Source organism: Rhodoferax sp. SPJ21, from assembly GCF_058216335.1.
In genome coordinates, this window is the sequence record NZ_JBYZMO010000005.1 from 1 (window position 1) to 56671 (window position 56671).

The window sequence follows — 56671 nt, forward strand, 5'->3', positions numbered from 1 at the left end:
GGTGAAGGTGTCGGGACCGCGCATGGTGCAAAGTGGTTCGGCTCGGTGGCGATGCGTTCAGCTCAGCAGCATGCGTGCCAGGCGGGGGGGGCAAGGTGGGCAGTATTTCAGCAGCCTGTTAAGCGGCGGCTTCGACCTGTTCGGACAGGCTCATCCAGCGTTCTTCCAGCGGGTCCAGCTCGGCCACGACCTGCTTCAGGCGCTTGCTGGCCTGGGCGATTTCGGCGGGCGGCAGCTGGGTCATCAGGCGCTGTTCCAGGCCGTCTTTTTCGGTTTGCAGGGCGGCGATGGATTTGTCTAACTTTTCCAGCTCGCGCTGCAAGGCCTTGGTGTTGATTACCGGTGCTGGCGGTGGTGCGGCCACCACCACGGGGGCCGGGGCGGCGCTGGCGTTCTTGGCCTCTTCGCGCAGGCGCTTGGACTCGTCCAACAGGTAGCGCTGGTAGTCGTCCAGGTCACCGTCAAACGGCTCAACGCCGCCGCGCGAGACCATCCAGAACTCGTCGCAGACCGAGCGCAGCAGGGCGCGGTCATGGCTGACCAGCATCACCGTGCCTTCAAATTCGTTTAGCGCCATGGCAAGCGCTTCGCGGGTGGCCAGGTCCAAGTGGTTGGTGGGCTCATCCAGCAGCAGCAGGTTGGGGCGCTGCCAGACGATCATGCACAGCACCAGACGGGCTTTTTCACCGCCGCTCATGCTGCCCACGGCCTGCTTGACCATGTCGCCACTGAAATTGAAGGTGCCCAGAAAGCTGCGCAGGTCTTGCTCGCGCGTGCCTTGACCGGCCAGCTTGCCTGCGGCGGTGGTTTCCTTCACCAGGTGGATCATGTGTTCCAGTGGCGTGTCGGCCGGCCGCAGCACGTCCAGCTCTTGTTGGGCGAAGTAGCCGATGTTCAGGCCCTTGCCTTCGATGATCTCGCCGTGGATGGGCGCGAGTGCACGGGCTACCGTCTTCACCAGGGTCGATTTACCCTGGCCGTTGGCACCCAGGATGCCGATGCGCTGGCCGGCCAGCACCGATTTACTGACCTTTTGCACGATGACCGTCGGGCCGGTGCCTGCGGGCGCGTCTTCGGCAGGCGGGTAGCCAAAGGTGGCGTCCGACATCGACAGCATCGGGTTGGGCAGGTTGGCGGGCTCTTTGAATTCGAATGTGAACTCGGCCTCGGCCAGCAGCGGCGCGATCTTTTCCATGCGGTCCAGGGCCTTGACCCGGCTTTGCGCCTGCTTGGCCTTGCTGGCCTGGGCCTTGAAGCGCGAGATGAACTTCTGCAAGTGGGCGATCTTGTCCTGCTGCTTGGAGAACGAAGCCTGTTGCTGCTCCATCTTCTCGGCGCGCATGTCCTCGAACTTGGTGTAGTTGCCGCCGTAGCGGTTCAGCTTGGCGGTCTCGATGTGCACGGTGACGTCGGTGATGGCGTCCAGGAATTCACGGTCATGGCTGATCACCAGCAAGGTGCCGGTGTAGCGCGCCAGCCAGGCTTCCAACCAGACCAGGGCGTCCAAGTCCAAGTGGTTGGTGGGTTCGTCCAGCAGCATCAGGTCGGACGGACACATCAGCGCGCGCGCCAGCTGCAGGCGCATGCGCCAGCCGCCAGAGAAGCTGTTTACGGGGTTGTTCAGCTCGGTGGTCTTGAAGCCCAGGCCGAGGATCAGCGCCTGGGCACGGGCCTGCGCGTCGCCGGAGCCGGCGTCGTACAGCGCCATATACGCGTTGGCCATGCGCTCGCCGTCGTCAGTCGCCTCGGCGGCCGTGACTTCTTGCTGGGCGGCCAGCAGGGTTACGTCGCCTTCGATCACGAAGTCGGTGGCGCTTTGGTCGGTTTCGGGCATGTCCTGGGCCACCTGGGCCAGGCGCCATTGGGCCGGCACATTGAAGTCGCCGCCATCTTCGTGCAGGGTGCCGTTGAGCAGGGCAAACAGCGTGGATTTGCCTGCACCGTTGCGGCCGACGAGGCCGACTTTCTCACCCGGGTTGATGGTGACGTTGGCGCTGTCGAGCAGAACTTTGGCGCTGCGGCGCAGAACTACATTTTTAAGGGTGATCATGGCAATGTGGCTGCCGTTGGCGGCCGGAAGATAAGAGAGGTGGCCTGGACTGCCGCAAGGGTTTGCGGCGGACGGCATACGGGGATTTTAGGCGGCTCCGCCCTGGTACTGGTGCAGTCCGCCCCGCTGCATTTCTGCGCGAAGAGGAGGGTTTTGTCTCTGCTATTCAATCAATAGCGCTATGCGCAATTGGAACAAGCGTCACCGGTCATTTTCCTGAATTTTACAGGAGCGGGCTGCAGCCGGGCTGCGGGTCTGTAAAAATGCCGGGTGATATTCCGCGCTGTCTAGTGACAGCGCTATCCCAAGAAAGTGTTTATGAGCAGCAAGAAAAGTGATTTTGGATTGATTGGGTTGGCCGTGATGGGCCAGAACCTGGTGTTGAACGTGGAGAGCCGTGGCTTCCAGGTCAGCGTCTACAACCGCACCACCGACAAGACCGACGAATTCGTTGCGGCCAACCCCGGCAAACAGCTGGTCGGCTGCGACACGCTGGAGGCTTTTGTGCAAAGCCTGGCGCTGCCGCGCAAGATCCAGATCATGGTCAAGGCCGGCGCGCCGGTGGACCAGGTTATCGAGCAACTGATTCCCCTGCTGGACAAGGACGACATCATCATCGACGGCGGCAACAGCCTATACACCGACACCGAGCGCCGCGACGCCTACCTGGCCGGCAAAGGCCTGCGCTTCATCGGCGCCGGCGTGTCCGGCGGCGAAGAGGGTGCGCGCAAAGGTCCGGCCATCATGCCCGGCGGCCCGGCCTCCACCTGGGAGGTGATGAAGCCGATTTTCGAGAGCATCGCCGCCAAGGTGGACGGCCAGCCCTGCGTGATCCACATCGGCCCCGGCGGCGCCGGCCACTATGTGAAGATGATCCACAACGGCATCGAATACGGCGATATGCAGTTGATCTGCGAGGCCTATAGCCTGTTCAAGGCCGCCGGCTTCACTAACGACGAGATGGCCGCCATCTTTAACGAGTGGAACGAAGGCGATCTGCAGAGCTACCTGATCCAGATCACCGGCAAGGCGCTGGAGCAAAAAGACCCGGAAACTGGCCAGCCGCTGGTGGAGTTGATACTCGACAAGGCCGGCCAGAAGGGCACGGGCCAGTGGACGCTGCTGAACGCCGCCGAGAACGCCGTGGTCATCAGCACCATCAACGCCGCCGTCGAAGCCCGTGTGTTGTCGTCGCAGAAGAAGCAGCGCGTGGTCGCCAGCAAGCAGCTACAGGGCCCGGTAGCCGACCTTAGCGCCGCCAAGAAGGACCTGGTGGCGAAGGTGCACGACGCGCTGTACGCCTCCAAGGTGATCAGCTATACCCAGGGCTTCGATTTGATCAAGACCATGGGCGAGAAGAAGCAGTGGGGCCTGGACTTTGGCGGCATCGCGTCGATCTGGCGCGGCGGCTGCATCATCCGTGCACGTTTCCTGAACCACATCACCGATGCCTACCGCACCGACCCGGCGCTGGTGAATCTGATGCTGGCGCCGTTTTTCAAGGACTTGCTCAATCACACGCAACAGAACTGGCGTGAAGTGGTGGCGCTGGCCGTCAGCAACGGCATTCCGGTGCCGGCTTTCAGTGCTTCGCTGTCCTACTACGACAGCTACCGTTCAGAGCGCCTGTCTGCGAATCTGCTGCAGGCCCAGCGCGACTTCTTTGGCGCCCATACCTACGAGCGCACCGACAAGCCCGAGGGCCAGTTCTTCCACACTGAGTGGCCGGAAGTGATCGGATGATTCGGGCTTAAAGGGCGTCCAGCGCCTCGCGTGTCACCAGTAATACCTGGTCTTCACCGGCGCTGGTTTCCAGCCACACCACTTCGAGCACCGGAAATGCGGCCTCGAAGTACTCGCGCTCGTTGCCAATCTCCAGCACCAGCACGGCGTCGGCTGCCATCTTGGCGGCGGCATCCTTTAGCAGCGTACGGATGAAGTCCATGCCGTCGCTGCCACCGGCCAGGGCCAGCACCGGCTCGGCCTGGTATTCGGCCGGTAGTGCGGCCATGCTTTGGCTGTTGACGTAGGGGGGGTTGCAGACAATCAGGTCGAACGGGCCGGCCAGCTGGGCCAGGCCGTCGGACTCGACCAGCTGGATGCGGCTTTGCAACTGGTGCTTGTCCACATTGACGCGGGCCACGGCCAGGGCGTCGGGGCTGATGTCGGCGCCGGTGACCTGCACATCGGGGTAGACCATGGCGGCCAGAACAGCCAGGCTGCCATTGCCGGTGCACAGGTCCAGCACCGCGTGGGTGTGCTCGTGCAGCCAGTAGTCGATGCCGCCGTCGATCAGCAGCTCGGCAATGAAGCTGCGCGGCACGATGGCGCGCTCGTCTACATAAAACGGCACGCCCTGTAGCCAGGCCTCTTGTGTGAGGTAGGCGGCAGGCTTGCGGGTTTGAATGCGTGCTTCCAAAAGTGTAGCTACCTGCGCAAGCTGTTCCTGCGCTACAGGCTGATCTGCCACAGAATCCAGATCGTCCAGTGGCAGGCCCAGGCGCCACATGACCAGCCAGGCGGCTTCGTCAAAGGCGTTGGCAGTGCCGTGGCCGAAGGACACGCCGGCAGCGGTGAGCTGGGCGGCGGATTGCTCTATCAGTTGGATGACGGTCATGGATTTGCGGCCAGGTTTTCCAGCGTGCGCCGGTAGATGTTCTTCAGCGGCTCGATGTCGGCCACCACGATGTGCTCGTCGATCTTGTGGATGGTGGCGTTGGGCGGGCCGCACTCCACCACCTGGGCGCAGATCTGGGCGATGAAACGCGCATCGCTGGTACCGCCGGTGGTGGATAGCTCGGTCTCCAGCCCGGTCTCGGCCTTGATCGCTTTGCGTACGGCTTCGACCAGGGTGCCGGGTGTCGTCAGGAAGGGCAGGCCGCCAACGGTCCAGGCGATGTCGTAGCTCAGGCCGTGGCGGTCTAGCACCTCGTGCACGCGGGCTTGCAGGCCGTCGGGTGTGGATTCGGTGCAGAAGCGGAAGTTGAAGTCCACCACCACGGTGCCGGGAATGACGTTGTTGGCACCCGTGCCCGCGTGGATATTGCTCATCTGCCAGCTGGTGGGCTGGAAGTAGGCGTTGCCCGCGTCCCATTCGATGGCAACCAACTCGGCCAGCGCCGGCATGGCCATGTGGATGGGATTCTTGGCCAGCTGCGGGTAGGCGATGTGGCCTTGCACGCCACGGATGGTGAGCTTGCCGCTCATGGAGCCGCGCCGGCCGTTCTTCACCATATCGCCGGTGCGTTCCACCGAAGTGGGCTCGCCGACGATGCAGTAGTCGATGGTTTCGCCGCGTTCTTTCAGCAGCTTGCAGACCACCACCGTGCCGTCCACCGACGGGCCTTCCTCGTCGCTGGTCAGCAGCAGGGCGATGGACAGCGGGGTGTCGGGCTGGGCAGCGAGGTACTCTTCCACAGCGACCACGAAGGCGGCGATGGAGGTCTTCATATCGCTGGCACCCCGGCCAAACAGCTTGCCGTCGCGGTGCGTGGGGCTGAAGGGCGGGCTGCTCCACTGCGTTAGTGGGCCGGTGGGCACAACGTCGGTATGGCCGGCGAATGCTATTAATTTGGGAGCTGCTGGCGCAGGTACTACCTGCACTGAAGGGCTAAAACCCTTGAAAGTGCTTTTGCGTACCGCCCACAGGTTGGTGACGCGGAAATCGTCGGGGCCGCTCACGATCGTCTCAAAAGTGAAACCGAGGGGCGCAAGGCGTTGGGAGATCAGGTCTTGGCACTGCGCGTCCAGCGGCGTGACGGAGGGCAGGGCGATCAGTTGCTCTGCCAGGTACAAGGTATGGGACATCAGGTCTTCACGTCGAGGGTGAATTCGGTAAAGGAGGGTTCGTCGTCGGGCACCTCGGGGGTCGCCGCAGGTGCGGTGGAGCCCCGGGTAAAGTCGTTTTGCAGGCGCCACATCAGGTTGGTGGCCGAGTCGGCATGGGCCAGGCCCTCGGCTCGGTCGATGACGCCGGTGGTGATCAGGCGGGCAATGTCGGCTTCAAAGGTTTGCGAGCCTTCGGCAATGGATTTCTCCATGGCTTCTTTCACGCCGCCGATGTCCCCCTTGGAGATCATGTCGGCCACCAGCAGGCTGTTCAGCATCACTTCCACCGCCGGCACGCGCGTGCCCTTGGGGGTGCGCAGCAGGCGCTGCGAGACGATGGCCTTCAGCGCCGAAGACAGGTCCGCCAGCATGGTGGCGCGCACTTCCACGGGGTAGAAGTTCAGAATACGGTTCAGCGCCTGGTAGCTGTTGTTGGCGTGCAGGGTCGCCATGCAGAGGTGGCCGGTCTGGGCGTAGGCCAGGGCCGCCGTCATGGTTTCACGGTCGCGGATTTCGCCGATCAGAATTACGTCAGGCGCCTGGCGCAGAGCATTCTTCAGGGCGATGGCCAGGGACGCGGTGTCGGAGCCGATCTCGCGCTGGTTGATGACCGAGCGGTTGTTCTTGAACAGAAATTCGATCGGGTCTTCGATGGTCAGTATGTGGCCGCTGGCGCGCTGGTTGCGGTGCTCGATCATCGCCGCCTGGGTGGTGGTTTTACCTGCGCCGGTAGAACCCACCATCAGGATCAGGCCGCGCTTTTCCATCACCAGGTCGCCTAGCACAGCGGGCACATTCAGCGAGGCCAGCTGCGGAACTTCGATGTTGATGTAGCGCACCACCACCGAGTAGCTTCCCCGCTGGCGCATGGCGCTGACGCGGAAGCGCCCCACACCGGCCATGGAGACCGAGACATTCAGCTCACCGGTGGCAGACAGCTCGCGCATCTGCTCTACGGTGGTGACTTCGGCCAGCAGATTGCGCGGTGTGTCGAACTGCAGCACCTGGCCGTTGATGGGCACGCATTGCCCGTTGATACGTATCATGGCCGGCGCATTGGCCGACAGATACACATCCGAGGCATTTTTTTCCTGCATCAAACGCAGAATGCGTTCCATATTGCTCATGGCGTACCTCGGTGTCGAAACAATGGCAGTGCGTGGCCCGCGGCGCGTTGGCGCAGCTTAGTCGCGCAGCAGGTCGTTCAGGCTGGTCTTGGAGCGGGTTTGTGCATCCACGCGCTTGACGATGATGGCCGCGTACAGGCTGTACTTGCCGCCATCCTTGGGCAGGGTGCCGCTGATGACCACCGAGCCGGACGGGATGCGGCCGTAGCTGACGGTGTCGGTGGAGCGGTCGTAGATGGGCGTGCTTTGGCCGATGTACACACCCATGGAGATAACGGAGTTTTCTTCCACGATAACGCCTTCAACCACTTCCGAGCGAGCGCCCACAAAGCAGTTGTCTTCGATGATGGTCGGGCCGGCTTGCAGGGGTTCCAGTACGCCACCGATGCCCACGCCGCCGCTCAAATGCACGTTCTTGCCGATCTGTGCGCAGGAGCCCACAGTAGCCCAGGTGTCGACCATGGTGTTCTCGCCCACATATGCGCCGATGTTCACGTAGGAAGGCATCAGCACCGCGCCCTTGGCGATGTAGCTGCCATGGCGGGCCACGGCCGGAGGCACAACGCGCACGCCGGTGGCCTTCATTTCGTCGGCGCTGAGGTGGGCGAACTTGGTGGGCACCTTGTCGTAGAAGCCCAGGTCGCCGGCCTTGACGATTTCGTTGTCCTTCAGCCGGAAGGACAGCAGCACGGCCTTCTTGATCCACTGGTGCACGGTCCATTGGCCCACACCTTCGCGGGTGGCGACGCGCAATTGGCCGTTGTTCAGTTCGTTGATGACGTGGGCGACGGCGTCACGCACTTCAGCGGATGCGGCGGTGGGCGACAGGTTGGCGCGGTCTTCCCACGCGGCGTCGATGGTGGCTTGGAGTTGTTGGGTCATAGCGTTCTCTGCTTCAGTTTTTGGATTGGATGAATTGGCGGATACGGGTGGCAGCCTCGACGCACTCAGTCGTCTCGGCCACCAGGGCCATGCGGATGCGCTGACGGCCGGGGTTCTGGCCGTTGGTTTCTCGGGCCAGATAGCTGCCAGGTAACACCGTGACATTGTAGGCAGCCAGGAGGTCGCGGGCGAAGGCCACATCGCTGTCCAGGCCGTCCACGATTGCCGGGCCAGGCACCTGAGCCCACAGGTAAAAACCAGCGTCAGGCAGGGCCACGTCCATGACTTCGGACAGGATGGGCGTGACCTGGGCGAACTTGCTGCGGTACAGCGCGCGGTTTTCCACCACATGCTGCTCGTCGTTCCAGGCGGCCACACTGGCGGCCTGTACCACGGGGCCCATGGCGCTGCCGTGGTAAGTGCGGTAGAGCAAAAAGGGTTTGATCAAGTCGGCGTCGCCCATCACAAAGCCGCTGCGCAAACCGGGCACATTGCTGCGTTTGGACAGGCTGGTGAAGGCGATAAGGTTTTTGAAGTCGCTGCGGCCTAGTTTGGCGGCCGCTTCCAGGCCGCCCAGCGGCGCTTCGTCGCGGAAGTAAATCTCGCTATAGCACTCGTCGGAGGCGATCACAAAGCCGTAGCGGTCGCTCAGCGCAAACAGTTTTTGCCATTCGTCCAGCGGCATCACCGCGCCAGTGGGGTTGCCGGGCGAGCAGACAAACAGCAGCTGGGTTTTGGCCCAGACCTCGGCCGGCACGCTGTCCCAATCCACCGCGTAGTTGCGCTTCGGGTCGCTGGGCGCGTAGTAGGGCGTTGCGCCACCCAGCAGGGCCGCACCCTCGTAGATTTGGTAGAACGGATTCGGGCAAACCACGGTGGCACCTGCCTGGGTCGGGTCGATCACGGTCTGTGCAAAGGCAAATAGTGCTTCGCGTGAGCCGTTCACCGGCAGCACTTGAGTGGCCGGGTTCAGCTTCAGGTCGTAGCGGCGCTGTACCCATCCGCAAAAGGCTTCACGTAGACGGGGCTCACCACCGGTTGCGGGGTAGCCGGCCAAGCCGGGTAGGCCGGACACCAGGGCCTCTTCAATGAAGTGGGGCGTGGCATGCTTGGGCTCGCCAATGCCCAGGCTGATAGGGCGGAAATCGGGGTTGGGTGTGACAGATGCAAAAAGCTGCTTCAGCCGCTCGAAGGGGTAGGGCTGGAGTTTGGAAAGCAAGGGATTCATGGGGTGAGATTATGGAACAGCCCCAGGCCGCATATCGCGTAGCGCCAGGTAAACGCAATTTATGATTCCAGCACTAAGAATCCGAAGGAATTTGCCATGACCGTATTTACCAAAGTAGTGCTGTTCACCGACACCGATGGCCGTGCGCGCTTCCGTGACGAGGCGATCGAGCTGACCGAAGGCACGCCCAGCTCGCAGCTGTCGCCCTTCATGCCTGGCAGCGGCTACCAACTACGGCAAAGCCCAGTCGGGTTTCGCAGCAGCTTCCACTGTACGGGCGCGCCGCAGTGGGTGCTGATTTTGGGCGGGCAGATGGAAATTGGCCTGCAGGGTGGCGTGTCGCGCATCTTCAAGGCGGGGGAGCATTTTTATTCGGCTGATGTGTTGCCCGAGGGCGCCACGTTCGACCCCGCCATCCACGGCCATTGGAGCCAGCAAGTCGGCGACGAGCCACTGGTGACCATGTTTGTGCGTGGCTGAATTTGCATAGACCCAAGGCGCGGTTTTCGGGGCTTGGCTGGCTTACACTGCGGTCCCTCTGTTTCATACCGCTTGCGCCTTGGGCGTGTGCCGCGTTTCTTTTGTTTTCTATTCAATTGTCAGGCTCTCGCCATGCATAACGGCAACGACTCCGACCGGGTTCAGGGCGCGCCCGTCCTGGTGCGCAAGCGCCGCAAGGGCATCTACATCCTACCCAACCTGTTCACGCTAGCCGCCTTGTTCGGCGGCTTCTATGCCATCGTGATGGCGGTGGATGGTCGCTTCGATCAGGCCGCCGTGGGAGTGTTCTGCGCCATGGTGCTGGACAGCCTGGACGGCCGCGTGGCGCGCATGACGAACACCCAGAGCGCCTTTGGCGAGCAAATGGACTCGTTGTCGGACATGGTGTCGTTTGGCGCGGCTCCGGCGCTGATTGCGTATATGTGGACCCTGAAAGGCCTGGGCCGTTGGGGCTGGATCGCCGCGTTTGTGCATTGCGCCTGCGCGGCTCTGCGACTGGCCCGCTTCAATGTGAATACCACCGTGGTCGATAAGCGCTATTTCCAGGGCCTGCCATCGCCTGCCGCCGCCGCGCTGATTGCCGGATTTATCTGGCTGATGAACGACCTGGATGTGCCGCCTGCGAACGTCTCGTGGGTAATGTTCGCGCTGGCCCTGTATGCCGGTTTGAGCATGGTGACCAATGCGCCGTTCTACAGCTTCAAAGACATCCAGATGAAGAAAAGCGTGCCGTTTGTGGTGATCGTGTTGATCGCGCTTGGCATTGCCGTCATCACCATCCATCCGCCCATCGTGCTGTTTGGAGCGTTTGTGATCTATGGCTTTAGCGGCTACGGAGTGTACGCATGGCGCCGTTTCAAGGGCGTGCAGACCAGTGTGATCAGCACCTCCAAGGACGAACCCGACGAGCGCGGCCTGCACAAATAAAAAACCGCTAGAATCCGCAACTATGAAAAAATTTTCGCTAGCGCTACTACTGATCCCCTACGGGCGGAGACGGTAGCGCGCGCGCAAATCCAGTCACAACGGCCCGTATGCACCAGCAACGGGCCGTTTTTCATTGGGTTGCTGGGAGGACTGGTTCACCCCCAGGCTACGCACTTCGTGTCTTCGCCAACCCCCTTGCAGGGGGCGATACCGATGGCCCGGCAAAGCCGGCTCCATGGTATCCCTGGCGCAGGCCGGAGTGCATGTCGCAAGGGTGGGCAATTACTAGTTACTTTAGGATCACTCATGTTGAAGCAACCTGCCAGCAAATATCCAGCGTTCCAACCCATTCGTTTGGCTGACCGTACCTGGCCCAATGTCCAACTGACGCAAGCCCCGGTCTGGCTCAGCACCGATTTGCGCGACGGCAACCAGGCGCTGATCGAGCCCATGGACATGGAACGCAAGCTGCGCATGTACAAGCATTTGCTGGCTATCGGCTTCAAGGAAATCGAAGTCGGCTTCCCGGCCGCATCGCAGATCGAGTTCGACTTCGTGCGCCGCCTGATCGACGACAACATGGTGCCCGACGACGTGACCATCCAGGTCATGACTCCCGCCAAGGAGCCCTTGATCCGCCGCACCATGGAAGCGCTGGTGGGCGCCAAGCGCGCCATCGTCCACATGTACAACGCCACCTCGCCTTTGATGCGTCGCGTGGTCTTGGGCATGGACGAGGACCAGATCGTCGAATTGGCCACCAGCCACGCCCGCCTGATCCAGGATCTGGCGCGCCAGCAGCTGGCAACGGCCTGGACCTTTCAGTATTCGCCCGAACATTTCTCAGGTACCGAGCTGGCCTTTTCCAAGCGCGTCATTGATGCGGTCACCGATGTCTGGCAGCCAACGCCGGCCCAGCCCTGCATCATCAACCTGCCGACCACAGTAGAGCATTCCACGCCCAACGTATTCGCCGACATGATCGAGTGGATGGACCGCAATTTGGCGCGGCGCGACAGCATTGTCTTGTCGGTGCACCCGCACAACGACCGTGGCACCGGCGTGGCGGCGGCCGAACTGGCCATGATGGCCGGCGCCCAGCGGGTGGAAGGCTGCTTGTTCGGCAATGGCGAGCGCACCGGCAATGTGGACATCGTGAATATTGCACTGAACCTTTACACCCAGGGCGTGCCGCCGAACCTGGATTTTTCGCAGATCGACGATGTCCGCCGCATGGTGGAGCATTGCAACCAGTTGCCGGTGCATCCGCGCCATCCTTATGTGGGCGAGCTGGTGTACACATCTTTCTCTGGTACCCACCAGGACGCCATCAAGAAGGCCTTTGCCCTGCACACCGAAGATGCGGTATGGGCCATTCCCTACTTGCCGATCGACCCTAAAGACCTGGGCCGCAGCTACGAGGCGGTGATCCGCGTCAACAGCCAGTCCGGCAAGGGCGGCATGGCGTATTTGCTGGAAACCGAATACGGGCTGGAATTGCCACGCCGCTTGCAGATCGAGTTCAGCCAGATCGTGCAGGCCGTGATGGACGGCGCGAACAAGGAGCTCACGGCGCAGGACCTGTGGAATCTGTTTGACCGTGAATACGGCCTGGCCCGCATCGCCACGCCACCATTGCCAGCAAGCGGGCAGGGCGTGGGCCCCATCGATGCCTTTGTGACCCACTGGAACGCTACGTCTGCCACCCAGGTGCGGGTGCTGGACTACCACGAGCACGCCCTGGGCTCGGGTGCCCAGGCCCAGGCTGTGGCGTATCTCGAGTTGCGCATCAATGAGCAGCACACGGTGTTCGGGGTGGGTATGGACGCGAATATCGTGTCGGCTTCGCTCAAGGCCATCGTGAGTGGCTTGCAGCGCATCCAAAAGCGCGAAAATACCCAGTTGACCGAATCCGCATCCGTTTAAGAAAACGACACCCCACAGGAGCCAGCCATGACCGACAAACTCATCATTTTTGACACCACCTTGCGTGACGGCGAGCAGTCTCCCGGCGCGTCCATGACGCGCGACGAAAAGCTGCGCATCGCCCGCCAGCTGGAGCGCCTCAAGGTGGACGTGATCGAGGCCGGTTTTCCCGCCAGCTCTGCGGGCGACTTCGAATGCGTGCAGGCGATCGCCCGTGCCATCAAGGACGCCACCATCTGCGGCCTGTCGCGCGCCAACGACCGCGATATTTCGCGTGCCGCCGAAGCCCTGAAGGACGCGGCCAACGCCCGCATCCACACCTTCATCGCCACCTCGCCGCTGCACATGGAGAAAAAGCTGCGTATGACGCCCGACCAAGTGTTCGAGCAGGCCAAGCAGTCCGTGCGCTTTGCGCGCAACCTGGTGGCTGACGTGGAATTCAGCCCCGAAGACGGCTACCGCAGCGATGTGGACTTCTTGTGCCGCGTGCTGGAGGCGGTGATCCACGAGGGCGCGACCACCATCAACGTGCCTGACACCGTGGGCTATGCCATTCCCGAACTGTACGGCAACTTCATCAAAACCCTGCGCGAACGCATTCCGAACAGCGACAAGGCGATCTGGTCTGTGCACTGCCACAACGACCTGGGTATGGCAGTAGCCAACTCCCTGGCCGGTGTGAAGATTGGCGGCGCGCGCCAGGTGGAATGCACCATCAACGGCCTGGGCGAGCGTGCCGGCAACTGCTCGCTGGAAGAAATCGTGATGGCGGTCAAAACCCGTCGTGACTACTTTGGTCTGGACATTGGTCTGGACACCAAGCACATCCTGGCCACCAGCCGCATGGTCAGCCAGACCACCGGCTTCGTGGTGCAGCCGAACAAGGCGGTGGTCGGCGCGAATGCCTTTGCCCATGCGTCCGGCATCCACCAGGATGGCGTGCTCAAGGCACGCGATACCTACGAAATCATGCGCGCCGAAGACGTGGGCTGGAGCCACAACAAGATCGTGCTGGGCAAGCTCAGTGGCCGCAACGCCTTCAAGCAGCGCCTGCAAGACCTGGGTGTGACCATGGACAGCGAGGCAGACATCAACGCCGCCTTCGCCCGCTTCAAGGAACTGGCGGACCGCAAGAGCGAGATATTCGATGAAGACATCCTGGCCCTGGTCAGCGACGAGGCTGTAGCCAATGACAACGAGCAATACGCCTTCGTGTCCCTGTCGCAGCACAGCGAAACCGGCGAGCGCCCCAGCGCCAAGATCGTTTTCTCGGTGGACGGTAAGGAAGTCAGCAGCGAATCGGACGGCAACGGCCCGGTTGATGCATCCCTGAAGGCTATCGAAGCCCATGTGCAAAGCGGCGCCGAGATGGTGTTGTACTCGGTCAACGCCATCAGCGGCTCGACTGAAAGCCAGGGCGAAGTGACGGTGCGCCTGCAAAACAGCGGCCGCGTGGTGAACGGCGTGGGTGCCGACCCAGACATCATCGTCGCCTCGGCCAAGGCCTACCTGAGCGCGCTGAACAAGCTGCAGAGCAAGGCAGACCGCGTCGCCGCACAGGGTTGACGCCAGGTTGATGCAGCGCTTCAGCCGCATTGACGTCCTGCGTGGGCTGGCCGTCGTCTGGATGACGGCCTTCCATTTCAGTTTTGATTTGGACCACGCGGGCTTGTGGCGGCAGAACTTCTACGCCGACCCGTTCTGGACCTGGCAGCGCACGGCCATCGTTAGCCTGTTTCTGTTTTGCGCCGGGCTGGGCCAGGCGGTGGCGGCGCAGCAGTCCATTCCCTGGCCACGCTTCTGGCGGCGCTGGGCGCAGATTGCAGGCTGCGCGCTGCTGGTGACGGCCGGCTCGGCCTTTATGTTCCCGCACAGTTTTATTTACTTCGGTGTGCTGCACGGTATCGCTCTGATGCTGATCGTGGCGCGGCTGACGTCCGGCTGCGGCGCTTGGCTGTGGCCTATGGGCGCGCTGGCAGTTGCTTCCAAATTCATAGCTGCTTACGCAATCGACATAAGCGCTACAGCCGAATTTTTCAATCAAAGAACCGTGAACTGGCTGGGCTGGATCACGCAAAAACCCATCACCGAAGACTACGTGCCCTTGTTCCCCTGGCTGGGTGTGCTGTGGTGGGGCATGGCTGCGGGATTCTGGTTGCTGAAGAACCGGCCTACATGGCTGAATGGCAGCGCACCCAAGCCTCTGGCCTGGCTAGGCCGCTGGAGCCTGCCGTACTACATGCTGCACCAGCCGGTGCTGATTGGCGCAGTGACAGCTTTCACCTGGCTGAAAACGTAAAAAAGCGGCCGAGGCCGCTTTTTTGCTATGGTTTCAGGAGCTGGTTACGCATATGAAATAAGCGCCAGCGGCCTAAACACATTAAACCCTTCGCACTAGCACTCCTTCCAGAGATACCGCGGGACTGGCTCTGCCAGGCCACTGGTATCGCCCCCTTCCAAAGGGGGTTGGCGGAAAGCGCGTAGCGCTGGAGCCTGGGGGTTACTCTACTTTTGCTGCTGCGCGCAGTTCTTGTTGGAACGCCACCAGCTTTTGCTGTTGCAGTTGCTGGGCGATTTGTGGCTTCACTTCTTCAAACTTGGGCAACTGGGCTTGGCGCTCGTCGTCCAGGCGGATGATGTGGTAGCCGAACTGGCTCTTCACTGGCACATCGGTAGTCTGGCCCTTCTTCAGCTGGATCAGCGCTTCGGTGAATTCCTTCACGTAGCTGCTGGGGTTGGCCCAGTCCAGATCGCCACCCTTGGCGCCAGAACCCTTGTCAGTGCTGGACTTTTTGGCGATGGCGGCAAAGCTGGCACCTTTCTTCAGCTGGGCAATGATGGCCTTGGCGTCAGATTCTTTTTCCACCAGGATATGGCTGGCCTTGTATTCCTTGCCACCGTTGGCGGCCACGAACTTGTCGTACTCGGCCTTCATGTCGGCGTCGGTGACGGGGTTGGCCTTTTGGTATTCGGTAAACAGCTCGCGGATCAGCAGGGTCTGGCGGGCCAGTTCCATTTGGCTTTTGAAGCTGTCGCTGGCGTCCAGGCCGCGCTTTTGCGCTTCCTGCATGAAGACTTCACGGGCGATCACTTCTTCCTTGATCTGGCCTTCCATTTCTGGCGTCACAGGGCGGCCCGACTGGGCGACCTGCTGGGCCAGGGTGTCGACGCGCGACTTGGGAACTGCCTTGCCATTCACGATGGCAACGTTTTGTGCGGATGCCGACAGCGCCAGGCTGCCCAGCAAAGCAGCAGCGACCATGGTGGATAACAGTGTTTTCTTCATGCGTTTTCCTAGAAGGGGGGTTGCGAGCCAGCCTGGAATGGACAGCTCAAGATAAGAAGAGGCTCGGACCGGTTTACAGCACTTCAATAGCAATCGCGTGTACGCCCTGGTCGATAAATTCTTGCAACGCATCATACACAAGCCTATGGCGCGCCACCCGGGACTGCTGGGTAAACAAGGGTGAAGCGATGCGCACCCGGAAGTGCGTGCCCCAGCTGCTGCCGTTGGAGCCGCTGTGGCCAGCGTGGGCCGCGCTTTCGTCCAGCACCTCTAGCTGTGTCGGGGCCAGCGTGCTGCGCAGGCGCTGGGCGAGTTGGTCGGCTGTAGGGGTCATGCTTGCTTGTCGGCGGCGTCCGCCTCGGCGGTTTGCTCTGTGCCTAGGTAGCGCGAGATGTAAATGCCCTGGCCGACCATGAAGGCCAGGGGGAACACATAGCCCCAGATCTTGAAGTTGACCCATTCGTCAGTGCTGTAGTAGGCCGCCACATAGCCGTTGATGCCAGCCATGAACAGGCAGTACAGCATCCAGGCCACGTTCAGGCGCATCCACACCGCGTCGGGCAGCTCCAGCTGGCTGCCCAGCATGAGCTTGAGGTAGTTCTTCTTCATGATCCACATGGCGACGCACATGGCCAGGGCCATGGCGATGTAGAGCACGGTGGGCTTCCACTTGATGAAGGTTTCGTTCTGCAGCACCAGGGTCAGGGCGCCAAATACCAACACCATGCCCAGCGTCATCTTGTGCATGGTGGTGAGCTGGCGCTCGATGGCATAGGTGATGCCCATCTGGACTATGGTGGCCACCATCAGTACACCTGTGGCCACATAAATCGTGGACAGCTTGTAGGTGACGACGAACAGCAGGATGGGGAGGAAGTCGAGCAGGAGTTTCATAGTGGGAGATAGGGGAGGCCACAGGACCGCCAGTGGCACACCCCTGAAGCTTAACTGGCCTTGAAGTCCAGCGAAGCGGAATTCATGCAATAGCGCAAGCCGGTGGGGCTGGGGCCGTCTTCGAACACATGGCCCAGGTGGGCGCCGCACTGCGAGCACACGGTTTCTACCCGGCGCATGCCGTGGCTGGTGTCGGTGATTTCTTCGATGGCGCCGGGCGCAGCCTCTTGCGAGAAGCTGGGCCAGCCGCAGCCAGCGTCGAATTTGGTGGCCGAGTCGAACAGCTTGGCGTCGCAGCAGATGCAGCGGTATTCGCCTTGAGCCCAGTTCTGGTCGTACTTGCCGGTGTGCGGGCGCTCGGTAGCGGCATGGCGTGTGACCTGGAAGGCCACGGGCTCGGCACCTTTTTCGGCCAGCAGGGCCTTCCATTCGGCGTCGGTTTTTTCAATTTTGTGTGTCATGGTGTTGAGCTTACAGCGTGGGTAAAAGCCCTTCTGGGCGTGTGAACCAGGTGGGGGTGCAGGCCTCGGCTTGCAAGCCTTGGACTACGGGCCAGTTGGTTTGGTTCTGCCCCGGCCGATATTTTATGTGTCAAATGGGCTTGTGGCGCAGGATTTATCTGCACCAGCTGCTATCTATTTGGAAGCAATCTACCGGCATCCCCACGTTGCGGGACAACACTGAGACGTGGTCTGCCGGGCCCCGTCGATACTGATGAGGTACCAAAAGGAGATAAGAGATGCTGGGTCTGATGCAAAACCAGGCGATGCTGATTTCGAACTTGATCGAATTCGCCGAGCGCCACCACGGCGATGCCGAGATCGTGTCGCGCCGCGTCGAGGGCGATATTCACCGTAGCGATTACCGCAGGGTGGCCGCCCGGGCACGACGCGTGGCCAACGGGCTGGACGCCTGGGGCCTTGCTTCCGGCGAGCGCGTCGCCACCCTGGCCTGGAACGGCTACCGCCACCTGGAGCTGTATTACGGCGTCAGCGGCTCCGGCCGGGTGCTGCACACCGTGAATCCCCGCCTGCACATCGACCAGCTGGCCTGGATCGTCAACCATGCTGAAGACCAGGTGCTGTGCTTTGACCTGGGTTTTCTGCCCATTGTTCAGGCCGTTTACAGCCGCTGCCCCACGGTGCGCCACTGGGTCGCCTTATGCGATGCCGATGCCTTGCCCCCCAATGCCGGCATTCCTGGCCTGTGCAGCTACGAAGCCTGGATTGCCGGCCAGTCGGACGTGTACGCCTGGCCCAGCCTGGACGAAAACACCGCCTCCAGCCTGTGCTACACCAGCGGCACCACCGGCAACCCCAAGGCTGCGCTGTACAGCCACCGCTCTACCGTGCTGCACGCCTACGCCATCTCCTTGCCCGACGTGATGTGCCTGCGCGCACGCGACGCCGTGCTGCCGGTGGTGCCCATGTTCCACGTCAATGCCTGGGGCCTGCCGTATGCGGCGGCCATGGTGGGCTGCAAGCTGGTGTTCCCTGGGCCAGCGCTGGATGGCAAGTCGGTGTATGAGCTGATGGAGGCCGAACAGGTCACCATGGCCGCCGGCGTGCCCACTGTGTGGCAGATGCTGCTGGGCCATCTGCAGGCTGGCGGCCTGCGCTTTTCATCCTTGCAGCGCACGGTGATCGGCGGCGCAGCCTGCCCGCCGGCCATGCTGCGCTCATTTCAAGAAGACTACGGCGTGGAGGTGCTGCACGCCTGGGGCATGACCGAGTTGTCGCCAGTCGGCACGCTGTGTTCGCTCAAGCAAAAACACCTGGCACTGCCGCCGGATGCGCAAATGAAAATTCGCCAGAAGCAGGGCCGCGCGGTGTTTGGCGTGGACATGGAAATCGTGGACGCCAACGGCAATGCCCTGCCGCACGACGGCCGCACATCGGGCGACTTGCTGGTCAAAGGCCCTTGGGTCGTGGCGGAGTATTTCAAAGGCGAGGGTGGCGACCCGCTGGTGCGCGACGCCAATGGCATGGCCTGGTTCCCCACCGGCGACGTGGCCACCATCTGCCCCGACGGCTTTTTGCAGATCACCGACCGCAGCAAGGACGTGATCAAGTCCGGCGGCGAATGGATCAGCTCCATCGAGCTGGAAAACATCGCCGTGGCCCACCCGGCGATTGCCATGGCGGCCTGCATTGGCGTGAAGCACCCCAAGTGGGACGAGCGGCCGTTGATCGTGGCGGTCAAAAAACCGGGTGCATCCGTGGAGGTGGCCGATTTGCTGCAGTTCTACCAGGGCAAAACCGCGAAATGGCAGATCCCGGACGACGTGGTGTTTGTGGATGCCATCCCCATGGGCGCTACCGGCAAGATGCAGAAGATGCGGCTGCGCGAGCTGCTCAAGGACTACACGCTGCCCGGGACCTGAGCAGTTCGCCAAGAATTTGAAAGAAACAGGGCTGAAGCGCAGGTATTACCAGCGCTGGTAGCTATCAAATAAGTAGCAAATATGCTACCCAAAGTGCGCAGAGCGCGTATTGATCTGGAAATGGATTCACAAGGCTTACTCCCGCTGTGGACGCAGCGGTAACCACAGCGTAAAGCAGGTTCCTTCGCGCCCGGATGTCCAGTGGACGTGGCCTGCCAACGCCTGCGCCCGGCGTTGCTGGTGGTTCAGCCCCCGCCCCGTTGGCTGGAGCAGCGTTAGATCGAGATCAAACCCTTGGCCATTGTCTTCAATGGTGACTTCTACGCCGTCGCCTTGCACGGCGGTGCGTACACGGATTTCGGTGGCGTGGGTGTGCTTCAGAATGTTGGTAAAGGCTTCTTGAAATATCCGCAAAATATGCAGCGCGCTGCGGGGGTTCAGCCAGTCCAGTTTGGGTAAGTCCTGCACTTCCCAGAGTAGGCGCACACCCGCTGCTTTGAGCCGAGGCCCGAGCCGAAAGCGCAGCGTGGCCAGCAGCAACAGCAAGTCGGCTTCTATCGACTCCATCGAGTCAATCGTCAGCTTCAGGTCGTCGATGCAGCCCTTCAAAATTTCGCCCAGCGCGCCATCCGTCATGCGCCCACTCTCCACCACGCGCAGTGCCGTCACCAGCGACGAGCCTAGCCCATCATGCATGTCTTGCGTCAGGCGGAGGCGCTCGTCGCTTAATGTTTGATGGTGTTCCACCTCGCGCAAACGGGCGTAGCTGCTGGCCAGTTCGGATTCTCGGATCTGCAGGCGCTGCGCTAGGTGGACATTCGCCTGTTCGACCTCGACCACGGCCCCTACATAGCGGCGAAACATGATGTACACAAACATCACGAACAGCCCAATGATGGCGTAGGGGTTGGTGTAGATGCCTTCAGGGCTGACCCAGTTGTTTTGCAATGCCAGGTCGTACACACAGCACAGCGTGGTTGCAAAAAGCCAGCCTGCCATCCACCACAGTTCCCGCGACCGGGTGCGAAATCCATTGCGCAAGGCATCGAAAAAGATCAACGCGGCCAGCGGCAGCAGCAGCATGTACAGCATGGGTGTCCACAGCGTCAGACTGGGCAAAAGGGCCACTGCACCTGGCATGGTCACCAGATTGCACAGCACGGTAATACCAATCAACGACGGGGTTAGCCCCCGCATCGGGTGCTCGTGCAGGCGCTCCAGAAAGCAGTGGCACAGCGCCAAAATCCACATCAACGATGCCACAGTGACCCATTCAAACCACTGGTCATTCATCGGCAGATAGCTGCCGCCCACGTGGTAATGCAGCATGCGCACAAACGACATTGCGGACGCTGCAAAAAACAGCAAATACAGCGAATCGCGCCGCAACCGTATCCACACCGCCAGCGAGAAAATTCCCACCGATAAAAATGCCGCCCCGCCAATAAAAGGCAGCTGCGTCTGCAACAGCTGGCGCACCTGGTAACGCCCCACCAGCGGCTGCGCGGCCCCCACCCAGAGGGTTGACAGCGCACTGCCGCTGCTTTGCAAGCGGTCAATGCGCAGCAGCACCGCGGCCGCAGACAGAGTGCCTGCCCCCGGATTGAGCCGCAGCAGCAGCGGGTGGTTGTAGCCGTTGTGCGTCTTGCTGCCTTCGGAGGCATACAGCAACTGCCCATCCGCATAGACCGCTATCTGGCCGATGGTTTTCCAGCGGGGGATGTATAGGTAACGGGGTGCTGGCGTGCTGGGCAGGTCATGTAGATCCAACCTATACCAGTCGGTGACGGTGCGCGTGTCCCCCTGCGCATGGGGTACTAATTCGCGCTCGGCAATATGGGGCAGCGTCACGCCGTGCCAGCCACTGTGCGGCAGCGATGCGGCATCCGCATGGCCCGGTGGGGGCGTATAGCCACTGCCCACCAAAGACAGTAACTGCGCGTCTTGCAAATGCACTGCCACATCGCCATCGGGCGCCTGCGCGCAGCCCGCAAAGAGCAGCACGCAAAGTCCCCAAAGTTGCCAGCAACGGTGTGAGCCGTTTCGCCGCGTCACAGCAACCCCAGGCTTCTTGCCTCAAATATCGCTTCGGCCTTGGATTTGACTTTGAGCTTGCTGTAAATGCGGCGCACATAGGTTCGCACCGTGTGCTGCGACACCAGAATCAATTGGGCAATCTCTTCCGCCGTGAAGCCTTTGGTGATGAGCTCCAGAACTTCTTTCTCTCGGGCCGACAAAGCCGCTGCAGCGTTGTCGTGGGGCGCAACTACCGCGTCGGGGGCCGCCGTGGGCGGGGTCCGAAAGCGCGTCAAAATCTGCCGGGCAATCAGCGGGCTGATGGGGCTGCCGCCGCCATGCAGGCTGCGGATTTCATTCAGCATGTCGCCGGCTGCGCCGTCTTTGAGCAAATAGCCCGACGCACCGGCCTCAATGGACTGCAACACATGCGCCTCATCCGCAAACGTGGTGCACACCATCACCGCGCAGCTGGGCCACAAGACGCTGGCAGCCCGAATCACATCAATCCCTGTCCCGTCGGGCAGCCCCAAGTCCACCAGCAGCACATCGGCGGGCGGCTGTTGCAGCGCCAGCAGACCGGCCGCACAGGTACTGGCAACACAGGCGATGTGCATATCGGGGGACGCATGCACGGCGGCCATAATGGCACTTTGCACTTCCACGTCATCCTCGACAAGCGCCACTTGGATCATGGCTGGGTGGTCTTTGGCGGACATGGCATTCAGTGTTGGCGTGGGAAAGGACTACAGGGACACCACCTCCAGCCCATGGCAGTCGAGAGAATGGGCTGCAAAAAAATTTGAATTATGTGCCCTATTCATGGCGGTGCTTGCCCCCAAAACTGGGGACAGACACGGACGCCAGGCGTCTTTATGCTCTTGAAGTATTAACCCGCATCACGTGTCTATCCGGGTGATCTCAAGCACTGAAAGCCTTTTGCCATGTCCCTATCCCTCTCCACGCCTGTGCCCCGCCCACCACGGCGGCCCGCGTTTACCCTGTGCGCCCTGGCCCTCACTTTGGCCCTCACGGCCTGCGGTGGCGGCTCTGACACGGCCGCCATTACCTCCACAACCGATACCACCACCAAGGTCGCCACCCTGGTGCTGGCCGGTACGGAAGCCGTGGGCCTGCACTGCGCCAGCGGCGGTGCCTACATCAACGCCGGGCTGGACAGCAACGCCAACGGCGTGCTCGATGCGGCCGAGATCACCAGTACCCAGTACGCTTGCAACGGCAGCCTGGGTGCCACCGGGGCGACCGGTGCCACCGGCAGCAGTGGGTTGACTAGCCTGGTGCGTACCAGCGCCGAGGCCGCTGGCAGCCACTGCACCTACGGCGGCTCGCAGATCAGCGTGGGGCTGGACAGCAACAGCGACGGCGTGCTCGACACCAGCGAAATCACCTCCACCGACTATGTCTGCCAAGGCGCTACGGGCGCGACCGGTTCCACGGGCGCAACGGGGACAACTGGGGCTACAGGCAGCACCGGCCTTTCCAGCCTGATCGCCGTGGCCACTGAGGCGGCGGGTGCGAACTGCACCTACGGCGGCCACAAGGTCACCACCGGGCAGGACAGCAACAGCAGTGGCGTGCTCGATACGGCTGAAATCACCAGCACCACCTACACCTGCGACGGCGCTCCCGGCCCCGGCGTAACCTGGGTGAATGTGGCCGGCACCAGCCAGCAGGCACAGTCCAACACCGGCTACATCGCCAACAACGCGGCGCAGGTGGCGATCACGCTGCCCATGGCGCCGGCGGTCGGTGATCTGGTGGAGGTCAGCGGTGCGGGAACGGGCGGCTGGAGCCTGCTACAGAACGCCGGGCAAACGGTAATGACCAAGGCGCTGCCGAGCAGCTATACCAATGCGTATGTCAACTGGACGGCTCGGGCGAACAGCCGCCGCTGGCAATCGGTGGCCTCGTCGGCCGACGGCAGCAAGCTGGTGGCGGCGGTGAACGGCGGTCAGATCTACACCTCGGCCGATGCTGGGGTGAACTGGACGGCGCGGGGCAGCATTGCCACCTCGTTGTCGGTTGCCTCGTCGGCCGACGGCAGCAAGCTGGTGGCGGCGGTGAGCGGTGGTCGGATTCACACCTCGACCGACTCTGGGGTGAACTGGACGATGCAGGGCGGCAGCCTCAGCCTCAACTGGTTTTCGGTGGCCTCGTCGATCGATGGCAGCAAGCTGGTGGCGGTGGTGAACGGCGGTCATATTTACACCTCGACCGATGCTGGGGTGAGCTGGATACCACAGGGCATCAACTTTAACTGGGTCTCTGTGGCCTCGTCGGCCGACGGCAGTAAGCTGGTGGCGGTGGTGAACGGCGGCCAGATCCACACCTCGACCGACTCGGGTGTGAACTGGACGGCGCGCGAGAACAGCCGCAGCTGGCAATCGGTGGCCTCGTCGGCCGACGGCAGCAAGCTGGTGGCGGTGGAGAACAACGGACAGATTTACACCTCGATCGATGCAGGGGTGAACTGGACGGCGCGCGAGAGCAGCCGCAGTTGGCAATCGGTGGCCTCGTCGGCCGACGGCAGCAAGCTGGTGGCGGTGGAGAACAACGGACAGATTTACACCTCGATCGATGCAGGGGTGAACTGGACGGCGCGCGAGAACAGCCGCCTATGGCAATCGGTGGCCGCATCCGCCGACGGCAGCAAGCTGGTGGCGGTAGCGGACGGCAGCCAGATCTACACCACATTCACCAACAGCACAACCCTCGGCGTCACCGGCTCCCTCAGCGGCTCGCAATACGACACCCTGAAGCTGCAATACCTGGGCAGTGGGGTGTTCATGCCGCTGGACTACACCAGCTATTCCGGCAGCTTTGTGGTGCAGTAAACGCCGGCCCGCAGCGTATGGTTTAGGGTGTTTTAACCCTATAGCCCAGGTATCACCAGTGCTGACAGCTATCAAAATGGCAGCAAATACGCTGCCAAAATTGCGCAGAGCGCGTATGCTCACCAGCATGCTGCGCTTGACCCAGGCCCCCAATCTCGCCATCGCCACGCTGTGGGCCGACGCTATGGCGGTGGAGGGCATTGCCGCCAGTGTGCAGCGCCAGTACCTGGTGGGCGTGGCTGGCGAGCTGCCTCCTGACCAGTGCCTGCCCGAGGTGTGGATACAGCACCCAGCCCAGGAGGCCCAGGCCCGCACGCTGTTGCACCACCTGCAAAATGTGCCCCAACGCCGCTGGCAGTGCGCCTGCGGCGAGCTGGTAGAGGGCGGGTTTGAACAATGCTGGAGCTGCGGCGTCTGGATGCCGCGCTAAGCTCGGAGGATGACTTCGCAATTCGAACCCCTGCACAGCCCCGCCGCCGAACGCAATCTGCAACCCATCCTGGCCGAGCTGCAACGCATCTTGCCCGCACAGGGTAAGGCGCTGGAAATCGCCAGCGGTACCGGCCAGCACGTAGCCGGATTTGCCCAAGGTTTACCTGGCTGGCATTGGCAGCCCAGCGACGCCCAGCCGGACGCATTCGACTCCATTGCCCACTGGTGCACCCAAGCCGGTGTGACCAATGTCCAGGCACCCGTGGTGCTGGACGTGCTCGCGCCCGCCTGGCAGTTGGAAACGGTGGACTTGGTGTACTGCGCCAACATGCTGCATATCGCGCCTTGGGCCTGCTGCGCCGGGCTGATGGCGGGCACGGCCCGGCACCTGGCGCCGGACGGCTTGCTTGTTACTTACGGGCCGTATCTGGAGTCGGGCGTCACGACTTCGCCCGGCAACCAGGCCTTTGATGCCGACCTGCGCCAGCGCAACCCCGCCTGGGGCCTGCGCCTGCTGGACGATGTGGTGCACCAAGCGCTGTCGGTTGGCTTGCAATTGCGCGAGCGCGTAGCCCTGCCGGCCAACAATCTGCTGCTGGTGTTTGCCCGCTAAAGCCTACAACTGCATACACACAAGCATGGGTACATCAAAGCGATTTAGGCCATGGATGGCAGTGGCCCGGCGAAGGCTCACATGCTGGGCGGTGGCGTCGGCTGCCGCGGTTGAGCTGTTCGGGTGCGCCTCCCCAGGCCATGGGGATACAGGCGCCCATAGCCTGCATGACAGCCTGCAATCCCTGGCACAGGAGCACCATGTATGCGCGGTGGCGTTGGCTGTCATCAAGAACCGCCGGCTGGATACCGTTGAGTCTGCCTCTGGTTGCACGCCAGCGGTGGCGGTACATGCCGACAGCGTGTTCCAGGCCGCATCCCTCAGCAAGCCGGTATTTGCCTACGCCGTGCTGAAACTGGTGGAGCAGGGCAAGCTGGCGCTGGACGCGCCATTGCTGCAGTACCTTCCCGACGGTTATCGGCACCGGCACCAGCCCTTGAAAGCCGAGCCATCCGACCTGGTCAGCGATCCGCGCCTGCAAGCCGTCACCGCCCGCATGGTGCTGACCCACACATCCGGCTTGCCCAACTGGGCATCTGGGCCGCTGGGTTTCGAAGCTAATCCAGGCAGCGCCTGGGGCTACTCGGGTGAGGGCTTTGTACTGCTGCAGCGGGCCATAGAGGCGGTGACCGGTGAGCCGCTTGATCGCTTCATGGCTGCCCAGGTATTCCGGCCCCTGGGGATGGACCACAGTTCTTATGTCTGGAGCGAGGACATCGCCCGCGAGCTGGTATCTGGCACCAAAGCCAACGGCGGCCCGCGCAAGAACATGGCGTTGACGCAGCCGATCGCGGCTTTTTCGCTGTACACCACCGCGCAGGATTACGGCAAATTCCTTGTCGCCGTGCTGAGCGATGCTCCTTTGCTCTCGCAGGTCACGGCGTCTCCCGTGTCGGTGGAGCCTCGTCTGGGCATCTCTTGGGGGTTGGGCTGGGGACTGGAGACCACCCGCAACGATCTCTATATCTGGCACTGGGGCAATAACCCCGGCTACCGCGCTTTCGTGATGGCGCCCCCCCAAAACAGGCGATGGCTTTGTCATGCTGACCAACAGCGAAAACGGTTTGGCTCTGGCAGAGCCCGTGGCACAGAGGTTGTCGCCGGACAAACACGATCTGTTCCAGTTTTCCATGCTGGGCGATGATGTGTTGGCGGTGATCTGCAAAGCGGTACGTTTGTGTCTTTAAGGTCATTTCCAGGCTGCAATGGCTCGGATTGGTGCAGTTCTAGAAAAACTTAAATGATCACGGACCGTAGGCAGGTCCTAAGTCAGCGCCGGCCCCGTTAAGGCGTGGCTATCGACGTGTCATCGACATCAGGGGACAGGCATGGGCAATCTATGTCTTGGGAGAGCGTGCGCTATTTACGCGGGCGGGCGTCCTTCAATTTTTTGCGGGTCTATTCGTAATAACCCCAAAACAAAACCCAAATCATGAATTAGTTCCATCTTTGTATCAAGTTAATTCAATACAATAAATTTGTATACAAAGTAAAACAGAAAATTCGTTACCAAAGGGCTAGCGCAATGATTTTTCATTTGTCCCCACCAGCTGAAATCGCGATTGCCAGTGGCATCCAGCAACCCATGCCCACCAGGAAGGCGGGGGCGCGTATTTGTGGTGCCGCATTGGTGCTGTGGACGCTGTTGTTGCGCCAGGCATGGGCAGCGGACGGTTCGGCCTTTTCCATCCGCGCGACCAGCCCGCTAGGTAGCGTCTGGGCCTGGTCTTTGGGAGGCCTGATGGGGCTTGTCATGCTTCTTTTAGCGGTATACACGGCCCGCCATTACCTGTTTTCGTTGAATCGACTGTTTGGAAAGCAGCGCCATCCGTACGCCAGCATCGTCAGTGCCGATTGGCCAAGGGTCACGATTTTTGTAGCCGCGCACAACGAAGAGGATGTCATCCAGGACTGCCTGGAAAACCTGATGCAGGTCGATTACCCAGAGGACCGTATGGTGGTGGTGCCGGTAAACGACCGCTCCAGCGACGGTACCCGCGCCATCATTGACTCCGTGGTTGCCCGGTTTCCGGGCCGCATCGTTCCTTTCCACCGCGTCGGCGGTAAGCCGGGTAAGGCCGCAGCACTGAAAGATGCCACCGAAAGAATCGATACCGACTTCATCATTGTTTTTGATGCCGATTACATGCCGTCACGCGGCCTGATCCGCCGGCTGATGGCGCCATTTTTCGACCCTGAAATTGGCGCAGTGATGGGGCGAGTGGTACCGCACAACGTCGGCGCCAATATGCTGACGCGGTTGCTGGATTTGGAGCGCGCAGGTGGCTACCAGGTGGACCAACAGGCCCGCATGAACTTAGGGCTGGTGCCGCAGTACGGTGGCACGGTGGGCGGCATACGCATCAGCGCACTGCAGGCCGTGGGCGGTTGGCACGACGACGTGTTAGCGGAGGACACCGACTTGACCTACCGATTGTTGCTAGGCGGTTGGCGTACGGTTTACCACAACCGGGCGGAGTGCTACGAAGAAGTGCCGCAAAGCTGGGCGGTGCGCATGCGCCAAATCAAGCGTTGGTCCAAAGGACATAACCAGGCCATGGCGCGACATACCGGTGCCTTGCTTCGTAACCGCACGCTCACCTTGTCCGAAAAACTGGATGGTTTTTTGCTTCTGGGCGTCTACATGATGTCGCCGATTCTGCTGATGGGCTGGGTGTTGAGTGTCCTGATGTACTTCACGGTGTCATTTCAGCTGCTGGCACCGGCACTGTTGATGATGGCCTTCATGGCCCACAGCGCCTTGGGCAATTTCGCCGCCTTTTTTGAAATAGCGACAGCGGTGCATCTGGACCGTTCCCAGAAGCGTGTGCGCTTGCTGGCTTTTTCGTTTCTAGGCTTTATCGTCAGTGCAGTGGCGATTGCCCGCTCGGTGGTGGACCAGTTGCTGCTGGACCGGCTTTCCGGCAGCAAATTTCATTGGGACAAGACGGTACGTTACCGCCGTGCAGAGGCGCCATTGCGTACGGCCACGCCGGGAACGCTCCCATGATTCTGGCCCTGTTGTTTGCGCTGACCCTGTTGGTCATGCTGCTCCCGTTGTTGCCAGCGCTCCACGAATGGATACGGCCCAGCGACGTCGTGCCTTTGCAGATTGACGAACGGGATGCGCTGGATCCGCCATTCTTGGCGAATAGTTTTGCCGCCCGTATTGACGATGCGTTGCGTCAGAACGCCAGCCACCTGGGTGATTCGGTGCTGGTGCGTTTTGTTGCACCCCATTCCACAGCAGCCCTGCCGCTGATGGAGCAAGAGATCGCCGCAAGACGCAGCGAGCGGCTGTGGCACATCACGGGCGATGCCACTCTACCTGTGCACATGGGTTTTTACGCGGAAGTGGCGTCCTCTGCCATGTTGACAACAGCGGAGCAGGGTGTGTACCGAGCTTTGTGGGCAGCAGGTACGCTGCAGCTCACTGCGCGCACCACAGTTTTGCGCTGGGCCCATGGGCTGAAGGTCCGGGTTGCTGAGGGCTGCCAGCTTGCGGGGCGTCTAACGGCACAAGAATGGCTTGGCGTTGCGCCGGGTGTGAAGTTCAAATTGCTGCATGCACCGTTGATACAGTTTGCGGATCGCCTCCCTCGGCCCGCGCGGCAGGCCGAGCAGTGCAGCGCCATCACCAGCTGGCCAAGCCATGTGCAATGGGATGCCATCGTTGGCCGAGGCATTGCCCGGGACGCCTTGCAGATCGATGCACTGACGTCCTGGATTGGGGATTTGGTGTGTCTGGACGACTTACGCGTGGGTATTCACTGCCGTGTGGACGGCAGTCTGAAGACCCGTGGCAGCTTGACTCTGGCGGATGGTTGTCATGTTTCGGGCAATCTTATTTCTGAAGGGCCTATCCACCTGGGTTCGGATTGCGTTGTGGGTGGGGCTGTGGTGTCGGAAACTGCGGTCTATCTTGGCGCTGGCTGCACCATCGGTGCAGCTGGCCGACTGGCCACGGTAGCCGCACCGCACATTCAGGTTGCGCCGGGTGTATGCGTGCATGGAACGTTGTGGGCTGAAGAAGCCGGCCAGACCTTGCCCCCGGCATCCATTGAGGCAGCTGCCCTTGTCATGCCGCCGGTACCGCTCACCATATGACTATTCTGAAAATTGGGCTTAAATCCTGGGCGGTGCGCTTGTGCGCCGCAGCACTATTGGCCGTAGTTTTGGGCGTGTGGGTCTACGGGGCTGCAGCCCGCAACCCGGTGCTGACCCGCCTGGCTCTCATAGTGCCTGATGATGTTTCGGAACAAGATGCCCAAGTGACCGTCTGGCAGGACGCGGCGGCCGAAATGGGCTTTCCTATGTCAGTGGTACGGGTGTCTGCGCTGCTGCGTCCTGGCGGCTATCCGCTGGATGCAGCCCTGATCCTGCCCGATACAGTGCACCGCCGTATGAATAGTGCGGTGGTGTCGCACCTGGAGCAGCGGGTCAGCCAAGGGGCTTTGCTCATGTTGGTGTATGACGCCGGCGTGAGTGACATGGACGGCAAATACCATCCCGAGCAGTCACGCTTGTCCAAACTCGCCGGCGTGAACTACGCGCTGTACGGGGCACTGGGCTCCAAGATGGGCAGCGAACAGGTCGCCTGGGTTGATGGCGGAGCCGTGCCCTTGCTACGCCTGTCCCCCGGCAAGCTGATGCGAGAAGATAGCCAAAGCCCTTTGACCAGCATCCAAGCACCACCGCATGTCGACGAAGAGCTGTCTGTCGTCAGCTACAACTACGGGCGACTGCAATACCCCGTGTTTGCCACCCGTGGTGCGTTTGACGGCCAGCGGCTGATGCATTTTGAGGGCGGGGGGGTCATGGCCGGGCTGCATTCCATGGGGCAGGGCAAGGTGCTCTTTGTCAACATGCCACTGGGTTACCTGAAGTTGCGTACCGACGGCTTTTTCTTGCACAGTTTCTTGCGCTACTTTGCCGAGGACGTGGTGGCGCTGCCCCAGCTCTCGCCTATGCCGGAGGCGCGTGGCGCGCTGATCATGAATTGGCATATCGATTCCGCCGCCGCCGTGCCCGCCATGGAGTCGTTGACGGCGCTGGGTGCGTTTGAGCAGGGCCCTTACTCCATGCACCTAACCGCCGGCCCTGATGTAGACCATGCGGGTGATGGCTTGGGCATGGACTTGCAAAACAATCCCAAGATCCGAGATTGGGTGCGCCGCTTCGTCGCCCGTGGTGACGAAGTAGGTAGCCACGGCGGGTGGATACACAACGAGTTCGGCCGGTTGGTGGACAAGCAGGATCCAGCCCTGTCCATCCCCTTGATCGAGAAAAACCTGGCCAGTGTGTCCGAAGCCAGTGGCAAGCCGGTGCGCGAATATTCTGCCCCCATCGGTAACCACCCAGCATGGGTGACGCCTTGGCTGCGTGCGCACGGCATCCATGCCTATTACTTCACCGGCGACATCGGAATGGCGCCCACCCGCAGTTACCAAGACGGGCAGCGTGGCCCGGCAGATATGTGGTCCTTTCCCGTGCTGAGCTATGGCATTTACGCCAGCTTTGAAGAATCACAGATGGCCCATGTGCCCGAACGTGATATTGCGGTGTGGCTCAAGGATGTGGCGGATTTCTGTGCGCAATACCGCACCGTGCGGTTGGTCTACTTTCACCCGCCAGGCATTGCGATGTTTCCTAACGCATTCAAGCAATGGATGCAGCATACGGCCAGCCTTGTTCATCAGCAGTCACTGCGCTGGATGACCATGGCGCAATACGCGGCCTTTGCCAATGACCGACTCGACGTGGTTTGGGAACTGTCCCCGGACAGCGCCACCCCCGGTGGCTCCGTGCTCAAAGCCCACCACCCGCGTTCGCTCGATCGCTTGACGTGGCTGCTGCCGGCACAGCGCTACGCCCAGCCCAGCCTGATGGAGGGTTCTGCCCGTATCGACCGTGATGGCCCCTACTGGCGCGTGATCGCCGGGCCTTCCACTGTGCTACAGCTGCGCCTGCCTGCCAACCCTATTCCAACAACCAGCATCCCCGCACCATGACTTCTCACGAATCCGCATCGCCGCGTCCCATACTGATTTCAGTCGGGACCCGGCCTGAGATCATCAAAATGGCCCCCGTCTATACCGAACTGCGCCGCCGAGGCCTGCCTGTCGCCTGGGTACATAGCGGCCAGCACCGGGAAATGGCCGATGCGCTGTATAGCTTTTTCGACATACAGCCAGAGCATGAAGTGGTGCTGGAGCGTAAAAACGGCAGCCTGGCGCATTTGAATGCCTTGCTGCTGGAGGGGCTGTCCAACATTTACGAAGCGGTGCAACCCAGCGCCGTGCTGGTGCATGGGGACACCACCAGTACCCTGGGCTCTGCGCAAGCGGCGTTCTACCTAGGGATTCCGATCGGCCACGTCGAGGCTGGTCTTCGGACCTTCAACCCGCGGGAGCCCTTCCCGGAAGAGAAAAACCGCGAGCTGACCGCCCGCCTAGCCCAATGGCACTTTGCGCCGACCGCCGGTGCCGCAGCCAATTTGCACCGCGAAGGTGTCAACGCGGAAGCCGTGCACATGGTGGGCAACACTGCCGTGGACGCAGCCCTTGCAGGTACGGGCAGGCTGCAGCAACTGATGCAAGCGGGGCAACTCACATTGCCAGCTGAACTGCAAGCCTTGCAGTCGCATCTGGGCCAGTGCAAGCTAATTACCGTGACGGCCCACCGGCGCGAGAACTGGGGCCCTGGTATCCAGAACGTGGCGCGCGCCGTTGCGCAGCTGCTGCAGCAAAACCCGGATCTGGCCGTGGTCTGGCCGGTACATGGCAACCCGGCGGTCAGCGACAGTGTCTACGCCGAGTTGGGCAGCCTGGCCGAGTCTCTGGGCGGGCGTCTTTGCCTGTGTGCTCCGCTGGACTATCCAGCACTGCTGTGGTGCTTGCAGAACAGCATCTTGGCCCTGACCGACTCCGGCGGAATCCAGGAGGAGGGCGCCGCGTTGTCGTGCCCGGTGCTGGTGCTGCGTGACACCACCGAACGTCCCGAGCTGATAGAAGCCGGCGCAGGCCTTATTGTCGGCACCGACACCGCCCACATCGTGGCCACCGTCACGGAATTGCTGGCGGGATCTTCTGCTTTGGCCCGTATGCGTGCTGCGGTAAACCCCTTTGGCGATGGGCAGACATCGCAGCGCATTGCCGATGTGCTGGCTAGCGCGTTGGTGGGAGCATGAGCATGCGTAACACTGTAGTTTTCACCGGTGCCGTGCTGACAGCAGCCTTGCTGGTCTCCTCGACTGCCATGGCGCAGGTGGATGCATCCAGCCCGCGCATTACGTGGGACCTGGCCACCACCCACAGCCAGCTCAGCGCAGGCTTGCCCGATGGGGAATCGGTCAACCTGCGTGCAAACATTGCCCTGCCTGGAGGTGACAGCCTGCTGGCAGAAATTTTGGATGAACGCAAGTTTGGCGAACGCGGCGGCGTAGTGGCACTTGCTTATACCGGTAATATTTCCCCGAGCTGGTATGCCACCGGGACAGTGGTGGCCGGCCATGGTGGACCCAACTGGGCCAACGCCAAGATCGATGCGCAGATTTCACGCAAATGGTTGAGCGAGCAGCAACTGGTCACCTCCATCGCGGGGTTCCGCGCGGAATACGACGGCAACCGCAGTGACGAGGGCTTGCGTCTGTCTGCGGCCCTGTACCTACCGGTGGCGGCGGTGCTGGAGGCCGGTATTACGCTGAACGTGAGCCAGCCCGGCCGCGTGGACTCGCACATGCCCTACGCCAGCCTCACGCTGGGTAAAGAGGGCCAGCAGTATTTTGTTTTTCGCGCCAGCAGTGGCACTGAGGCCTACCAGGCTATTGGCAGCACCGCCCAGTTAGTCAACTTTCATAGCCAGAGCCTGGGAACGACCTGGCGCTACTGGTTGGGGCCACGCTGGGGCGTGACGGCGCAAGCCGAGCATTACCGCAACCCGACTTACCAGCGCAACACGCTGGGGGTTGGCCTGTTCGCTCAGTGGTAAGCACCCGCATGGCCAAACCGACGCCCTTATGGGAGAGCATCCGGCACCTGCGCGCACGCGGCCACAAAGGCGGCACGATCCTGCAACACCGTGCCATATGGAGCCTGCGCCTACCGATGCAACGGCTGCTGGCGGGCGTTGCACTTGCGGCGGGGTTCACTACTGGGCTGCTGCTGTTGCGTAGCTGGATTGGCATGGCCTGGGCGACCGAGTTGCTGTGGTGGATACGGGCGCTGGAGCTGCCTGGTCGGTTTGAACCGCTGGCGTCGGGCTCGGACGGCTGGTTGCCATTGCCGGTCCCGTTCATAGGCGTGGAATTAAGCGCTCCTAACGGCTGGGCCACGCTGTGGCAGGGCGGGGCCGTTGTGCTGTTGTGGGTGTGTACCGGTCGGGTGCCGGACGAAGCCAAGCCGGTGGCGTTTTTCATCCGTCTGGCCGCGCTGGTGCATGGCGCGTCCGTGCTGTTCTTCATGTTTTGGCCCGCCAGCTTTACGCATTCGGTGGACGACCACGTCAGCAGCGGTTTGGGGCAGGCTTGGTATTTGATGCTGTTGACCCCCTGGATCCACCTGGCCACCTACTACCTGTTTCCGTTTGCATTCTGGAAGCGCGGTTTGCTTACGCTGCTGACACTGGCCTTTTTGTTCGTGCTCGTGCCTCTGTTGTACGCCCTGCATGTGGCCTTGATCCAGCAGTTCGGGCTTATTTTGATGCCGCTATTGCATTTGTTGTTCGGCGTGATGCTGATGACGATTGGCTTTGTGGCGCTCTACGGCTGGGCCATGGGCTGGCAGACGGCGGCCCAGCGCCCTGGGGTGGGCGGTTGATATGCGGATACGCAAACAGGTTCCCATCGCCGCGCTGGCAGCGCTCAGCCTCTACGTACCAAGCCAAGCCAACCCCGCCGAGGGGCCGTCCCAGTCCTGCAATGCTGCCCCTTTGGTGGATGCCACATTCCGCGACGCGGCGCTACGTACTTTTGAGCGATTAATGGTGGTAGCGCCCGGCCTGCCTGCGGATGGTGCTATCAAAGTTCATCATTCTGCGGGCCACATCGACCCGCAGGGCGCGGACTGGCACCATGTTTCCGCGTACCAGGTGAACCTGGCCTTTTTGGGTGCCTTGCGCGTGAACCCTCAGTTGGCTCCGGCAGCCGCCCGTTGGTTGCAGTGGCAGGCGCGGCACACCACCATGACCGGTTCCGGCCAGGGCGTGGTTTTTGACTACTGGGTCAGGGCCGACGGTTTGCAGGAATCCCAATGTCCACCTGGAATGGACCCTCGGACCTGTCCCCAGGTCGATGCCTTCGACAGCACAGCGGCATCTTTGCTGCTGATGGCAGATGCCTACGCCGAATATGCTCCTCAGCCCTCCATGCTGGAAGAGCCCACCATGCGCGCAGCCCTGGAGGCGGCGGCTGGCACGCTCACGTTGCTAACGCAGCCCGGTGGCCTGAGCTGGGCCAAGCCTGGGCACAAGGTGGCCTACCTGATGGATGCCGTGGAAGTCGCTGCCGGTTGGCGTGCCTGGGCCCGCTTGCAAACCCGCGTGTTCCACGTACCTGCTGCCGCGCAGAACAGCCTGGCCACCGCCCGCCGGGTGGATGCAGCCATCCAAAAGTACCTTTGGCACGCGCCCAGTCAGACCTGGCGGGTCAGCCAGGACGTAGGCAAGCCCTCTTTCTCCCGCTGGTACCCCGATACCGTGGCGCAGGCCTGGCCATTGCTTTGGGACGACGGCAGCGACCCCGCTGCATGGGCCCACGCCCAAGCCGCTTGGCGGCAGGCCGCGGCGCAATGGACAGGCACCAAAAGCTGGTCGCAACGCAATGTGGACCCCGCTGGTTTCTGGTGGCCCGCGGTTGCGGTGGCCGCCCACTGCGTGGCCGAAGATGATGCCGCCAAAGCCTGGGTGGCACGTGCCCGAGCAGCCTGGATGCGTGAGAGCGCTCCGTTTGTCTGGCCTTTTCAGATTGCCGACCTGCTCTGGCTATTCAGGCTGTCGGCTCCGGTAGCTTCCGACCCTTTTCCCTCCTCTGTTTCTTCCCTTAACCCACTCTCCAGGTAACTTATGCACTCAACTTACCCTTCCTGGCAGCTTTTGGCATCGCGCTTGCGCTATGCGATGGGCGGCATTATTGCGGCGCTGGTTTTGCTGGCGTCCAGTACCCAGGCGATGGCTGCGGCCTCGCGCGACTATCTGACCCTGCTCATTCCTGACAATGCCAGCCTCACCAGCTGGCAGGTCCAGGCCTGGACCGATGCTGCGGCAGAAGAGGGCCTGCAGATCAAGACCATCACCGATAGCGCCTTTTTGGCCCTCGGCACTGGTGCGGCAGACAAAATCTCCGGTCTCATCTTGCCGGACAGCGCGCACATCCAGGCCAGCGACGCCCTGGTAGCCGCCGTGAAGCAATACGTGTCCAGTGGCGGTAAATTAATGCTGACCTACGACGCGGGGGCTTTGACCGACACCGGTTACTACTCCTCCACGGGTCGCTCGCGCTTCTCGGACCTAGTGGGTGTGGACTACGTGCAGTATGAAAGCCTGCGTGACCGCGTGGTGGGCTTTGGCCCCATCGTCGGCACCAAGGGCCGCATGGAAAGCCTGTCACTGCCGCCTGGCAAGTACGTGCCTTATACCGCCAGCAACACGGCGGTAGCCGCCACGGCGACCACGACTTTCGTCCCTACCAGCCGCTTTGACCCGGGTGGTTCACTGTTCATGCGCCCGCTGATCGAAGGCCGAGTTGCCACCGCTGCAGCCAGCGCCGCACGCTCGCTCAGCAGCCCCGTGCAGCTGCGCTATGACCAGCGCGTCAGCACCGCCACGCAGTCGCTTAGTCAGCTGCTGGCATCGCTATTCTCTGCGGCCAGTCTGCGTGACCTGGACGAAGTCAGCGCCACGGTCAGTGGCGACGGTTGGGTTGAAAATTCGCCCCTGCTGGCGGCCAGCAAGTTGTCCGCAGCCGACTCCGCCATGCAGGCCGTCAGCGGCTATGGGTTTGGGCAACTGGGCTACTACCACTATGTAACCACCGGTACGTTTCCGGGCAATGTGTTCCTGAGCTCGCCAGAGCATGGTCTGGTCGCGGGCGACCGCAGCTACGGTTCGGGCAAGGTGTTGTTTGTCAATATCCCGCTGGGCTACTTCAAGGCCATCGGTACCGACAGTGCTTTGATCCAGGGCTTTCTGAACCATTTTGCGCGTGACCAAGTGGTTATGCCCCGCCTGTCTGTTCAGCCCAAGGGCGTAGGTGGTCTGGTTTACAACTGGCATGTGGATGACGGCGACGACCTCTTGCCGCAGTTCAAATCCATCATGGCCCAGAGCTTCATGCAAGGCCAGGGCCCGTTCTCTGTCCACTTCACCGCAGGCCCTGACGTGGTCACGCTGGGTGACGGCATGGGTATGAACCTGCCCAACAACCCTGCGGGGCAAGATGTGGTGTTGCAGACTGGCAAGTTTGGCAAGTACGCTTACACCAATACCGTCAAACACGCGCTGGGTTCACACGGTGGCTGGAACCATGACATCTATGGCCTGAACGCCAATGAAGCCAACTCCGCAACCTATCTGCCTTGGGTACAGCTCAACGTGAAGGCCATTGAAGATGTCATCCAGCAGCCGCTGCGTGAATATTCAGCCCCCGTGGGTAACAACCCAGCCTGGGCTACCAAGTGGCTGGAAAGCCATGGCGTGGTGGGCATGTACACCGTCAGCAATACCGGCACTGCTGCTACCCGCGAATGGCGCGGCGGTGAGCGTTTGACCAACAAGCTATGGGCCATGCCGATTGCGCCCTTTGGCAAGTCCGCTACCTTCGAGGAATTTGACCTCAACGGTGTGAGCGACGCCACCTCGGCCCAGTGGCTGTTGGACCTGCAAAGCTTTGTAGCTAACGGCCGTACCAACCGTCTGTTCTATAACCACCCCCCCGGTGCACTCGCCCATTTAGGCGTGGTCAAGACCTTTGTGCGCCGCGCAGCCCAGCTGCAGGCCGCAGGCAAATTCAAGTGGTACACCATGGCCGAGATTGCCGATTTCTCGCAGCGCCGCATCCAGACCAGCTGGAGCAGCAGCGTCGGCTTCCTGGGCTTGACCACCTTCACGGCTGCCAACCCCAGCTCGTTGAGCGATGTGACCTGGCTGCTGCCCCGCAACCAATACACCTTGCCGGTCGTTGTAGGAGGCCAGGGCTACGTTAGCTTGCAGAGTTCCAAATATTGGCTGGTGACCGCAACCGGCGGTACCTCCTTGCGTTTCATTACCTACGCACGGTAAATACCAGGGCGTGCCGTAAACCAGGCGCAGACTTCCGCTCGTCAGAGCCGGAGTCTGCGCCTTTTTTATGCCCAGATGCCGCGAAGAAGGACCTCAAAGGCAGGACATCTGAAGACGAATTCACGCCGCACAAGCGCCTGGCAGTGCCAGTAAATCGGTATCGGTCAACTCGCCCGTATGTGCCTGGCAGATGCGCCCGTCGCGCAGCGCCACGCTAAAGGGCAGGGCGCCGCTGCGGTTGCCGGCGCCGCGCATCAACGCTGCGGGGTTGGCACTGGCGCGCAACACGGTCAGCCCGGTGATGCCGCGCTGCAGCAGGAACTGCTGGGCCAGTTGCGGCGCATCGGTGGCGACCAGCAGCAGGGTCCAGCCAGCTTGGCTTTTGGCAAAGGCTTGCAGGCGCGGCAGCTCGGCCACGCAGGGCGGGCAGTCGCGGCCCCAGAAGTTGACCAGCACCGGGCCGCGCAGCTGGGATAGTTGCACGAAGCGGTCCCCCTCCAGTGTGGGCAGGGTGAAGTCCCATGCGGCGGGCACTGCCAGAGCCGGGCTAGCCAGCACGCAGGCGGCCTGGCCCAGCCACTGCCGCCTGGACAAAGTGAAGCGCGGCTGCATTCAGAACGTGAGCTTCACGCCTGCCGTGATGCTGCGGCCGATGTTCGGGCCCCAGATATGGGTCACGTCGATATTGCCGTTCTGGTCCAGCCAAAGGTAGCTGTCTTTCTTGGCCTGCTGGTAGTTGAAGACGTTGTTCACAGCCAAGTAGGTGGAGACGTTTTTGTTCCACTGGTAGGAGGTGCGCGCATCCACCAGCCAGAAGCTGGGGCTTTTGTCGGATTTGGGTGTGCCGTCCAGGTTGAAGCGCGGGTTGTCTGCGTAGTCGTAGAACTTGGCCAGGTTCTGCGGGCCGGTGTAGGTGGCGCGCAGATTGAAGTTCCAGCCGCCCGCATCGTGGTCCAGGCCGAAGGTGGCGCGGTAGTCGGGGCGGGCGAACAGGCTGCCCTGGAAGTCCGTGGTGTTGAACTTGTACTGGTAGCGCTCGAAGCCGGCGCTGAGCTTGTCGGCCGGCGTGGCCTGCCAGGTGCCCACCACGTCCACGTTGTTTACCGTGTAGCCGCTCTTGGCGGGCTGCAGCAGGTAGGCACCGGAATTGGCCGTGTCGTCCACGAACAGCGCCAGGTTGTTGATGCGCGTGTGGTTGACCGAGGCGGTGAAGGAGTTGCGGTCGGTCTCGATGTTCCAGGCGTAAGAGATGTTGTTCGACTTCTCGGCCTTGGCCTGCGAGCGGTCCACTGCGGGGGCCGACAGGATGGCGTGCTCCAGCTCGAAGAACGACGTGGGCAGGCGGAAGCCCTGGCCCAGCGCCAGTCGGCTGGAGATGGCGTCCGTGTGGTGCCACAGCATGTCCAGGCGTGGCGTGGTGATGCCACCGTAGACGTTGTTGCGGTCATAGCGCAGGCTGCCGGTTACTTCCAGGTCGTCATCAAAGAAGGTGCGGTAGCCCTGAAGGAACACACCCGGCGTACGGTAGGTATAGGTGTCCGCATCGGTGCGGGGAATGCCGAAGGTGGGTGTGGACGGGTCTTCGCTGACGGACAGGCTGTGCAGGTCTTCATAGCGGTAGTTGATGCCGGCGGTCAGCAGCGTGGCGCCTACCCAGGACTGCAAGCTGCTCTCCAGGTAGTACTGCTTTTGCTTGCCGAAGTAGTCGGCATCGCCGCCGTACCAGGAGTCCTGCTTGTGCTCGGCATAGCCGAAGGCAAAGCGCAGCTTGGTGTCGCCAAAGTCGCGCTCGGCCGTGCTGACAAATTGGTCGCGGCGGGTGAAGATGATCTGCGCCAGGCCAAAGCGGCCATCGTCATAGGCCGGCATGGTGCTGCCATCCGATGGGTTGATCCAGCTGTTCGCCACCGGCGAGGCATGCGGCCCCTTGCTGAAGTCGAACGGGTTGCCCGATGTATCGGCTCGCACGCCGTCGTAGTCGTCGCCCAGCGGGCCGCCCATGCGCTTTTCCTCGATGGAGTCGAAGCGAGCCTTGAGCTTGAAGCCGCCCACATTGTCCAGAAACAGGCCCAGGCCGCCCAGCGTGCGGTGGTAGCCGGTGTATTGCGACACGCCGTTGCCCACGCCGTCCACACTGTCGTGTTGCTGTTGGGTGGCGTTGAAGGTGATGGCGCCGCCGTCCAAGGCTTTGGCCGCATAGGCTGTGGCGCGGCGCATGCCAAAGCTGCCCGCGCTCAAGTCCAGCTCGCCCTCGTCTTTGTGGGGCCGCCGGGTGACCAGGTTGACCGTGCCGGCCAGCGATTCGGGGGCGACCAGGCTGGTGCCCGCGCCGCGCGAGATGTCCACCCGCTCCAGCCCGTTCACGCCCACCATGTCCAGGCCGTAGGCGTTGGAGACGGACGAGAAGATGGGCACGCCGTCCAGGGTCAGCGTGGTGTAGCGGCCGGGCAGGTTGTTCAGCGTGATGTTGCGCACATTGCAGACCGAGCATTCCACCTGCACGTCCACGCCAGGCCGGTGTGCCATCAACTCGGTGAGGTTGGTGGCGCCGGTCTTGGCGATCTCTTTGGCGTTGATGCTTTCGGTCTTGACGATGTCACTGCGCAGCGAGCCGGGCTGGGTGACCGTAGGGTTGGCGTTTACCACCACGGGCGCGAGTGACTTGGGTGCTGCATCCTGGGCGTAGGCGCCATGGGCGACCAGGGCGAGGATGCTGGCCGCCAGGGGTGTCAAAGTGAGTTGGTGCTGTGGCATGGTACGGGCGTGGGTTGTCCTGCCCCGGCGCCAGGGGACATGGCGCGCGGGGAGGTTTACAAGAGTTTTAAGGGTCTAGCGCAGGTAGTAACTGCGCCGGCAGCTATCTAATCAATAGCAATGTGGCTCAGCTCTTCTGCATGCCCGCCAGCAGGGCGCTGACGTTGTAGCGGGCCATTTCCAGGTAGGTGGCACCGGGCTGGCCGGGCACGGACAGGGCGTCGGCATACAGGCTGGCACCCACGGTGGCGCCGGCATCTTTGCTGATCTGCTCCAGCAGCTTGGGGTTGCTCATGTTTTCCAGGAACACGGCGTTGATCTTTTCGCGCTGGATCTGCTTGATCAGCTGGGCCACCTGCTTGGCGCTGGGTTCCGCGTCGGTGGAGATGCCCTGCGGCGCCAGGAAGCGGATGCCGTAGTGCGCGGCAAAGTAGCTAAACGCATCGTGCGAGGTGATCACCTTGCGCTTCTCTTTGGGCAGGCTGGCGAACTGCTCTTTGGCCCAGCTGTCCAGGGTTTGCAGCTCTTTCACATAGGCTTCGCTGTTGGCCTTGTAGCTGGCGGCGCCTTCGGGGTCGAGCTTGGCCAAGCCGGTGGCGATGTTGCGCACATACAGCACCACGTTTTCCGGGTTTTGCCAGGCGTGGGGGTCGGTTTCCACGCCCTTGCCGTCATCAGAAGCCATGGTGCGGGCCTTCACGCCGGTGGATGCAACCACGGTCGCGCCCTTGTAGTTGGCCGACTTGGCCAGCTTTTGCGCCCAGTGCTCAAAGCCCAGGCCATTGACCACGAAGAGTTTGGACTGGACGATGCTTTTTGCATCCGCTGGCTTGGGCTCAAATTCGTGCGCGTCTTCGTTCGGGCCGACCAGGGTGCTGACGTTCACACGGTCGCCGCCCACCACGCGCACCAGGTCACCCAGGATGCTGAAGCTGGCAACGACGGGGATTTTGTCGGCGGCGTAGCTGGCGGTGCTGAGCACGGCGGCAGCCAGGGGGACGAGCAGTTTGCGGACGATGTTGTGCATGGGAACTTGGGGTTGGAGTAAAGAAATCAGTCAGGCCACGCGGTGTTCACGCACCCCGTGGCGTTGCAGCCAGCCGCCGGGCGACAGCAGCAGCGAAGCCGCGTACAAAGCCCCGGCGCAGCCGATGATGGTCGGGCCGGAGGGCGCGTCGAAGTGGTAGGACAGCAGCAGCCCGGCAACGCCCGCCAACATGGCCTGCAGGCTGGCGTTGACCAACTGGGCGGGCAGGGTGTCGTGCCAGAGCCGGGCCGATACGGCCGGGATCATCATCAGGCCCACGGCCATCAGAGTGCCCAGGGTCTGGAAGCCAGCCACCAGGTTGATCACCACCAGCATCAAAAATCCCTGTTGCCACAGCCAACCCCGCTTGCCGGCCGCGCTGAGGAAGACCGGATCAAAACTCTCCAGCACCAGGCCCCGGTAGGCGGCGGCTAGGGCCAGCACGCTGATGCTGGCCACCGTCGCCACCAGCTGGAGGCCCGGCCCATCCACGCCCAGGGCGCTACCGAACAGGATGTGCAGCAGGTCCAGCTGCGTGCCGTGGCGCGATATCAGGGTGACGCCCAGCGCCAGCGACACTAGGTAGATCGCGGCCAGGCTGGCGTCTTCCTTCAGCGCGGTGGCACGGCTGATCCAGCCGGCCAGCGCCGCCACCAGCATGCCCGCCACCACACCACCCAGTGCCATGGCCGTCAGCGACAGGCCGCAGAGCATGAAACCAATGGCCACGCCAGGCAGGATGGCGTGGCTGAGCGCATCGCCCAGCAGGCTCATGCGGCGCAGCGTCAAAAACACGCCCAGTGGCGCAGCGCTGAGCGACAAGGCCAGTGTGGCCACCAGTGCGCGGCGCATGAAGGCGAAGTCGGCAAACGGGGCAAACACCAGGTCCCACAGGCTGTGCAGCAGGTCCATCAGGCGGGTACTTTCTGGGCGCTTATCTCGCGCACGGGCATCGGGTCCAACTTGTCTATGGCACAGACTTCGGCGGTTTCGTCCCATGCCTCGGCCATGGCGCGGGCACGGCGCAGATTGCTGTCGGTCATCACCTGGCTGGTCTGTCCCCAGCCCACCAGCTCGCGCGCCAGCAGCAGGGTTTGCGGAAAATGGTCGCGCACCTGGGCGTCGTCGTGCAGCACGGCAATCACCGTGCGCTGCTGGCCGTGCCATTGGCGGATCATGCCCAGCAGGGCGGCGGTGGTTTTGCTGTCCATGGCGTTAAAGGGCTCGTCTAGCAGGATCAGGTCCGCGTCTTGCACCACCATGCGGGCAAACAGCACGCGCTGCAGTTGCCCGCTAGACAAGGAGCTGATGGGCCGCCGCCCAAAGCCATCCAGCCCCACCGCCTGCAGTGCCGTATCGGCGCGGGCCAGCTGCGCCGCATCCACGCCGCCCCAGGCGCCTTGGCGCGGCCAGCAGCCCAGCAGCACGCAGTCGCGCACATCCATGGGAAAGCCACGGTCTATCTCGGCCAACTGCGGCAGGTAGGCAATGCGCTGGCGCGGCACGGCCAGGTCCACCCGGCCCCCCCCCAGAGGCAGCAAACCCATGATGCTTTTCAGCAGCGTGCTTTTGCCCGAGCCATTCGGCCCCACCACGGCCGTCAACGAGCCAGATGCAAACTGACCGCTAATGTGGTGCAGGGCAGGGTGTTGGCGGTAGCTGACGGTGAGGTTGTACAGCGTGACGTCATTCACCATGGCGCAATGTCCATATTGGCCCACGCCACGCCCAGCCAGAGCAGCGCCGCCACGGGCAACAGGGTGAGCACGCGCAACCAGGCGGGCCAGGCCAGCACACTGCGCTGGAAGGTTTTTTGTAGGAAAGATGTGAACATGGCTTTACAAAATGCGGTGGCATAAGGCCACCCGGTTGCGGTAATAATGCAACCAGATTGCGGTTAATGTAATGCAACTTTGTTGCGTTATTGAATTTTTCGCCAAGATTTACAAAGACCTCGCCATGGCTTCCTCACTACCCCCCACCGTTGCCGACCCGATAGATGCGCTGTTGTCGGCCCACGGCCTGCGCCGCACCAGTGCCGCGCGCCTGGTGCTGGGCTGGTTGCTGGCCCACCCGGACACCAGCTACACCCATGCGCAGCTGCAGGCGGCGCTGGCCAGCGACAGCAGCGAAGCGCTGGACCGCGTCACCCTGTACCGCCTGATCGACCGCCTGACCCAGGTCGGCCTGCTGCTGTGCCGCGTGGACGCCAACCGCGTGCGCCGCTACCAGGCCATGCCAGCCAGCGTGCACGCCATCCCCCATTTCGAATGCCAAAGCTGCCACCGTGACAGCCCGCTTGCCGGCGCCCTGAAAGCCAACGCCAGCGACCTGGAGCGCGCCGCCCAGTCCGCCATCGCCGCCCTGCAGGCCCTGGGCTACCAGGACATGAGCATGGATTTCGCCGTACGTGGCGTGTGTATCGACTGCGCCGCCGGGACCAGCGCGTGATCCGTACGGCGGGCCTGGCCTACCGCTACATGAAAGACTCCGAGTCAGGTACGGAGCTGGTGTTTCCCGATATCGATATGCCCCAGGGCGGCACGCTGCTGCTCAAAGGCCCGTCTGGCGCAGGTAAATCCACCTGGCTGGCATTGGCTGCCGGCCTGCTGCGCGCCAGTGGCGGCCATATCGAAGTCGCTGGGCAGGATCTGAATGCTCTAAAAAAAGTAGCTACTGACGCATGGCGGGCGAGCGCTATCGGCTTTTTACCCCAGCGTTTGCATTTGAGCGAAGCACTGACCGTGCGCGGCAACCTGGCCATGGCGCAGTGGGCTGCCGGCGTGGCCGACGACCCGCAGGCGGTGCAATCCACACTGGACGTGCTGGGCCTGACCGAGCTGGCCCAGCGCAAACCCAGCCAGCTGTCTGGCGGCCAAGCCCAGCGCGTGGCCCTGGCCCGGGCCGTGCTGCTGCAGCCCAAGGTGATATTGGCCGACGAGCCCACCGCCAGCCTGGACGACGATGCGGCGCAGGCGGCCCTGGCCCTGCTGCAAAGCAGTGCCGCCCGCTGCCAGGCCACTCTGGTTATCGCCACGCACGACGCGCGGGTGGCGGCCGCTTTGCCCCATGCAGTTACATGTCAAATCGGCCTGCAGCGTACGCATAAACTGCGCGAGAAGCTATGAAAATAGTAGCAATAGCCTTTAAATATCTCTGGTCGCGCCCCCTGGCCGCGTCGCTGAACCTGTTGCTGCTGGCGCTGGGCCTGGCGTCCATCACCTTTGTGTGGGTCACCAGCGAGCAGATGGACCGCTCTTTTGACCGCGACCTGGCCGGCATAGACGCCGTGGTCGGCGCCAAGGGCAGCCCCATGCAGCTGATACTGGCCGGCGTATTCCATATTGACGTGCCGCCGGGCAACATCCCGCTCGCCACCGTGCAAGAGCTGGAAAAAGACAAGCGCGTGGCCAAGCTGATTCCCATCAGCCTGGGCGACACATTTCGCGGCTTCCGCGTCGTCGGCACCACCACTGCCTACGCCGAGCATTACGACGCCAAGCTGGCCACCGGCAGCATGTGGACCCAGCCCATGCAGGCCGTGGTGGGAGCCCAGGTCGCGCAGAACACCGGCTTGGCCATGGGCAATAAGTTCTACGGCTCGCACGGCCTGGGCGGCGGCGGCCATATCCACGGCGACTTCCCGTACTTGGTGACCGGCGTACTCGCCCCGTGCGGCTGCGTGCTGGACCGGCTGGTGCTGACGGCCACCGAATCGGTCTGGAAGGTGCATGAAAAAGCCACCGCTGTGGACGACGAAGACCAGAAGATCATGGAGGCCGAGCGCGAGATCACCCTGGCGCTGATCACCTATAAAAGCCCGCTGGCCGCCGTGACCTTCCCGCGCTACGTCAACACCACCACCGAAATGCAGGCCGCCGCGCCTGCGGTGGAAATCACCCGTCTGCTGCGCATGGTGGGGGTGGGTACCGATGTGCTGCGCGGCTTCGGCGCAGTACTTCTACTGACCGCCGGCCTGAGCGTTTTCATCGCCCTGTGGAATGCGGTGCGCGAGCGCCGCGCCGACCTGGCCATGCTGCGCATGCTGGGCGCGTCGCCGTACAAGGTGGCCGGCCTGGTGCTGTGCGAGGCGCTGCTGTTGGCCGCCATGGCCACGGCCCTGGGCCTGCTGGGTGGCCATCTGCTGGCCCAGCTGGTGGGCAGCTGGCTGCAGGCCGAACGCTCGCTGCCGCTGACCGGCTGGATCTGGCTGCCCTCCGAATGGTGGGTGCCACTGCTGGGTGGCGCGGTGGCCACTTTGGCTGCCGCCTTACCAGCGCTTGAAGCCTACCGGCTGGATGTCACAACCTTATTGAACACTCGCTAATTTTTTGACTCGGAGCTTTGCCATGACCAAAATCACCACCGCCTTGCTGTTGACCCTGTCGGCCGCCAGCGCCTTTTCCGCCGAAGATATGAGTCAGGCCAAGGAAGACATCGCCCGCCACCGCGCCATTGCGGCGGCCCACGAAGCTGCCGCACTGTGCCGCGAAGCCGGCAAGGGCGAAGAAGTGTGCTTCAAGGAATTGCAAGTCGCCTGCAAGGGCATTGCCATCGGCAAATTCTGCGGCATGAAGCACGAGCATTAAAGTTACAACCCACAAAGAAGCCACCGGAGCAAGCCATGAAACTCGCCGCCATCGCCCTGCTGAGCGCATTGACCCTGGGCTCTGCGCTGGCGCAGACGCAGCCTCTGGGCTCTATCGACCTGCCGGCCGGCTCTGGTCCCGGCTACCACAGTCCCAACAGCCCGTTTGCCCCCCTGCAGGAGCGCTCAGACGTGGTGCCCTGGTCGGTACTGACCGCCGTGAAGACCCGGGCCGAAAAAAACCGCATCCTGCCCAATTTCGGCCTTCCCCAGCTCGCTTTGCACCAGAAGGTGCAGCGCGTTCAGGGCTTCATGATGCCGCTGGAGCCCGGTGAGAAGCAAAAACACTTTCTGCTGACCTCTGTGCCCCTGACCTGCTCCTTTTGTTTGCCAGGTGGGCCAGAGAGCATGGTCGAGATAAAAACCAAGACTCCCGTGAAATACAGCATGGAACCCGTGGTTGTGGAGGGGCGTTTTGCGGTTCTGAACGATGACCCTTACGGTTTGTATTACCGTATAGTGGACGCAAACGCGGTGAAGTAGCGCGCTAATTCACCTCTGCCGGTAACGGTGTGAATGCGTCTATAGAATGACAGCATGGCCACCAAAATTCCCAAAAAGCCACCGCCGCCCGTCAACCAGCCGTCGAAATCCGACGACGGCGATTCGGTCGTGCTTGAGCGTCTCACCGAAAAGATTAAGCCGCCGCACATGTACCAGGTGCTGTTGCTCAACGATGATTACACCCCCATGGAGTTCGTGGTGGTGGTGATCCAGGAGTTTTTCAACAAAGACCGCGAAACCGCCACCCAGATCATGCTCAAGATCCATCTGGATGGAAAAGCCGTGTGCGGCGTGTACTCCAAGGACGTGGCTGCCACCAAGGTAGACCAGGTTTTGGAGGCCGCCAAACAGTCTGGACACCCGCTACAGTGTGTCAGCGAGCCATTGGAATAACGGCTGCTTGAATAAGTCAAATTGCATCCCAAGTAGAGTGCGTCATCAGAGTGTTGTAACAGCAAGGCAAAAAAGGAATTCACATGATTGCCCAAGAATTGGAAGTCAGTTTGCACATGGCATTTGTGGAAGCGCGCCAGCAACGCCACGAATTTATTACGGTTGAGCACCTGCTGCTGGCTTTGCTGGACAACCCCAGCGCGGCCGAAGTCCTGCGCGCCTGCTCCGCGAACATTGACGACTTACGTAAGTCGCTGAGCAACTTCATCAAGGACAACACGCCCCAGGTCGCCGGCACTGACGATGTGGACACCCAGCCTACGTTGGGATTCCAGCGAGTGATCCAGCGCGCCATCATGCACGTGCAGTCCACCGGCAGTGGCAAGAAGGAAGTCACCGGCGCCAACGTGCTGGTTGCCATTTTTGGCGAGAAGGACTCGCACGCCGTCTACTATCTGCACCAGCAAGGCGTGACGCGCCTGGACGTGGTGAACTTCATCGCCCATGGCATCAAGAAGAGCGATCCTCCCGAGCCCTTGAAGGCCGCCGACAGCCAGGCTGAAGGGGAAGAGGGCGGTAGCGAGAAGAATGAAAAAGCGTCCCCACTGGAGCAGTTCACCCAGAACCTGAACCAGATGGCCAAAGAGGGCAAGATCGATCCGTTGATCGGCCGCGAGTATGAGGTCGAGCGCACCATCCAGATTCTGTGCCGTCGCCGCAAGAACAATCCACTGTTGGTAGGTGAAGCTGGCGTGGGCAAGACGGCCATCGCCGAGGGCCTGGCCTGGCGCATCACGCAAAAGGACGTGCCGGAGATCCTGGCCGAGGCGCAGGTCTATTCCTTGGACATGGGCGCTTTGTTGGCAGGTACCAAATACCGCGGTGATTTCGAGCAGCGCCTGAAAGGTGTGCTCAAGTCCTTGAAAGACAAGCCCAACGCCATTCTGTTTATCGACGAGATCCACACCTTGATCGGTGCGGGTGCAGCCTCGGGCGGCACGCTGGATGCTTCCAATCTGCTGAAGCCGGCGCTGTCCAGCGGCCAGCTGAAGTGCATTGGCGCCACCACTTTCACAGAATACCGTGGCATCTTCGAAAAAGACGCTGCGCTGTCACGCCGTTTCCAGAAAGTGGACGTGGTGGAGCCGTCTGTTCAAGAGACGGTCGAAATTCTCAAGGGCTTGAAGTCGCGCTTTGAAGAGCACCATGGCGTCAAGTACGCTTTGGCAGCTCTGCAGGCCGCTGCCGAGCTGAGCGCCAAGTACATCAACGACCGCCACCTGCCCGACAAGGCGATTGACGTGATCGACGAGGCGGGCGCGGCCCAGCGTATTTTGCCGACCAGCAAGCGCAAGAAGACCATCACCAAGGCAGAGGTGGAAGAGATCGTGGCCAAGATTGCCCGTATCCCGCCCGCCAATGTGTCGAACGACGACCGCGGCAAACTCAAGACGCTGGAACGCGATTTGAAGAGCGTTGTGTTCGGTCAGGACAAGGCTTTGGACGTGCTTGCGTCTGCGGTCAAGATGGCGCGTTCTGGCCTGGGCAAGGGCGACAAGCCTATTGGCTCCTTCCTGTTCAGCGGCCCCACGGGGGTGGGCAAGACCGAAGCGGCAAAGCAACTGGCCTACATCATGGGCATTGAGTTGATCCGTTTCGACATGTCCGAGTACATGGAGCGCCATGCGGTGAGCCGCTTGATTGGTGCGCCTCCGGGCTATGTTGGTTTCGATCAAGGTGGTTTGCTGACCGAGGCCGTCACCAAGAAGCCGCACTGCGTGCTGCTGCTGGACGAAATTGAAAAAGCCCACCCGGACATTTTCAATGTTCTGCTGCAGGTCATGGATCACGGTACGCTTACCGACAACAACGGACGCAAAGCCGACTTCCGCAATGTCATCATCATCATGACGACCAATGCGGGTGCCGAGACCATGAACAAGGCCACCATTGGCTTCACCAACCCGCGTGAATCGGGTGACGAAATGGCCGATATCAAGCGCCTGTTCACGCCAGAGTTCCGCAACCGCCTGGATGCCACGGTGAGCTTTAAGGCGCTGGACGAAACCATCATTCTGCGCGTGGTGGACAAGTTCCTGCTGCAACTGGAAACCCAGTTGGCCGAGAAGAAGGTGGACGTTACGTTTACCGACACTCTGCGTAAATATCTGGGTAAGAAGGGCTTCGATCCGTTGATGGGTGCCCGTCCGATGCAGCGCCTGATCCAGGACACGATTCGCCGTGCTTTGGCCGACGAGTTGCTCTTTGGCCGCTTGATCGATGGCGGTCGCCTGACGGTGGATATGAAGATCACCAAGGATGAAAAGGGCGTGGAGTCCGGCGAGGTGGAACTCGACATCCAGCCTTTGCCCAAGAAGGAAGGTCGCGCCAAGCCCGAGTCGGAAGAGGCAACTGCGGGTTGAACCAATCCACTGAATGAAAAAGGGGCGGTACTTTCGGGTACCGCCCCTTTTTATTAACTGCTGTTGGTATCGATATAGACCTTACAGCGGCAAGCCTTCTAGTGCCGTGTAAGTCTTCTTCAGCCAGGTTTTGACGCGCTGGCGCTCCAGAATGCCCAGGCCATCGGTTTCGCTGCGCTCGTGTACCGCGCTCCAGAAGCTGGCGTTTTGGCGGTCAATCTTGCGCATGCACGCGTCTTGCAGTGCGGGCAGTTCGATGACGCGGGCGCCTAGCTTCAGTGCTTCGTCCATGGCGCTGGAGGAGCGCATGAGTGAAAAGTCCGAGCCTCGCCCGTGGTTCATCACAATGATGTAGGTGGGGGCGCTGCCAAAGTTTTGCATCAGTTCTGTCAACAAACTGACTGAGTCTTTGCCTTCGTCGATCACGTGCCAAAAGTTGACGGCAATGTTCAGATCGGCAAGCACTTCGAACAAATCTGAGTCCTTGATCCATCGAGCCAGTGGAGCGGCTGTTTGCGCCGCCAGGTCAACGATGACATTCTGGTGGGGGTTGGCCTCGAACGCCTCGGCTATCTGGTCCAGTCCCTCAAAGCTGTCCACCAAGACAGGCGAGGCAAAGTTTGGATAAAAGCGGGTAAATGAATTGTGTGAGCGGTCGGTGTCAAACCCCGTGAAAGCCAGACCGGCATCCAGAAAGTACTGGGCGAGCACACGTGCGGTGACCGATTTGCCTACGCCGCCTTTTTCACCGCCAATAAAATTGATAGAGCTCATTGATTTCCCAGGGTTGTTTATTTGATTCTACGAGGCAAGTTTTACAACTTTTGTGCTTTGTCTTGTCAGCAAGAACCGTGCGCAAAACGTTATTACACGCTACTGCAGTCCGTACATTTTTCAGCTGTTTTTGGTGGCTCCACAGGCTCAATCACTCGGCTGCCCAGGTAGATTTTGTGTAAAGTTGGGGCCCCAAATATCACCTTAAATATATTCGCTAAGTCTTTGATCTTGTGTGAAGTTTTTGATTTGGATACACTCCTGCTGGATCGTTTCTGAACCGGAGATGAACTCATGCCACTCCCTGAAAGCCCTGTTTTGAACCGCCTGCTACAAATTGTTTCTGTTATTACCTGTTCTGCGCTGATGGCAAGTGCCCCAGCGCATGCCGCGCAGCGAAAAAAAGTGAGTGTCGAGAAGGTTCAAGCCGTAACCGCCAAGTCCAAGCGCAGTACGGTCGTGGTGAAAACAAGTCGCAATGCACGTGTGTCCAAAACCCTGGTGGCTACCAAGAAGGTGGCGCGGCCTGTTGCTGCCATCATTCCGGCCAAGCAGTCCTTCGGTGAATTGGCTGGCTTGCACGGGGCACCCGATGCCTTGGCGCTGAAATCCAGCGTCGCCCTGGTGATCGACCAAGACACGCGTGAAGTTCTTTTCAGCAAGAATGACCAAGCCGTTCTACCAATCGCATCTTTAACGAAGTTGATGACAGGTGTGGTGATCAATGAAGCCCATCTGCCTATGGACGAGGACATCACCATCAGCCAAGACGACGTGGATACCGAAAAATGGAGCCGTTCCAGGCTGACGGTAGGTACGACTCTGAGCCGGGGCGAATTGCTGCACTTGGCCTTGATGTCCAGTGAAAACCGTGCCGCCCATGCCCTGGGTCGCACCTATCCTGGCGGCTTGACCACCTTTGTGTCCCTGATGAATGCCAAAGCAAAAATGCTAGGCATGAAAGACACCCGCTACGTTGAACCCACAGGGCTGTCTAGCAATAACCAATCCAGCGCCCGTGATCTAGCCACCTTGGTGAATGCGGCATACAACGAACCCACTTTACGTGAGCTTTCTACGTCTCCTGGCTACCAGGTGGACATTGGCCGCAGAACGCTGCAGTTCAATAACACCAACCGTTTGGTGAAAAGCCCGGACTGGGATATTGGCCTGCAAAAGACTGGCTATATCTCGGAAGCCGGTCAGTGCTTGGTTATGCAAGCCAAGATTGCTGGGCGCAAGCTGATCATGGTGTTTCTGGACTCTGCCGGCAAACTGAGCCGCATTGCAGACGCAGAACGCGTGCGGCACTGGGTGGAGTCCAACCCCGTAGTCAAGACCGCGGGCTAGGTGCATCGGCGCCCGCAGCGCTTGCTTTACCTCTCAGTTGATATCCGCCGTCTTGTAGCCCAGGGCGGCGGATATTCCGTTTGCTGTGTTTTGTAATTTCGGCAGCCATCCCTCGTCCAGACGATCAGCCGGGGCTGAGATGGATAGACCGGCCACCAATTTGCTTTGGTCGTCGTAAATGCCTACTGCGATACAACGCACCCCTAGTTCCAGCTCCTCGTTGTCGCGGGCGATGCCGTACTGCCGGGTTTTGGCCAAGTCACGCTCCAGCATCTGGATATCGGTCAGACTGTTTTTGGTCTGGCCGCTGAGGCCTGTGCGCATCGCATAAGCGCGTACGCGTTGTGGCTCGTCCATGGCCAGAAACAGTTTGCCAACAGAGGTCAAATGCAAGGGCGCTCGCCCGCCAATGGCGCGCACGACCTGCATGCCCGATCGTTCGCTGTAAGCCCGCTCCACGTACACGATTTCGTCCCCTTGGCGCAGGCTCAGGTTCACAGGCTGCTGGGTAAGCCGGTGCAGCTCGCGCATGGGAGCCAGGGCAGCGTCACGCACGTTCAAACGACCTTTGACCAAATTGCCCAGCTCCAGCAAGCGCATGCCCAGGCGGTAGCTGCCAGGCTCAGGGCGGTCTACAAAACGGCCGGTCGCCAGATCATTCAGAATGCGGTGGGTGGTGGAGGGGTGCAGTCCCGTTCTCTCGCTGATTTCCTTGAGCGACATGGCGTCTTCGCGGGATGCCAGAACATCAATCAACGCAAACATGCGTTCTATGACCTGGACTGTGGGAGTGGCGGGCGCACTGGGTTCTGATGGCTTCATTGCAGTTCCCATTAAGAGATACTGGATCTTACCTTATGAAATGTGCGGTTGCACAATATGAAATCAACTTGGGTTCTGTAGAGCGCCCAAAATATGCTTTGGGCTAGCTTGCAACGGCGGTCCATACGCCATCTTTCAAGATTTCATGGGGTGCGAACCGGGACTTGTAGAGCATCTTGGGGCTCTGGGCAATCCAGTAGCCCAGGTAGACGTAGTCCAAGCCCAGTTGGCGCGCCTGTTCGATCTGCCAAATAACGTTATAGGTGCCGTAGCTGGCGCGCTGTTCCGGTTCGTAGAAGGTGTACACGGCGGATAAACCATCGTCCAGCACATCCAAAATTGACACCATCTTGAGTCGGCCCGCAGATCCGTCTGCAGCCAACTCCCTGAATTCGACCAAACGCGAGCTGACCCGGCTTTGCAACAGGAATTGCGTGTACTGGTCAATACTGTCTTGGTCCATGCCGCCGCCTGCGTGGCGGCCATTCTGGTAGCGCAGATACAGCTCGTAATGCTCGCGTACAAAGCCCAATTCCAATACGCGCGATTGCAGTGTGCCGTGCTGTGCCAAGGCACGCTTTTGGCTGCGATCGGGTTTAAAACTATGGACTAACACGCGTAGTGGCATGCAAGACTGGCAGCCGTCGCAATAGGGGCGGTAGGTGAACAGGCCGCTGCGGCGGAACCCCATGCGTACCAACTCCGAATAGGTTTCCGTCTGGATCAAGTGGCTGGGGGTTGCTACCTGGGACCGGGCCTGCCGATCCGACAGATAGCTGCAAGGATAGGGTGCCGTGGCATAAAACTGCAAGGTTTGCAGCGGCAATTCATGGAGGTTTGTCACAGGCCGGGCTTAGAAGCAAGCAGTGCGTTCCAGTATACGGGGTCGAATTGCCAATGTGGAGCGGCTTGGCTGGTATTGCGTGCGACCTGCGCGCAAAAGTCTGCCCTGGGTATTTCGCGCGCGCCCAAGGAGGCCAAATGGGCCGTGTTCTGTTGGCAATCGATTAGCTTGATGCCGTGAACACAGCAAAAACATACCAGAGCGGCGAGGGCGATCTTGGAGGCGTCAGGTACGCGGGTGAACATGGATTCGCCAAAAACTGCCTGGCCGAGGGCCACGCAATACAAGCCGCCAGCCAGCTCTCCGTCAATCCAGGTCTCTATGCTGTGGGCGTAGCCGGCCTGGTGCAGCTCTATGTATGCCTGCATAACGTCTGCCACGATCCAGGTGCCGCTTTGGCCAGGCCGCTCGCTGCCGGAGCAGGCCCGGATGACGTCCGCAAAGGCATGGTCCACCCGGATTTCGCAGCCCGGCGTGCGGATGAAGCGCGCCAATGTCTTGCGCAGCGAACGGTGCAGGTGAAACTCATGGGTGTGCAAGACCATGCGCGGATCGGTGCTCCACCACAGGATGGGTTGGCCCGTGCTGAACCAGGGAAAAATACCTTGGCGATAGGCGCGTTGCAGGCTGTCTGCGTCCAGCGCACCGCCCGCCGCCAAAAGGCCCGGAGCGGGATCGGTCGGGCCCCAGGCCTGCGCAACGGCTGGAAAGGGCTCGCCCGGCAAGAGCCAGGGAATCGGTTTTACCCGGGGCGAGCGCAAGGATGACATGGCAGCAGACTTATACGTGTTTAAGGCGCTAGGCGCTCACGAATCCAGCAGGAGCTGCTATCCAATGTATAGCGAAGGCGGTCATGCAACCGGCTCTTGCGTCCTTGCCAGAACTCCCAGCGGTCGGCCTGCAGGCGGTAGCCGCCCCAATGTGGGGGGCGTGGCGGGTTCAAAAGAAATTGTGCGCCGTACTTGGCGGCATTCGTCACCAGGGTGCCGCGACCGGAAATCACTTGCGATTGGGGTGACGCCCAAGCGCCAAGCCGAGAGTCCAGCGGGCGGCTGTGGAAATAGGCGTCACTTTCGGCTTCACTGACCTTTTCCACGACGCCTTCTATGCGGACTACACGCTCCAGCTCCACCCAGTGGAATTGCAGGGATGCATAGGGATTGCCCGCAAGCTCCTGGCCTTTGCGGCTTTCATAGTTGGTGTACCAAACGATGCCGCGCGCATCGAAACCTTTGATCAGCACGATACGGGTCGATGGACGCAAATTGTGCGCTACCGTAGCCAGGGTCATGGCATTGGGTTCGGGTACCTGGGCGTCTACAGCCTCGTTCAGCCATTGTTCGAATTGCTGTAGCGGGTCTGCACGAGACGCCTCTTCATTGAGTTCTGCGCGCTCGTAGCTTTTACGCAGATCGGCAAGCTGGTTGGTAGTTAGGCTCATGTCTTGGATTGTGCCGCCGAACCAAGCCCTATAGGCCGCCATGGCCATCCACGGGCGGCTTAATTTGAGACGCCGCTGCTGCCATCGGGCTGCAGTAGGTGGGGCTTAGGGCGTGCTCAAGGTCTTAGGCCGCCACCAGGTTCTTGTAGACCCCGCAGCCCACGGCCAGGTCGTCCACCAGTTGGACGAAGGACATCTTGGTTTGCACCCGCCCGGTGCTGGGGTTGGTGATGTTGTATTCCACCCAGCCGGGCTCGCGTTCGGCCTGGGCGTAGATGGCGTCCAGCAGGCCCGCGCCGTCGATACCGGCAATGTCTTGCACCCGCGTGCCGACCTTGGCCGGGTTGCCGCCAAAGGCGCGGTAGTTGCCGCTGCGGTCCAGGGCGAAGACATACATGTCGCGGTCGTGGAAGCCCTGGGTCGGTTGGGTCAGCTCGCGCAAAAAAGCATCTGTAGAGCCACTGCGACGCCGGTGCGCCACGGCCCGATCGACCAGGGCCATGGCTTCTTCGGCCGAGCCCTGCTGCAGCTTGAACAGTGCCACGGCTTCCACCAGGGTGGAAGCACGGCTCTCCAGTGTGGACGCCTGGGTGACCGCGTGCTCCACCATGTGCGCGTTCTGCTGGGTGATTTCGTCCAACTGGCGCACGGCGCTGGTGATCTCGCTCAGGCCGGTGCTTTGCTCGGCGCTGGAGACAGAGATGTGCGCCATATTGCTGGCCACGTCACGGATGCCGGTCACCACCTTGTTCAGTGCGCTGCCCGCGCTGCGTATCTTCTGCACGCTGGTGGCCACCTGGGTGCTGGAGGTGCCGATGAGCAGGCGTATCTCCTTGGCTGCGCTGGCCGAGCGTTGTGCTAGCGAACGAACCTCGCTGGCCACCACGGCAAAGCCCCGGCCGGATTCACCCGCACGGGCGGCTTCCACGGCGGCGTTCAGGGCAAGGATGTTCGTCTGGAAGGCCAGGCCGTCGATCACTCCCACGATCTCGTCCATGCGCTTGGCGCTGCCCTGTATCTCCTCTACGGAGGCGATGGCGTCGGCCATGGTGCTGCTGCCCTGGTCGGCTGCGTCGCGCACACTGGCGGCCTGGGTATTGGCCTGGCTGGCGGTCTGTGCGGTGGTCTGTACGGTGCCGGAGAGTTGCTCCACGCTGGCAGCGGTCTGTTCCAGGTTGGCGGCCTGCTGTTCTGTGCGGTCAGACAGGTCACGGTTGCCGCTGGCCAGACTTTTGCCCGCGTAGGCAACAAAGGCCGCGTTGCTGCGCACATTGGCGACCATGGCCGATACCGTGGAGCCAATTTGCTGTGTAGCGCTGACCAGCGCAGCCAGTTCGTCGCTGCCACGCAATTGCAGCTTCACGCGTAAGTCACCTTTGACCAGCTGGGCCATGGCCTGCTGTACCTGTTGCAGGTCTTGCGCAAGGCTATGGTGAAAGCACAACAGCGCATAGGCCGATACCAGCAGCCCAGACGCGCAAAGCCAGGGCATGGCGCTGGAGGCCGAGCCCAGGAACGCATTCAGCGTGACGCCGACCGGCAGGGCCAGTAGCACCACGGCCAGCAGTAGCACCTTGCCCAGCAAGGGTAGGCGCCGCATCAGCTGTACACCAGGGGAAAGGACGGCTTGGAAAAGCATAGTGGCTGTCTCGTAGATAGTTGTTGTCGTGCTGGTCTGGGCCCTGCAGGGCGGGGCCAGACGGCTGGAACCTTTGTAGGTCCATGGGCTTACACAAAACTGTCAACACGATGTTACGGGGCCCGCAGATGTCTCGCAAGCTGTTTGCTATCAAAAAAGTAGCTTTTGGCGCAGTTTCTGTATGCGCCAGAGGCTATTTTCTTGCTTTAATTTCAAGGATCTGGATGTCTGGGGCCGGGCGCGTCAAAGAGCCTGGTCGTCCAGGCCGAAGGCCAGTGCTTCCACGTCTTCGTGGCGCAGGCCCGCGCCCAGGGTCTTGAGCCGGTCGAACTGGGCCGCGTCCATTAACTGGCGTGCCATGTGTTCGGCACATTCAGCGCAGCGGGCTTCGTTAACCTCGCGCGACTTGCCGTGTGCGGCGTGAACCTTGTCGGCATAGCCCAGCAGGCAGACGGCGGTCTGTGGGCGGTTTTCCAGAGCCGCCAGCAGAGCCAGGTTGTCGGCGGCATACACCTGGGCATCAAAGTGCAGCACCTGCGGCCAGCAGGTATCGGCTAGCGCGCGGGCCTGGGCTGTATCGCCCTTGGCCAGCCAGGCGCCGGTCAGGTGCAGTTGCACCAGAAGCAGGGTGGCCATGTGCCGGGTGTTGGATAGCCGCTGCTGCAGCGCCAGGTAGCGGGTGATGGAGGCATCGACCCGGCCGGCGGCCAGTTCCATGTAGGCGATGATGTCCTCGCCGCGCAGCAGCGCCTCCGAATAGCCGGCCAGTGCGTCCAGCGTGGCTTTTTGCAGCAGCTGCTCGATGGCTTGGTCAAACGCTCCGGCAACGAA

General features: G+C 61.5%; 52 protein-coding genes (1 of these 52 cut by a window edge). 27 read left to right on the plus strand and 25 right to left on the minus strand.

Translation table 11 applies throughout. The features are described from left to right. Positions 1–118: 118 nt before the first annotated feature. Entirely contained in the window at positions 119–2050 is a 1932-nt protein-coding gene (locus tag AC4BBN_RS21015) for an ABC-F family ATP-binding cassette domain-containing protein (protein ID WP_490593979.1), read from the minus strand. A gap of 318 nt (positions 2051–2368) precedes the next feature. On the opposite strand from AC4BBN_RS21015, the gene gnd reads away from it, so the two are divergent. After that, entirely contained in the window at positions 2369–3793 is a 1425-nt protein-coding gene (gene gnd / locus AC4BBN_RS21020) for a decarboxylating NADP(+)-dependent phosphogluconate dehydrogenase (protein ID WP_490593980.1), read from the plus strand. Between the two features lie 7 nt (positions 3794–3800). On the opposite strand, the gene prmB is transcribed toward gnd, so the two are convergent. The 5 genes from prmB to dapC are packed head-to-tail and all read right to left on the minus strand — an operon-like array spanning position 3801 to position 9115. Further along, entirely contained in the window at positions 3801–4667 is an 867-nt protein-coding gene (gene prmB, locus AC4BBN_RS21025; protein WP_490593981.1) for a 50S ribosomal protein L3 N(5)-glutamine methyltransferase, read from the minus strand. Further along, positions 4664–5857, minus strand: coding sequence for a succinyl-diaminopimelate desuccinylase (gene dapE / locus AC4BBN_RS21030; protein ID WP_490593982.1), 1194 nt, complete (start codon positions 5855–5857; stop codon positions 4664–4666). The genes prmB and dapE overlap by 4 nt, the downstream gene beginning before the upstream one ends. Continuing rightward, positions 5857–7005 carry a PilT/PilU family type 4a pilus ATPase gene (locus AC4BBN_RS21035; RefSeq protein WP_490593983.1) on the minus strand — a complete coding sequence of 383 codons (1149 nt, stop codon included), beginning with the start codon at positions 7003–7005 and terminating at the stop codon, positions 5857–5859. The genes dapE and AC4BBN_RS21035 overlap by 1 nt, the downstream gene beginning before the upstream one ends. A gap of 57 nt (positions 7006–7062) precedes the next feature. Beyond that, positions 7063–7887, minus strand: coding sequence for a 2,3,4,5-tetrahydropyridine-2,6-dicarboxylate N-succinyltransferase (dapD, locus tag AC4BBN_RS21040; RefSeq protein ID WP_490593984.1), 825 nt, complete (start codon positions 7885–7887; stop codon positions 7063–7065). 13 nt (positions 7888–7900) lie between these two features. Then, positions 7901–9115, minus strand: coding sequence for a succinyldiaminopimelate transaminase (dapC, locus tag AC4BBN_RS21045; RefSeq protein ID WP_490593985.1), 1215 nt, complete (start codon positions 9113–9115; stop codon positions 7901–7903). Positions 9116–9211: 96 nt separating this feature from the next. Between dapC and AC4BBN_RS21050 the strand changes: the two genes are divergently transcribed. The 5 genes from AC4BBN_RS21050 (at position 9212) to AC4BBN_RS21070 (ending at position 14768) form a co-directional block, all read left to right on the plus strand. Continuing rightward, positions 9212–9595, plus strand: a complete 384-nt coding sequence (locus tag AC4BBN_RS21050) for a cupin domain-containing protein (protein ID WP_490593986.1) — start codon at positions 9212–9214, stop codon at positions 9593–9595. A gap of 132 nt (positions 9596–9727) precedes the next feature. Then, the gene (pssA, locus tag AC4BBN_RS21055) at positions 9728–10543 is read left to right on the plus strand and encodes a CDP-diacylglycerol--serine O-phosphatidyltransferase (RefSeq protein WP_490593987.1); all 816 of its coding nucleotides are present in this window, start codon (positions 9728–9730) and stop codon (positions 10541–10543) included. Positions 10544–10849: 306 nt separating this feature from the next. Further along, the gene (locus tag AC4BBN_RS21060) at positions 10850–12469 is read left to right on the plus strand and encodes a 2-isopropylmalate synthase (RefSeq protein ID WP_490593988.1); all 1620 of its coding nucleotides are present in this window, start codon (positions 10850–10852) and stop codon (positions 12467–12469) included. Between the two features lie 27 nt (positions 12470–12496). Further along, the gene (locus AC4BBN_RS21065; protein ID WP_490593989.1) at positions 12497–14035 is read left to right on the plus strand and encodes a 2-isopropylmalate synthase; all 1539 of its coding nucleotides are present in this window, start codon (positions 12497–12499) and stop codon (positions 14033–14035) included. 10 nt (positions 14036–14045) lie between these two features. After that, positions 14046–14768, plus strand: coding sequence for an acetyltransferase domain-containing protein (locus AC4BBN_RS21070; RefSeq protein WP_490593990.1), 723 nt, complete (start codon positions 14046–14048; stop codon positions 14766–14768). A 201-nt stretch (positions 14769–14969) separates the two neighbouring features. Here AC4BBN_RS21070 and AC4BBN_RS21075 read toward each other — a convergent pair whose 3' ends face one another. From AC4BBN_RS21075 to msrB, 4 genes are all read right to left on the minus strand, one after another. Next, entirely contained in the window at positions 14970–15755 is a 786-nt protein-coding gene (locus tag AC4BBN_RS21075) for a peptidylprolyl isomerase (protein WP_490593991.1), read from the minus strand. Positions 15756–15828: 73 nt separating this feature from the next. Beyond that, entirely contained in the window at positions 15829–16089 is a 261-nt protein-coding gene (locus tag AC4BBN_RS21080; RefSeq protein WP_490593992.1) for a BolA family protein, read from the minus strand. Further along, a complete protein-coding gene (locus AC4BBN_RS21085) occupies positions 16086–16649 on the minus strand; it encodes a septation protein A (protein ID WP_490593993.1) in 564 nt (187 codons plus the stop codon). Before AC4BBN_RS21085 ends, AC4BBN_RS21080 begins: the two co-directional genes overlap by 4 nt. 50 nt (positions 16650–16699) lie before the next feature. Further along, positions 16700–17110, minus strand: coding sequence for a peptide-methionine (R)-S-oxide reductase MsrB (gene msrB / locus AC4BBN_RS21090; RefSeq protein ID WP_490593994.1), 411 nt, complete (start codon positions 17108–17110; stop codon positions 16700–16702). Positions 17111–17388: 278 nt separating this feature from the next. Between msrB and AC4BBN_RS21095 the strand changes: the two genes are divergently transcribed. Continuing rightward, the gene (locus AC4BBN_RS21095) at positions 17389–19032 is read left to right on the plus strand and encodes a 3-(methylthio)propionyl-CoA ligase (protein WP_490593995.1); all 1644 of its coding nucleotides are present in this window, start codon (positions 17389–17391) and stop codon (positions 19030–19032) included. Between the two features lie 135 nt (positions 19033–19167). Here the strand turns inward: AC4BBN_RS21095 and AC4BBN_RS21100 are convergent, their stop codons facing one another. Next, on the minus strand, positions 19168–21036 hold the full coding sequence (locus AC4BBN_RS21100; protein ID WP_490593996.1) for a sensor histidine kinase: 1869 nt from the start codon (positions 21034–21036) through the stop codon (positions 19168–19170). 47 nt (positions 21037–21083) lie between these two features. After that, on the minus strand, positions 21084–21767 hold the full coding sequence (locus AC4BBN_RS21105) for a response regulator (protein ID WP_490593997.1): 684 nt from the start codon (positions 21765–21767) through the stop codon (positions 21084–21086). 225 nt (positions 21768–21992) lie between these two features. On the opposite strand from AC4BBN_RS21105, the gene AC4BBN_RS21110 reads away from it, so the two are divergent. The 12 genes from AC4BBN_RS21110 to AC4BBN_RS21165 all read left to right on the plus strand — a co-directional run bounded on the left by AC4BBN_RS21110 (position 21993) and on the right by AC4BBN_RS21165 (position 37221). After that, positions 21993–23903: a WD40/YVTN/BNR-like repeat-containing protein gene (locus AC4BBN_RS21110; RefSeq protein WP_490593998.1), complete on the plus strand. Its 1911-nt coding sequence runs from the start codon at positions 21993–21995 to the stop codon at positions 23901–23903. Positions 23904–24030: 127 nt separating this feature from the next. After that, on the plus strand, positions 24031–24333 hold the full coding sequence (locus AC4BBN_RS21115) for a DUF2007 domain-containing protein (RefSeq protein ID WP_490594173.1): 303 nt from the start codon (positions 24031–24033) through the stop codon (positions 24331–24333). A gap of 9 nt (positions 24334–24342) precedes the next feature. Continuing rightward, positions 24343–24948, plus strand: coding sequence for a DUF938 domain-containing protein (locus tag AC4BBN_RS21120; RefSeq protein ID WP_490593999.1), 606 nt, complete (start codon positions 24343–24345; stop codon positions 24946–24948). Positions 24949–25003: 55 nt separating this feature from the next. Continuing rightward, positions 25004–26092, plus strand: coding sequence for a serine hydrolase domain-containing protein (locus AC4BBN_RS21125; RefSeq protein ID WP_490594174.1), 1089 nt, complete (start codon positions 25004–25006; stop codon positions 26090–26092). Positions 26093–26485: 393 nt separating this feature from the next. Next, positions 26486–27958 carry a glycosyltransferase family 2 protein gene (locus AC4BBN_RS21130; protein WP_490594000.1) on the plus strand — a complete coding sequence of 491 codons (1473 nt, stop codon included), beginning with the start codon at positions 26486–26488 and terminating at the stop codon, positions 27956–27958. Then, positions 27955–29055, plus strand: a complete 1101-nt coding sequence (locus AC4BBN_RS21135; protein ID WP_490594001.1) for a polymer-forming cytoskeletal protein — start codon at positions 27955–27957, stop codon at positions 29053–29055. Before AC4BBN_RS21130 ends, AC4BBN_RS21135 begins: the two co-directional genes overlap by 4 nt. Then, positions 29052–30959, plus strand: a complete 1908-nt coding sequence (locus AC4BBN_RS21140) for a polysaccharide deacetylase family protein (protein WP_490594002.1) — start codon at positions 29052–29054, stop codon at positions 30957–30959. Before AC4BBN_RS21135 ends, AC4BBN_RS21140 begins: the two co-directional genes overlap by 4 nt. Further along, entirely contained in the window at positions 30956–32137 is a 1182-nt protein-coding gene (wecB, locus tag AC4BBN_RS21145; protein ID WP_490594003.1) for a non-hydrolyzing UDP-N-acetylglucosamine 2-epimerase, read from the plus strand. Before AC4BBN_RS21140 ends, wecB begins: the two co-directional genes overlap by 4 nt. A gap of 2 nt (positions 32138–32139) precedes the next feature. Then, positions 32140–32937 carry a YaiO family outer membrane beta-barrel protein gene (locus AC4BBN_RS21150; protein WP_490594004.1) on the plus strand — a complete coding sequence of 266 codons (798 nt, stop codon included), beginning with the start codon at positions 32140–32142 and terminating at the stop codon, positions 32935–32937. 8 nt (positions 32938–32945) lie between these two features. After that, positions 32946–33764 carry a hypothetical protein gene (locus tag AC4BBN_RS21155; protein WP_490594005.1) on the plus strand — a complete coding sequence of 273 codons (819 nt, stop codon included), beginning with the start codon at positions 32946–32948 and terminating at the stop codon, positions 33762–33764. A gap of 1 nt (position 33765) precedes the next feature. Next, the gene (locus tag AC4BBN_RS21160; RefSeq protein ID WP_490594006.1) at positions 33766–35004 is read left to right on the plus strand and encodes a hypothetical protein; all 1239 of its coding nucleotides are present in this window, start codon (positions 33766–33768) and stop codon (positions 35002–35004) included. 3 nt (positions 35005–35007) lie between these two features. Next, the gene (locus AC4BBN_RS21165) at positions 35008–37221 is read left to right on the plus strand and encodes a polysaccharide deacetylase family protein (protein ID WP_490594007.1); all 2214 of its coding nucleotides are present in this window, start codon (positions 35008–35010) and stop codon (positions 37219–37221) included. Positions 37222–37341: 120 nt separating this feature from the next. Here the strand turns inward: AC4BBN_RS21165 and AC4BBN_RS21170 are convergent, their stop codons facing one another. The 6 genes from AC4BBN_RS21170 to AC4BBN_RS21195 form a co-directional block, all read right to left on the minus strand. Beyond that, positions 37342–37833, minus strand: coding sequence for a TlpA family protein disulfide reductase (locus AC4BBN_RS21170; RefSeq protein ID WP_490594008.1), 492 nt, complete (start codon positions 37831–37833; stop codon positions 37342–37344). Further along, complete coding sequence (locus tag AC4BBN_RS21175) at positions 37834–39975, minus strand: TonB-dependent receptor plug domain-containing protein (RefSeq protein WP_490594009.1); 2142 nt, start codon at positions 39973–39975, stop codon at positions 37834–37836. It abuts the gene before it with no gap. A 127-nt stretch (positions 39976–40102) separates the two neighbouring features. After that, positions 40103–41002, minus strand: coding sequence for a metal ABC transporter substrate-binding protein (locus tag AC4BBN_RS21180; RefSeq protein ID WP_490594010.1), 900 nt, complete (start codon positions 41000–41002; stop codon positions 40103–40105). A gap of 30 nt (positions 41003–41032) precedes the next feature. Then, positions 41033–41914, minus strand: a complete 882-nt coding sequence (locus AC4BBN_RS21185; protein WP_490594011.1) for a metal ABC transporter permease — start codon at positions 41912–41914, stop codon at positions 41033–41035. After that, positions 41914–42699: a metal ABC transporter ATP-binding protein gene (locus AC4BBN_RS21190; RefSeq protein ID WP_490594012.1), complete on the minus strand. Its 786-nt coding sequence runs from the start codon at positions 42697–42699 to the stop codon at positions 41914–41916. The genes AC4BBN_RS21185 and AC4BBN_RS21190 overlap by 1 nt, the downstream gene beginning before the upstream one ends. Next, entirely contained in the window at positions 42693–42836 is a 144-nt protein-coding gene (locus tag AC4BBN_RS21195; RefSeq protein WP_490594013.1) for a hypothetical protein, read from the minus strand. Before AC4BBN_RS21195 ends, AC4BBN_RS21190 begins: the two co-directional genes overlap by 7 nt. A gap of 125 nt (positions 42837–42961) precedes the next feature. On the opposite strand from AC4BBN_RS21195, the gene AC4BBN_RS21200 reads away from it, so the two are divergent. The 7 genes from AC4BBN_RS21200 (at position 42962) to clpA (ending at position 48970) form a co-directional block, all read left to right on the plus strand. Further along, positions 42962–43453, plus strand: coding sequence for a Fur family transcriptional regulator (locus AC4BBN_RS21200; RefSeq protein ID WP_490594014.1), 492 nt, complete (start codon positions 42962–42964; stop codon positions 43451–43453). Next, positions 43450–44130: an ATP-binding cassette domain-containing protein gene (locus AC4BBN_RS21205; protein ID WP_490594015.1), complete on the plus strand. Its 681-nt coding sequence runs from the start codon at positions 43450–43452 to the stop codon at positions 44128–44130. The genes AC4BBN_RS21200 and AC4BBN_RS21205 overlap by 4 nt, the downstream gene beginning before the upstream one ends. Next, complete coding sequence (locus AC4BBN_RS21210) at positions 44127–45329, plus strand: FtsX-like permease family protein (protein ID WP_490594016.1); 1203 nt, start codon at positions 44127–44129, stop codon at positions 45327–45329. The genes AC4BBN_RS21205 and AC4BBN_RS21210 overlap by 4 nt, the downstream gene beginning before the upstream one ends. Before the next feature lie 22 nt (positions 45330–45351). Then, on the plus strand, positions 45352–45591 hold the full coding sequence (locus tag AC4BBN_RS21215) for a hypothetical protein (protein WP_490594017.1): 240 nt from the start codon (positions 45352–45354) through the stop codon (positions 45589–45591). Between the two features lie 35 nt (positions 45592–45626). Continuing rightward, complete coding sequence (locus AC4BBN_RS21220) at positions 45627–46133, plus strand: DUF3299 domain-containing protein (RefSeq protein ID WP_490594018.1); 507 nt, start codon at positions 45627–45629, stop codon at positions 46131–46133. A 54-nt stretch (positions 46134–46187) separates the two neighbouring features. Then, the gene (gene clpS, locus AC4BBN_RS21225; RefSeq protein WP_490594019.1) at positions 46188–46547 is read left to right on the plus strand and encodes an ATP-dependent Clp protease adapter ClpS; all 360 of its coding nucleotides are present in this window, start codon (positions 46188–46190) and stop codon (positions 46545–46547) included. Between the two features lie 83 nt (positions 46548–46630). Continuing rightward, positions 46631–48970 (plus strand): ATP-dependent Clp protease ATP-binding subunit ClpA, encoded by a 2340-nt coding sequence (clpA, locus tag AC4BBN_RS21230; protein WP_490594020.1) that lies wholly within the window; start codon positions 46631–46633, stop codon positions 48968–48970. A gap of 81 nt (positions 48971–49051) precedes the next feature. Here clpA and AC4BBN_RS21235 read toward each other — a convergent pair whose 3' ends face one another. Next, positions 49052–49744: a nucleotide-binding protein gene (locus tag AC4BBN_RS21235; protein ID WP_490594021.1), complete on the minus strand. Its 693-nt coding sequence runs from the start codon at positions 49742–49744 to the stop codon at positions 49052–49054. Positions 49745–50038: 294 nt separating this feature from the next. Between AC4BBN_RS21235 and AC4BBN_RS21240 the strand changes: the two genes are divergently transcribed. Further along, positions 50039–51094, plus strand: coding sequence for a serine hydrolase (locus AC4BBN_RS21240; protein WP_490594022.1), 1056 nt, complete (start codon positions 50039–50041; stop codon positions 51092–51094). A gap of 33 nt (positions 51095–51127) precedes the next feature. Here the strand turns inward: AC4BBN_RS21240 and AC4BBN_RS21245 are convergent, their stop codons facing one another. The 6 genes from AC4BBN_RS21245 to AC4BBN_RS21270 all read right to left on the minus strand — a co-directional run. Then, entirely contained in the window at positions 51128–51916 is a 789-nt protein-coding gene (locus tag AC4BBN_RS21245) for an IclR family transcriptional regulator (protein ID WP_490594023.1), read from the minus strand. A 103-nt stretch (positions 51917–52019) separates the two neighbouring features. After that, a complete protein-coding gene (locus tag AC4BBN_RS21250) occupies positions 52020–52760 on the minus strand; it encodes an arginyltransferase (RefSeq protein WP_490594024.1) in 741 nt (246 codons plus the stop codon). After that, a complete protein-coding gene (gene aat, locus AC4BBN_RS21255; RefSeq protein WP_490594025.1) occupies positions 52757–53530 on the minus strand; it encodes a leucyl/phenylalanyl-tRNA--protein transferase in 774 nt (257 codons plus the stop codon). The genes AC4BBN_RS21250 and aat overlap by 4 nt, the downstream gene beginning before the upstream one ends. 20 nt (positions 53531–53550) lie before the next feature. Beyond that, positions 53551–54201, minus strand: a complete 651-nt coding sequence (gene pdxH / locus AC4BBN_RS21260) for a pyridoxamine 5'-phosphate oxidase (protein ID WP_490594026.1) — start codon at positions 54199–54201, stop codon at positions 53551–53553. A gap of 124 nt (positions 54202–54325) precedes the next feature. After that, positions 54326–55840: a methyl-accepting chemotaxis protein gene (locus tag AC4BBN_RS21265; protein ID WP_490594027.1), complete on the minus strand. Its 1515-nt coding sequence runs from the start codon at positions 55838–55840 to the stop codon at positions 54326–54328. Between the two features lie 243 nt (positions 55841–56083). Then, positions 56084–56671: the final stretch of an ATP-binding protein gene (locus tag AC4BBN_RS21270; protein ID WP_490594028.1), read on the minus strand. The gene runs 1965 nt beyond the window's last position; 588 of the gene's 2553 nt are visible here — the last part of the coding sequence; its start codon lies beyond the right edge, outside the window; its stop codon occupies positions 56084–56086.

What these genes read in the sequence shown, in the direction of transcription:
- AC4BBN_RS21015 (WP_490593979.1), bottom strand. Translation starts at nt 2,050, where the DNA reads ATGATCACCCTTAAAAATGTAGTTCTGCGCCGCAGCGCCAAAGTTCTG.
- gnd (WP_490593980.1), top strand. Translation starts at nt 2,369, where the DNA reads ATGAGCAGCAAGAAAAGTGATTTTGGATTGATTGGGTTGGCCGTGATG.
- prmB (WP_490593981.1), bottom strand. Translation starts at nt 4,667, where the DNA reads ATGACCGTCATCCAACTGATAGAGCAATCCGCCGCCCAGCTCACCGCT.
- dapE (WP_490593982.1), bottom strand. Translation starts at nt 5,857, where the DNA reads ATGTCCCATACCTTGTACCTGGCAGAGCAACTGATCGCCCTGCCCTCC.
- AC4BBN_RS21035 (WP_490593983.1), bottom strand. Translation starts at nt 7,005, where the DNA reads ATGAGCAATATGGAACGCATTCTGCGTTTGATGCAGGAAAAAAATGCC.
- dapD (WP_490593984.1), bottom strand. Translation starts at nt 7,887, where the DNA reads ATGACCCAACAACTCCAAGCCACCATCGACGCCGCGTGGGAAGACCGC.
- dapC (WP_490593985.1), bottom strand. Translation starts at nt 9,115, where the DNA reads ATGAATCCCTTGCTTTCCAAACTCCAGCCCTACCCCTTCGAGCGGCTG.
- AC4BBN_RS21050 (WP_490593986.1), top strand. Translation starts at nt 9,212, where the DNA reads ATGACCGTATTTACCAAAGTAGTGCTGTTCACCGACACCGATGGCCGT.
- pssA (WP_490593987.1), top strand. Translation starts at nt 9,728, where the DNA reads ATGCATAACGGCAACGACTCCGACCGGGTTCAGGGCGCGCCCGTCCTG.
- AC4BBN_RS21060 (WP_490593988.1), top strand. Translation starts at nt 10,850, where the DNA reads ATGTTGAAGCAACCTGCCAGCAAATATCCAGCGTTCCAACCCATTCGT.
- AC4BBN_RS21065 (WP_490593989.1), top strand. Translation starts at nt 12,497, where the DNA reads ATGACCGACAAACTCATCATTTTTGACACCACCTTGCGTGACGGCGAG.
- AC4BBN_RS21070 (WP_490593990.1), top strand. Translation starts at nt 14,046, where the DNA reads ATGCAGCGCTTCAGCCGCATTGACGTCCTGCGTGGGCTGGCCGTCGTC.
- AC4BBN_RS21075 (WP_490593991.1), bottom strand. Translation starts at nt 15,755, where the DNA reads ATGAAGAAAACACTGTTATCCACCATGGTCGCTGCTGCTTTGCTGGGC.
- AC4BBN_RS21080 (WP_490593992.1), bottom strand. Translation starts at nt 16,089, where the DNA reads ATGACCCCTACAGCCGACCAACTCGCCCAGCGCCTGCGCAGCACGCTG.
- AC4BBN_RS21085 (WP_490593993.1), bottom strand. Translation starts at nt 16,649, where the DNA reads ATGAAACTCCTGCTCGACTTCCTCCCCATCCTGCTGTTCGTCGTCACC.
- msrB (WP_490593994.1), bottom strand. Translation starts at nt 17,110, where the DNA reads ATGACACACAAAATTGAAAAAACCGACGCCGAATGGAAGGCCCTGCTG.
- AC4BBN_RS21095 (WP_490593995.1), top strand. Translation starts at nt 17,389, where the DNA reads ATGCTGGGTCTGATGCAAAACCAGGCGATGCTGATTTCGAACTTGATC.
- AC4BBN_RS21105 (WP_490593997.1), bottom strand. Translation starts at nt 21,767, where the DNA reads ATGTCCGCCAAAGACCACCCAGCCATGATCCAAGTGGCGCTTGTCGAG.
- AC4BBN_RS21110 (WP_490593998.1), top strand. Translation starts at nt 21,993, where the DNA reads ATGTCCCTATCCCTCTCCACGCCTGTGCCCCGCCCACCACGGCGGCCC.
- AC4BBN_RS21115 (WP_490594173.1), top strand. Translation starts at nt 24,031, where the DNA reads ATGCTGCGCTTGACCCAGGCCCCCAATCTCGCCATCGCCACGCTGTGG.
- AC4BBN_RS21120 (WP_490593999.1), top strand. Translation starts at nt 24,343, where the DNA reads ATGACTTCGCAATTCGAACCCCTGCACAGCCCCGCCGCCGAACGCAAT.
- AC4BBN_RS21125 (WP_490594174.1), top strand. Translation starts at nt 25,004, where the DNA reads ATGGCAGTGGCCCGGCGAAGGCTCACATGCTGGGCGGTGGCGTCGGCT.
- AC4BBN_RS21135 (WP_490594001.1), top strand. Translation starts at nt 27,955, where the DNA reads ATGATTCTGGCCCTGTTGTTTGCGCTGACCCTGTTGGTCATGCTGCTC.
- AC4BBN_RS21140 (WP_490594002.1), top strand. Translation starts at nt 29,052, where the DNA reads ATGACTATTCTGAAAATTGGGCTTAAATCCTGGGCGGTGCGCTTGTGC.
- wecB (WP_490594003.1), top strand. Translation starts at nt 30,956, where the DNA reads ATGACTTCTCACGAATCCGCATCGCCGCGTCCCATACTGATTTCAGTC.
- AC4BBN_RS21150 (WP_490594004.1), top strand. Translation starts at nt 32,140, where the DNA reads ATGCGTAACACTGTAGTTTTCACCGGTGCCGTGCTGACAGCAGCCTTG.
- AC4BBN_RS21155 (WP_490594005.1), top strand. Translation starts at nt 32,946, where the DNA reads ATGGCCAAACCGACGCCCTTATGGGAGAGCATCCGGCACCTGCGCGCA.
- AC4BBN_RS21160 (WP_490594006.1), top strand. Translation starts at nt 33,766, where the DNA reads ATGCGGATACGCAAACAGGTTCCCATCGCCGCGCTGGCAGCGCTCAGC.
- AC4BBN_RS21165 (WP_490594007.1), top strand. Translation starts at nt 35,008, where the DNA reads ATGCACTCAACTTACCCTTCCTGGCAGCTTTTGGCATCGCGCTTGCGC.
- AC4BBN_RS21170 (WP_490594008.1), bottom strand. Translation starts at nt 37,833, where the DNA reads ATGCAGCCGCGCTTCACTTTGTCCAGGCGGCAGTGGCTGGGCCAGGCC.
- AC4BBN_RS21175 (WP_490594009.1), bottom strand. Translation starts at nt 39,975, where the DNA reads ATGCCACAGCACCAACTCACTTTGACACCCCTGGCGGCCAGCATCCTC.
- AC4BBN_RS21180 (WP_490594010.1), bottom strand. Translation starts at nt 41,002, where the DNA reads ATGCACAACATCGTCCGCAAACTGCTCGTCCCCCTGGCTGCCGCCGTG.
- AC4BBN_RS21185 (WP_490594011.1), bottom strand. Translation starts at nt 41,914, where the DNA reads ATGGACCTGCTGCACAGCCTGTGGGACCTGGTGTTTGCCCCGTTTGCC.
- AC4BBN_RS21190 (WP_490594012.1), bottom strand. Translation starts at nt 42,699, where the DNA reads ATGGTGAATGACGTCACGCTGTACAACCTCACCGTCAGCTACCGCCAA.
- AC4BBN_RS21195 (WP_490594013.1), bottom strand. Translation starts at nt 42,836, where the DNA reads ATGTTCACATCTTTCCTACAAAAAACCTTCCAGCGCAGTGTGCTGGCC.
- AC4BBN_RS21200 (WP_490594014.1), top strand. Translation starts at nt 42,962, where the DNA reads ATGGCTTCCTCACTACCCCCCACCGTTGCCGACCCGATAGATGCGCTG.
- AC4BBN_RS21210 (WP_490594016.1), top strand. Translation starts at nt 44,127, where the DNA reads ATGAAAATAGTAGCAATAGCCTTTAAATATCTCTGGTCGCGCCCCCTG.
- AC4BBN_RS21215 (WP_490594017.1), top strand. Translation starts at nt 45,352, where the DNA reads ATGACCAAAATCACCACCGCCTTGCTGTTGACCCTGTCGGCCGCCAGC.
- AC4BBN_RS21220 (WP_490594018.1), top strand. Translation starts at nt 45,627, where the DNA reads ATGAAACTCGCCGCCATCGCCCTGCTGAGCGCATTGACCCTGGGCTCT.
- clpS (WP_490594019.1), top strand. Translation starts at nt 46,188, where the DNA reads ATGGCCACCAAAATTCCCAAAAAGCCACCGCCGCCCGTCAACCAGCCG.
- clpA (WP_490594020.1), top strand. Translation starts at nt 46,631, where the DNA reads ATGATTGCCCAAGAATTGGAAGTCAGTTTGCACATGGCATTTGTGGAA.
- AC4BBN_RS21235 (WP_490594021.1), bottom strand. Translation starts at nt 49,744, where the DNA reads ATGAGCTCTATCAATTTTATTGGCGGTGAAAAAGGCGGCGTAGGCAAA.
- AC4BBN_RS21240 (WP_490594022.1), top strand. Translation starts at nt 50,039, where the DNA reads ATGCCACTCCCTGAAAGCCCTGTTTTGAACCGCCTGCTACAAATTGTT.
- AC4BBN_RS21245 (WP_490594023.1), bottom strand. Translation starts at nt 51,916, where the DNA reads ATGAAGCCATCAGAACCCAGTGCGCCCGCCACTCCCACAGTCCAGGTC.
- aat (WP_490594025.1), bottom strand. Translation starts at nt 53,530, where the DNA reads ATGTCATCCTTGCGCTCGCCCCGGGTAAAACCGATTCCCTGGCTCTTG.
- pdxH (WP_490594026.1), bottom strand. Translation starts at nt 54,201, where the DNA reads ATGAGCCTAACTACCAACCAGCTTGCCGATCTGCGTAAAAGCTACGAG.
- AC4BBN_RS21265 (WP_490594027.1), bottom strand. Translation starts at nt 55,840, where the DNA reads ATGCTTTTCCAAGCCGTCCTTTCCCCTGGTGTACAGCTGATGCGGCGC.